This window comes from Streptomyces sp. NPDC046985 (assembly GCF_040644415.1).
Lineage (GTDB): Bacteria > Actinomycetota > Actinomycetes > Streptomycetales > Streptomycetaceae > Streptomyces.
Genome location: NZ_JBEYWK010000028.1, coordinates 1 through 55,668, shown reverse-complemented (window position 1 = coordinate 55,668; position 55,668 = coordinate 1). Strand labels below are relative to the sequence as shown.

Sequence of the window (55,668 nt, the reverse complement as noted above, 5' to 3'; positions counted from 1 at the left end):
GCCTGCTCATCCTGGCCCAGTTGCTCGCCCAGAACCCCTCGCGCAACCTCACCCCGAAGCAGGTCGAGTACGCGGGCATCATCCACTCCGCCGGCAGCGACCTGCTCCAGTTGATCAACGACATCCTGGACCTGTCGAAGGTCGAGGCGGGCAAGATGGACGTCAGCCCCGAGCGGGTGTCGCTGAGCCGCCTCATCGAGTACGTCGAGGCCACCTTCCAGCCCATGACGACCCAGAAGGGGCTTCAGTTCGCGGTCCGCACCGCTCCGGGAGCGCCCGCGGACCTGCTCACCGACGACTCCCGGCTGCGCCAGATCCTGCGCAACCTGCTGTCCAACGCGGTGAAGTTCACCGAGCACGGCGGGGTCGAGCTGTCCATCGAGCCCTCGGCCGACGGCGAGGCGCCCCACGGCGCCGTCCGGGGCGGCCCCGTGGTCGCGTTCCAGGTGAAGGACACCGGCATCGGCATTCCGGAACAGCATCTGGAGTCGATCTTCGGGGCGTTCCAGCAGGCCGACGGCACCACGAGCCGCAAGTACGGCGGCACCGGACTGGGGCTGTCCATCACGCGGGAGATCGCCCATCTGCTCGGCGGTCACGTCGCCGTGGACAGCGTCCCCGGGCGGGGCAGCACGTTCACCCTCTATCTGCCGGTGGCGCGGCCGGAGTTCGAGGCGCTGCTCGGCGGCCGCCCGCGCAAGGAGCCGGCCGAGCTGGTCCCGGCCGCCCCGGCGGCGCTGCCCCCGGGCGTGCCGCTCGGGAACGGCGACCGGCAGCGCGCGCGCCGGCTGCTGATCGTGGAGGAACGGCCGCGCGGCCTGCTGACCCTGGTCGGCGAGAGCGTCGTCGCGGACGCCGCCCGGCTCGGCCCGGACGACGGCGCGGCGCCGCCGGTGGACGTCATCACGGCCGTCGGGGCGCGGGAGGCGGCCGGGGCGCTGGCGGCCGAGCCGTGCCACTGCGTGGTGCTGGACCTGGACATGCCCGAGGGCGAGGCGGCCCGTTTCCTCCAGGCGCTGGAGAGCGGCTCGGCGCCGGCGGGCGTGCCCGTGCTGGTGCACAGCGGCAGCCGTCCGGACGCGGCCCGGACCGAGGCGCTGCGCTCGCGCCGGGACGACGGGACGCTGGAGTTCCTCTCCAGCCTGGACGAGCTGCGCGAGCGGATCGCCCTGCACCTGTCGGCCGAGGAGCCCGGGGAGGTGCTGTCCCTGGTGCGGGCCGACGAGCCGCAGGAGCTGGCGCCGCCGGTCGACGCCGGTTTCCAGGGCCGCACGGTCCTGGTCGTCGACGACGACGCGCGCAACCTGTTCGCCCTGAGCGGCATCCTGGAGCTGCACGGGCTGCGGGTGCTGCACGCGGAGAACGGGCTCAAGGGCATCGAGACGCTGATCGCCAACCCCGAGATCGCGCTGGTGCTGATGGACGTGATGATGCCGGAGATGGACGGCTACACGGCCACCGCGGAGATCCGCAAGCTGCCGCAGTACGCGGCGCTGCCCATCGTCGCCGTCACCGCGAAGGCGATGCCGGGCGACCGGGAGAAGTCCCTGGCCTCGGGCGCGAGCGACTACGTCACCAAGCCCGTCGACACCCACGACCTGATCGCCTGCGTGCGGCGCTGGCTGTCGGCGTGAGCGCCCTCACCGCGTCCGGGGCGGTCGAGGGCCGTGGGGCGCTCGGAGCGCCGGTCATTCGAAGTGGTGTCCGCCATTCGAGTGCATGAGGGGGCCGTTCGGGGGTACGCGCGGGGCGCAGTGCGGGTGACCAGCACTGCTCGTCGCAGTACTTGGAGGTAGTCGTGTCGCTTGCCCAGAACCCGCTGTCCGTCGAGGTGACCGTGCCTCGGGAGGACATCGCCCTGCTCGTGGTCGAGGGCTACCTGGACGTCGACACCGCGACCGAGTTGCAGGCCCACCTGGCCAACCAGCTCCACCACGGCAGACTGCACTTCCTGCTCGATCTCACCGGGGTGCCCTTCATGGACTCTTCCGGCATGAACATCATCCTGCGGGTGTACCAGGAGGTGCGCGAGCGTCCGGGCAGCGTGCACATCGTCTCCCCCACGCCCGCGGTGCGGCGGATTCTCGACCTCACCGGCGTCAGCCTCACGGTGCCCGTGTCGGACTCCGTCGACGACGCGCTCGCCCTGGTCGGCGCGCAGAGCGGGACGCCGAGCGAGTCCGTGGCGGCCGCCGAGGGGCCGACCGGACGCTGAGCACCGGCCGGGCGGGGGCGCGGAGCGTCGAGGAACGCGACGACGCGGAGGCCGTCTGGCGGGCCGCGGGCGCCCCGCGGCGCGGCGCTCTCGCCCCCGGGCGCTCACGCCCCCGGCGCCGAAGCGCGGCGGAGGCGCCGCTTCCGTCGCGCTCCCGCATGAGCGGCGCCCCCGTGCGTCCGCAGGGGCGCCGCCCGTGGTCCCACGCGGGAGGGCAGAACCGCTCACCCGGTGGGGCCGAACCGCCCAGTGGGGCAAGCGGACCGGTGGGGCAAGCGGACCGCGTAGCAGGGCTGAGCGGACTACGCGGCGGGGCTGAGCGGACCACGCGGCGGGGCCGAGCGGACCGCACGCCCCGGCCGAAACGCCGCCGCCGGTCTCCGCTCGCGCCGCCGCGGAGGCCCGGACGCCCCGCTGTCAGGACGTCGTCCTCCGCCGCCCCCGCGGGCGCCGGACGCCGTGTCGCCGCAGGTGGCGCCGCCGCTACAGTGGGCGTCCGGCAAGAGTCATCGCCGTTGTCGTGGCCTCCAGCGGTTCCGAAGCGGTGCACCGCGGTAGAGGAGTTGAACGCACGTGCCGGAGCAGGAAACGGCGGAGCAGTACGGAACGCCCGCACGGGAGGCCGGGGAGTTCCTGCGCCGCCGCCGGGAGCAGATCGCCCAGCGGTGGGCCGAGGAGACCCTCTTCCGCACCGTGTTCACCGTCTCGCGCGACGAGGCGGTGGAGGCGGCCCGTACCGTGCTCGGCGCCCTGGCCGAGGTGGTCGCGTCCGGCCGGGCGGCGGACGCCGAGGCCGGCGGTTTCCTCGCGATGCGCGAGCAGTTGGCCAGGATGGCGGCCGCGCACAGCCGCACGGGCCTGACGCCCGCCCAGGTGTCCAACGAGGTGGAGGCCCTGCGCCCGCCCATGGTGGACATGCTGGTCGCCGAGCTGCCGGACGCCCCGGCGGCGCTGCTGCGGGAGTGCGCGGCGCTGCTGACCGTGGCGATGGGCACGCTGCGGCTGGTGGTGATGGAGACGGCACTCAGCGAGGGGCAGGCGGTCATCGACCGCCAGCGGCTCCAGTTGCTGGAGGTCGCCACGCCGGTCATCAAGCTCTGGGACGGCATCGTGGCCGTGCCGCTGATCGGGACGCTGGACAGCGCCCGCAGCCAGGTCGTGATGGAGACGCTGCTGGAAGCGGTCGTGGAACAGCAGGCGCACTTCGCGATCCTCGACATCACCGGGGTGCCGACGGTCGACTCGCTGGTGGCCCAGCACCTGATGAAGACCGTCGCGGCGGCCCGGCTGATGGGCGCGGAGTGCGTGGTCTCCGGCATCCGTCCCGCCATCGCGCAGACCATCGTCCACCTGGGCCTGGATCTGGGGACCGTCGTCACCCGCGCCACCCTCGCGGACGCCCTCGCCTACGCGCTGCGCACCCTGGACGCCGACTTGGCCCGCCCGGCGCCGAACGGTGCGGGTGACCGGTGACGCACGACTTCTCCCGGCCCGTCACCGGACACGTGCCGGTGCTGCGGCTCGGCGACGTGCTCCTGGTCACCCTCCAGGGAGATCTGTACGACAGCACGGCCGAACAGCTCCAGCAGGACATCGGCGAGGCCATCGCGCGCCACCAGGCCACGGGTGTGGTCATCGACGTGTCCGGCACGGAGATCGTCGACTCCTACTTCGGCCGGATCCTGGCGGAGATCGCGGCCAAGGCGGAGCTGCTGGCCGCGCAGACGGTGGTGGCCGGGATGCGTCCCGCGGTCGCGATCACCATGGTGGAGCTGGGCCTGACCCTGCCCGGACTGCGCACCGCGCTGACCGCCGAGCACGCCCTCAGCATGATCGGCGGCCGGGCGCCGTCGCCGCGACCAGGCGGCACACGCCCGGGGAGGCGGTGATGGAGACGGCGGCGGGAGTCGAGGCGTGCCTGCCGATCCGTTCGGACCGGGACCTGGTGTGGGTCCGCCAGCACGTGCGGCAGGCCGCCGCCCGGCTCGGCTTCGGCCTGGTGGACCAGACCAAGCTGGTCACCGCGGCCAGCGAACTGGCTCGCAACACCCTGGTGCACGGCGGCGGCGGCCGCATGACCGCGCAGGCGGTGACCGGCCGGCGGGCGCCCGGACTCAGGCTGGAGTTCCGCGACGAGGGGCCGGGCATCGCGGACCTGGACCGGGCGCTGACCGACGGCTACACCTCCAAAGGAGGGCTCGGCATGGGGCTGGGCGGCGCCCGGCGCCTGGTGCACGAGTTCGCCGTCGAGAGCGAGCCGGGGGTCGGCACGACGGTCACCGTGACCTCGTGGACGGTACGGCCGCCGCGTCCGCGTGAGGAGTTCTGATGCCGCGGGTGTGGGACGTGCCGGTGCACGACTCGACGCGAGTGCGCGACGCCCGGGTCGCCGCGGAGGCCGCCGCCGAGCTGGTCGGTCTGGACGAGGCGCGCACCGCGGCCGCCGCGCTGGTGGCGACCGAGCTGGCCACCAATCTGCTCAAGCACGCCGAAGGCGGCCAGGTCCTCGTGGACGTGGTCCCCGCGTCCGTGCTCCGCGCCGACGCGCGGGAGGAGGCGTTGGTGCAGATCACCGCGCTCGACCACGGTCCCGGCATGCCGGACGTGGCCGCCGCCCTGAGCGACGGCTACTCCACGGCCCGGTCGCTCGGCGCGGGCCTGGGCGCCTGCCGGCGCCTCGCCGACGACTTCGCCCTGTCCAGCGTGCCCGGCCGGGGCACGGTGGCGCTGGCCCGGATCGGCGCGGCCGCCGAGACCGACGGGACAGCCGCGGTGACGCGTCCGGAGCCCGCCGTGCGGGCCGGCGGGGTCAACGTCCCCTTCGCGGGCGCGGAGGACTCCGGCGACGCCTGGGCGTGGGTCCGCAACGGCGACCTGCTGACGCTGATGCTGGCGGACGGGCTCGGGCACGGCGGCCGCGCCGCCGAGGCGTCGTCCGCGGCGGTCGCCGCCCTGCGGCGCTTCGCCCACCTGCGGCCCGCGGAACTGCTCGGACGGCTGGACGCCGCGCTGCGCGACACCCGGGGCGCCGCCGTCGCGGTGGCGCAGCTCGACCTGGGCGCCGGGCGGCTGGCGTTCTGCGGGATCGGCAACATCGGGGCGCGGCTGCGCGAGGGCGACTCCTGGCGCCCGCTGCTGTCCCGGCCCGGGATCGTCGGCGCGCACCGCCCGGCGACGCTGCCGGAGACCGAGGCGGACTGGGGCCGGGACCGGATGCTGGTCCTGCACAGCGACGGGCTGCCCAGCCGCTGGGCGCCGCCGGAGCAGCCCGCCGCGCTGACGGCCGATCCGGCGGTGACCGCCGCCGTGGCCGTCCGCGACGCCAGGAGTCCCGCCCAGCCGGTACGGGACGACACCGCCGTCGCCGTCCTGGCCCAGTGCCCGCCGGAGCGCGCGTGATCCGCACCTGGCAGATCAGCGGCGCCGTCGACGCGGCTCGGGCCCGGATCGCCGCGACGCGGCTGGCCGCCGCCTGCGCGGCGCCCGCCTCGGAGCGCACCCGGCTTGCCGCGCTGCTCGGCGCCCGGCTGCGGCAGTGCCTGGCCGAGGGCGGCGGCTGGCGGCTCACCCTGGAGCTGCCCGAGAGCGGGAACGGCCAGGACGGGGAGCTGCTGCTGCATGTCACGCTGACCGGGGACGAGGAGTCGAGCGCCGCGTCGGCGCCGCCGTGGCGCACGTCCGTCGCCTGCCTGAAGCCTGCGGACGCCGCGGCCCGCGAGGCGCGGACGCCCGACGATCCGGCCGCGCTGGCCGGAGCGCTGCTGGGCGCCGACGAGGACACGGCGCTGGCGCTGGAGCGGCTGGCGGAGCAGGAGGAGCTGGTCGCCTTCCACCGGGAGGAGCTGCACCAGACCAACCAGGGCGTGCTGGCGCTGCACGCGGAGCTGGACGCGGCGGGCCGGGCCCAGCGTCTGGCGTTCGCCGCCGAGCGCAAGGCGCGCACCGAGGCGGAGCGGGCCCGGCGCCGACTGACGTTCCTGGCGGACGCCAGCGCCGTGCTGACCGCCTCGCTCAACCACGAGGAGATCGTGCGGCGGCTGCCGGACCTGCTGGTGCCGAGGTACGCCAGCGGCGGCAGCGTCGACGTATGGCTGTTCGACCAGGACGGGGGCGGGCTGCCGTCGTCGGCGCCTGCCCGCCCCCGTCCCGCCGCGGCCGTGCTCGCCGCCCGCAGCGGACGGCCGCAGTACGCCGCAGACCACCCCGGCGGGCTGCCGGGCGTGGACGACCAGCCGCCCTCGGCCCTTGATCCGGCACGGCCGCTGCTGTGCCTGCCGCTGCCCGCCCGCGGGGCGCCGCTGGGCGTGCTGACCCTGTCGCCGCCCGACGGCCGCTGGGACCCCGACGACGCCGTGATGCTGATCGAGCTGACCCGCCGGGCCGGCATCGCCATCGACCACGCGCGGCGTTTCGAGCACAGCCGGGACATCGCCGAGACGCTGCAACGCGCGCTGCTCACCGAGCTGCCGGCCGCGCCGGGCCTGGGGCTGGCCGCCCGCTACCTGCCCGCCACGCACGGACTGAACGTCGGCGGCGACTGGTACGACGCGTTCCGGCAGCCCGACGGGAGCGTGGTCACCGTCGTCGGCGACGTCACCGGACACGGACTGCACGCGGCCGTGATGATGAGCCAGTTGCGCACAGCGCTGCGCGCGTACGCGGTTGACGGCGGCAGTCCCGGCCGGCTGCTGACCCGGCTGCACGAGTTCCTGCACCGTCTCCAGCCGGACCTGTTCGCCACCGCGGTCATCGCCCGCATCCACCCGGACGAGCCCACGCTCACCTGGGCCGCGGCGGGGCATCCGCCGCCGGTGCTGCGCCTGCCGGACGGGCGGGTGCGGATCCTGGACGCCAAGCCGGGGGCGATGCTCGGCCTGCCGCTGCGCCAGGAGATCGCCGAGCACACCGAGCCCCTCTCCCCCGGCTCGACGCTGGCGCTGTACACCGACGGCCTGGTGGAGCGGCGGGCGCAGGGCATAGACCCGGGCATCGAGCGCCTGGCGGCGGCGCTCGGCGGGTTCGGCTCAGCGGACCTGGACGCCGATCTGCCGGGCTGCGCCGACCGCATCCTGGACCCGCTGCTCAGCGACTCCGAGCGCGACGACGACGTGTGCCTGCTGCTCTGCCACCTCGACGGCCGCACCGCCGCCGTGTCCGGCTGACCCGGCGGCGACCGGGTCACGCGCCACACGGGCGGCACACGGGCGGGACGCGCGGGCCACGTCCCGGCCGCGGCACTTCGCCGCGATAGACCGCGCGGCCTGGGGAACTCACGTGGACGGGACGTGCCGTCCGGCCCTCCCGGTGCGGTCGCCCCCGTGCGGCCGCGGCCGGATGCGGGCATCGTGGTGATCGGCGCGCGGCCCCGGCCGTCGTGCCCGGCCCCGTGCCCCGTCAGCGGGCGCCGGCGGCACGCCGGGACCGAGGAAGAGGTGCGAGAGCAGCGATCCAGGGGCAGGCGCATGGTCGTCGAGGCAGACCGCCTGGAGCCGCAGAAGGGATGAAACACCGTGACACGACCCAGGATCCTGGTAGTGGGCGCAGGCTTCGCCGGGGTGGAGTGCGTGCGCCGCCTGGAGCGCAGGCTCGCCCCCCACGAAGCCGACGTCACCCTGGTGACGCCGTTCGCCTACCAGCTCTATCTGCCGCTGCTGCCCCAAGTCGCCTCCGGGGTGCTGACGCCCCAGTCGATCGCCGTCTCCCTGCGCCGCAGCAGGAAGTACCGCACCCGGATCCTCCCGGGCGGCGCCGTCGGCGTGGACCTCCAGGCCAAGGTCTGCGTGATCCGCACCATCACCGACCAGATCGTCAACGAGCCGTACGACTACATCGTGCTGGCCCCCGGCAGCATCACCCGCACCTTCGACATCCCGGGCCTGACCGATCACGCCTTCGGCATGAAGACGCTCGCGGAGGCCGCGTACGTCCGGGACCACGTCATCACCCAGCTCGACCTGGCCGACGCCAGCACCGACCCGGCGGAGCGCGCCTCGCGGCTCCAGTTCGTGGTGGTCGGCGGCGGCTACGCGGGCACGGAGACGGTCGCCTGCCTCCAGCGGCTGACGCACGCCGCGGTCAAGCGCTACCCGCGGCTGGACCCGGGGCTGATCAAGTGGCACCTGATCGACATCGCGCCGAGGCTGATGCCGGAGCTCGGCGAGAAACTGGGCCGGGCCGCCCAGGAGGACCTGCGCCGGCGAGGCGTCGACATCGCGCTGGGCGTGTCCATCGCCAAGGCCGGACCGGAGGAGGTCACCTTCACCGACGGCCGCGTGGTGCCCACCCGCACGCTGATCTGGACCGCGGGCGTGGCGGCCAGTCCGCTGATCGGCAACCTGGGCGCGGAGACGATCCGCGGACGGCTCGTGGTGACCCCGGAGATGGCCCTGCCCGGCCACGACGGGGTGTTCGCGCTCGGCGACTCCGCCGCCGTGCCCGACCTGGCGACGGGCGACGGCGCGATCTGTCCGCCGACCGCCCAGCACGCCCAGCGGCAGGGCAAGCGGGTCGCGGAGAACGTCATCGCGACCCTGCGCGACGAGCCGACGCGGCCGTACGTGCACAAGGATCTGGGCCTGGTGGTGGACCTGGGCGGCGCGGACGCGGTCGCCAAGCCGCTGGGCATCGACCTGCACGGGCTCCCCGCGCAGGTGGTGGCCCGCGGCTACCACCTGGCGGCGCTGCGCACGTACGTGGCGCGCACCAGGACCGCGACGAACTGGGTGCTCAACGCGGTGGCGGGCGACGACTTCGTGCGCACCGGCTTCCAGGCCCGCAGGGCGGCCCGGCTGAAGGACTTCGAGTACACCGACGCCTATATGACGACCGACCAGGTGCGCGAGCACGTCGAGAAGACGATGTCCCCCGCACGGTGACTCCGGGCGGGACTTCTCCCGCGCCCACGGCCGGGCCGCGGCCAGCGGCCCGGCCGTGACGTGCGATGCTGGAGAAGAGGATCATCCCGGGGTACGGAAGAGAGTGCGGCGGCGTGAGTGCGGCGGAGGGCTCGGTCCTGACACGGCTGCGGGATCGCGTCACAGCGTCCGATCCCGGTCTGCTGCGGCTGGCCGCGGGATCGCGGACGGCCGGCTCGATCGCGCTGACGCTGGCCGTGCTGGGCCTGCTGCGCGTACCCGTCCCGCACCTGGTGGCCGGGGCGCTCGGGTCGATGGTGGCCGCCTTCGCCATCCGGGAGAACCAGCGCTCGCGGCAGGCGGTCACCCTCGGCCTGGGACTGCTCGTCGCGCTGGCGTCGGTGTCGCTGGGCTCGCTGCTGAACAGCCGCGTGGTGGCGGGAGACCTCTTCTTCCTCGCCCTGATCTTCTGCGCGGTCTACAGCCGCCGCTTCGGCGACCGCGGCTACGCGCTGGGCCTGATCGCCTTCCAGATCTACTTCATGTCCGTGTTCGTCGGCGTGAGCGTCGCGACGCTGCCGAGCCTGTGCATCGTCGTCGCCGTCGCGTTCGCGTGCAGCGCCCTGGTCCGCTTCGTGATCGTCTACGAGACTCCGGCGGGCATCCTGCAACGGCTGCGCGAGGCTTTCCGGGTGCGTCTGGCCCAACTGGTGCGCGCGCAGCTCGAACTGCTGGACGCCGGGCCCGGCGAGGTGGACAAGGCGCTGGAGGACGTGCGCCAGGGCACCGCCCGGCTGCACGAGACGGCCCTGATGATCCAGGGGCGGCTGGAGGAGGGCACCGCCGACGCGGCCGCGGCGCGGACGGTGCAGCGGCGGATCGCGGGCGCCGAGGTCGCCGCCGAGCGTCTCGGTCTGCTCCTGCTGACCGCCCGCAGCAGCCGGCGGGCCGACACGCTCACCCTGCACCTGCCCGGCGCTCGGATCCCCTCGGGCGGCCACGCACCGGTGCGCGAGGAGGCGACCGACGTCCTGCGCCGCGACATGGAGGCGCTGGGCATGCTCGTACTGCGGCCCGTCGGCGAGGGCGGCGGGACCGCGATGGCCCATGTGCGCAACCGGCTGCTCGGCTACCGCGAGGAGGAGAGCCTGCCGCCGGCCTCCCCGGCCGTGCAGGACGTCTTCCGCGGGATCGGCGAGGCCGCGCGGGCGGCGATGGGGCTGCGGGTCGCCCTGGACGCGACGGCGGACGACGAGTCCGACGACAGCCCGGCCACCACGCGGTCCCGGGAGGAGCTGGACGCGGAGAACGCCTCCATCCAGGTCGCCGAGGAGGGCGAAGAAGAGCAGAAGGCGCCCCTGACCGGTTGGCAGCGCCCGACCACGCGGGCCGCGGCGCAGGTCGCGCTGGGCTCGGCCCTGGCCATCGCCGGCGGCGAGTTCCTGTCCAGTCAGCGCTGGTACTGGGCGGTGCTGACCTGCTGGATCGTCTTCCTCAACACCTCGTCGACGGGCGAGATCCTGGTGAAGGGGTACCGGCGGCTGCTGGGCACCGTGCTCGGCGTGGTGGCCGGCATCGTCCTGGCCGGTCTGGTCGGGCCGCACACCTGGACGGCGCTCGCGCTGGTGCTGGCGTTCGTGTTCGCGATGTTCTACACGGCCCCGCTGTCGTACACGCTGATGTCCTTCTTCGTCACGGCGGCGCTGGGCCTGCTGTACACGCTGCTGCACACCTACAGCCTGGCGGTGCTGGTGCTGCGCGTGGAGGAGACGGCGCTGGGCGCGGCCTGCGGCGTCATCGCGGCCGCCGTGGTGCTGCCGGTGCACACCGAACGCCGGACGAACGAGCTGCTGGCCACGGTGCTGGACCGGCTGGCCGAGGTGACCGGCGCCGCGGTCGACCAGCTCAGCGGCGGCCCGCACACGGACCTGCTGCTGCGGGCCCGCGGCCTGGACGGGGCGCTGAGCAACCTGCGGTCGGCGGTGCAGCCGCTGACGCATCCGATCACCCCGATGCGGGCCCGGCGCAGCGCCGCGCAGCACGTCGTCGCGCTCCTGGAGACCTGCGCCTACCAGGCGCGGGCGCTGGCCGCGACGGCCGAGCTGCTGCCAACCCACCCCTCGATCGCCGCGGATCCCCGGCTGCGCGCCGCGGGCCGCCGGATCACGCACAACATCGCGGCGCTCGCCGCCCATGTCGCCGACGGCGCCAGCCCGGCCGAGCTGGAGACGAGTCCGAGCATCGCCTCCCTACTGGAGTCGGGAGCGGCGGCCGCCCCCCACTACGGCAGCATCACCCACCGGGTGCTGCGCTATCTCCTGCGCCTGGACGAGTCCGTGGTCGGTCTGGCCCGCCCCCTGGGGGTCAGGACGCCGACTCCCCCGCAATGAGAAGCCCGCGAGGAGAAGAGGGCCCCGCGCCAGACGTCGGCGGGGGCCCTCCTCTCAGAAGTCGGTCGGCAGGTCGCTGGCCTCGGCGATGCCGCGCAGCTCCTCTGTCTCCCGATGGCGGTCGCGGATGTAGTCGGCGATCTCGGTCAGCCGCGAGGGGTCGGAGGCCGTCTCGGCGTCGGTGACGACCCGGACCGGGCCGGTCTCCTCGATGTCCAGCACGACCAGCTCGTTGTCCAGCCGGCCGGTGACCGCGGTGGCGATCACCAGGGCCGCCTCGTCCCGGATCTCCTGCGGCAGGCCCTGTGCCTGCGGGCCGTCCAGCGGGAAATCCGTCGTGGGCACACCCTGTTCGCTCTGTTCGTGGATGGCCCGGAGCACCGGGTCCACGACGGTGAGCAGAAGCTCGTAGTCTTCCTCGGGCATCCGGATCCGCAGGAGGTCGAGATAGACCTCCACGGCCCGGTCGTCTGGGGGAAGCTCGTCTTCGTTCATCTGCTCCGTGTTCCCCGGCCGCCGCCGCTCAGACGCGGCGCCAGCGTGCGAGTGCGAACGAGAACAGGCCGAACAGCATCAGACCGGCCGCGACCAGCACCAGCAGCCACGGTCCGGCAGGCGTTCCGGCGAAGGAACGCAAAGTGTCGTCCATCCCCTTGGCCTGCTTGGGCTGGTACTCGACGGCGGCCCGGACCGCGAAGACGCCCGCCGTCGCGAAGATCAGCCCGCGGGCGAGGCCGCCGCCCACGCCGGTGACGTCCACCAGCCGGCGCGTGTTCTGGGACATCTCGCCGAGCCGGAGCTTGTCGCGGTACTTGCGCCGCACCGCCTGCACGCCCACCCATACGCCCGCCAGCGCGACGCCGACTCCCACGGCGCCGACCAGCCACTGCCCGGCGGGCAGGCCCATGGCCTGGGCGGTCAGGTCCCGGGACTGCTTGTCGCTGGACCGGCTCCCGCCGTATCCGGCGGCGAAGGACAGCACGGACCAGGCGACCGAGACGTAGAAGACGCACCGGACGGCCGCCAGGGCCCGCTTGCCCGCCTTGTCGCCGTCGGGTCCCGCGGAGCCGAACACCACCTCCGACAGCCGCCACAGCGCCATCCCCGCCACGCCGATCCCCAGCGCCCACAGCAGGACGTCGCCGAACGGCTGCTGGGCGATCGTGGCGAGCGCGCCGCCCCGGTCGGCCTGGTGGCTGCCGTCGCCGAACGCGACCCGCAGCGCGAGCACGCCGACCAGCAGATAGATCACGCCGCGCGCGGTCAGTCCCGCCCGCGCGGCCACCTCTGTGACCGAGCCCTTGGCCGCCCGCCGGGCGCGCGTCTTCCAGGGCCGGGCGAGGGCACTCGTCTGGGTATCCACTCTCCACCTCCGGCCCTGCGGATGCCCCGCTTGGCCCGGGGCACGCGCCCCGTGCACGGCGAAGCCGCCCGGGGCCGCTTCGGGCGGGCCCACGGGCGGCTTCGCCGCACGTCCGGAACGTGCGTCCGGAACCGGGTGCTCCGGGCGTCCCGCCGTGCGTCGGGGGCGGGCCCGGACGCGCGGCGGGACGCGGCGTCCGCCGCCGGGCGAGGGCCGAGGCGGCCAGATCAGGCGGCGGACGGATCAGACGGCGGACGGTGCAGGCGGCGGACGGTTCAGGCGCCGGTCGGGCGCCGTCCGTCTCCGCGCCGCGTCGCGCGCTCGGTCATCACCTCGTCGCGCACTCGCGCGCAACTGCGGCTGATCAGCCGGGAGACGTGCATCTGGGAGATGCCGAGCTTGTCGGCGATCCTGCTCTGGGTCATGTCCTCGAAGAAGCGCATGTAGAGGATGGCCCGTTCCCGCTCGGGGAGCCGGCGCAGCCCCTCCTTGGCGGACTCGCGGTCGACGACGACGTCGTAGGAGGAGTCGGCCGCGCCGAGGGTGTCGGCCAGGCTGTAGCCGTCGGCGCCCGTCGACAGCTCGGCGTCCAGGGACAGCGTGCTGAAGCTGTCCAGCGCCTCCATCCCGGCGTGCACCTCGTCCTCGGTGAGCCCGGTGTGCGCGGCGACGGCCGCGGCCGAGGGCTCGGGGCTGCCGGGGTTTTGGGTGAGTTCGCGACGCGCCACGCGCACCTTGTTGCGCAGCTCCTGCACCCGGCGGGGCACGCGCAGCGCCCACATCCGGTCGCGGAAGTGACGCTTGACCTCGCCGGTGATGGTCGGCACGGCGTAGCTCTCGAAGGCGCCGCGGTCCGGGTCGAACCGGTCGACCGCCTTGACCAGGCCGAGGGCGGCCACCTGCCGCAGGTCCTCGATGGACTCTCCGCGGTCGCGGAACCGGCCCGCGATGCGGTGGGCCATGGGCAGCCACAGGCTCACGAGTTCGTCGCGCACCGCGTCGCGCTCGGGGTCGCCGTCGAGTTCGGCGAGGCGGCGGAAGAGCGCTTCGGTGTCGGGTGCGTCCTCGTGCGGGCGGCGGTTGGGGGGCGACTGGCCTTGGGGGGCTTCGGGACGGTCTGCCGGTGTGTCGATGAGCATGCGGATTCGCTCCTGAAGGCTGGTTTCAGGGAATGACCGCGGAAGGGGGCTGCCCGGAATCGACCAAGAGGGGCCGCCGGGGCGGCCATGCCGCTCCCGCTGGCGCGCCTCCGGTCCGAAGCACGATGGTTCGTCTGCCCAGCGTCAGGAGGAACAAACTCCGCTTTCTGTGATTCTTGGCGTCGGGTCCCCGCCGCTCGGGCGCCGTCTCCCGGCTCGGGGCCCCGGATCGATCAGTTCAGGGGGACGACGGCGCTGATGCACTTGCCGCCGGAGGGCAGGTCGCGGACCTGCACGTCACGGGCGAGACGGCACACCAGGGGCCAGCCGCGCCCGCCGGGCCGCAACCGGCCCTGCGGGTCCTCCGGCGGCCGGAGGACCGGCAGCCGGTCGCTGCGGTCGCTCACGCACACCCGTACGCCGCGGCCGACCACGTCGACGTGGAAGTCGGTCACCCCGCCGCCGTGCAGGATGGCGTTGGCGGTGAGTTCGGAGGCGACGAGCTGGGCGTCGCACAGGGCGTGCGCGTCGCACGGGGTCCGGTCGGCCCCGCAGCACTCGGTGATCGCCCGCTCCACCGCCCGGCGGGCGTCGGCCGGTCTGCACGGTGCGGCGACGGGGGCGGTGCCGGGGGAAGCGTCGGCAGCGGCGCCGACGAAGGTGGTCCTGCGCCTCTCGCACATTTCCTGGCTCCCTGGACGGTGACGTTGGTGACGTTGAGGAGGGCGCCGGACCGGGGCACGAGGTCCACGCCCGGTCTCAGCCCCGCACAGCCGCTTCTGTTCGGCTAGCCGCTCCGGGCGCCTCCAAACATCGACTCCGACGGCCGCCGGAGTCGTCATGTGCCCGCCAGGCGGGTAAAGGAGACGGCATGGCCGAAGTCGTGGACTCAGACGAACTGCTGCGGCGGATCCAGCGCGCCCGGTCCTTCGCCGAGCAGGAGAAGGAGCGGTGGCGCGTACACCGCGGCGGCATCACCCCGGACGCCCCGGACGCCCCGGACGCCCCGGACGACAGCCGCGAGGCCGCCGTGCGCGCGCTGGCGTACGAGGCGGTCCTGCGGGTGCTGGACGAGATCGTCGCCCCCGGCAGACATCCGGAACCGGACTGACGGCCCCGTAAAGAGACCCGCGGTGACGGCGCCTGAGCGGCGGCCCCCGACCGACGGCGCTCACGGGGCGTGAGTGAAACGGATCACGCGGGCGCTCCCGGCCGTGGAAAACGGCCCCCAGTGGTTTATGGTTCACCTATACGCGGCGACGGGGTCGAGCTTCGCACTCCCCCGGCGCCGTCGCATACGGCCCTGGCTGGTCTCCCCCGTCCAGCCAGGGCTTTCTCATGCCCGCGGGCCGTTCATCCCGTGTCATCCCGTGTCGTGCCGGGCTCCCGGGGCCTGATCCCCCCGTAAGACCCCAGTGCCGCGACTACCGCACCGGCCAGGCGCGCGACCGCCGGTGAGGGGCGCGGCCGCCAAGGTGCTCGGGGGGCTTGGAGCGGCTGAAATGGGGCGTAGGCACATGCGCGGAACCCATCGCCGGCGAGGAGCCCCTGGCCATGACCAAAGAGATCAAACTGCTCACCGCCCTCCCCTACAAGCAGCGCGAGCGCCTGATGGAACTGGCGAAGGAGGTCTCGTTCGCCGAGGACGCCCGGATCTTCGAGGCGGGCGGCACGGCCGACCGCTTCTGGGTCATCCGGTCCGGGGCCGTGCACCTCGACCAGCAGGTCACCTCGATGCGCCGGGTGACGGTGGCCAGTCTGGGCGCGGGCGACCTGCTCGGCTGGTCCTGGCTTTTCCCGCCTTACCGGTGGGACTTCGGGGCCGAGGCGTTCAGCCGGGTGCGCGCCTACGAGTTCGACGGCTCGGCGGCGCTGGCGCTGAGCGTGGAGGACCCGCTCCTCGGTCTGTCCCTGGTGCGCACGGTCGCGGAGATCCTGGCCCGCCGCCTCGAACTGACCCGGGGACGGCTCCTGGAGCAGTACACGATCCCCCGGCGCGGACTGTAGGGCCGCGCGGCGGCGGGCTCCTGGCGGCCGCCGTGCGGCGCGCGCCGGTCCGGAGGCCGTTTCGGCGCGGCCGTGGGGCGGCTTCAGACGCGGTAGCGGCGCAGCGCCGGCATGGCCGCGGCCATGCCCAGCATCAGCACGACCACCAGCAGACCGCCCCCCGTCGTGGCGGCCCGCGGGCCGAAGAGCGAGCCGGCCGTGCCGTGCAGCACGTCCGCCAGGCGCGGGCCACCCGCCACCACGACCGTGAACGCCCCCTGCATGCGGCCGCGCATCTCGTCGGTGGCGGCGGACAGCAGGATCGCGCTGCGGAAGACCATGGACACCATGTCGGCGACGCCCGCGGCGGCCAGGAAGGCAACGGCGACCCAGAGGTTGCGGCTCACTCCGAGCCCGGCGACGGCCGCGCCCCAGGCGGTGACCGCGCCGATGACCATCCAGCCGTGCCGGCGCGCCCGGGAGAAGACGCCGGAGAACAGGCCGCCGAGCACCGCGCCGATGGGGATCGCCGCGAACAGCAGGCCGAGCGCCAGGCCCTCGCCGTAGGGGGCGTAGGTCTCGGCGGCGAGCTGCGGGAACAGGGCGCGGGGCATGCCGAAGACCATGGCGATGATGTCGGCGAGGAAGGACAGCAGCAGCACCTTGCGGCCGGCCATGTAGCGGAACCCGTCAGCGATCTCGCGCACGCCCGCCCGGCGGCTGGCGGCGCCCGTCAGCGGCGGCAGCGCGGGCAGGCGCAGCACGGCCCACACCGTGACGCACAGGGCGACCGCGTCGACGAGGTACAGCGCGGACAGCCCGATCACGGGTATCAGCGCGCCGGCCAGCAGCGGCCCGGCCACCAGGCCGGTCTGCATCACCGTGGAGCTGAGGGCGTTGGCCGCGGGCAGCTCCTCCTCGGGGACCAGCCGGGCGATGGAGGCGTTGCGCGCCGGGGCGTTCAGGCCGAAGAACGCCTGCTGGAAGGCGAGCAGCACCATCAGCACCAGGACCGAGTCGAGCCCGGTCAGCGCCTGCACCCAGAACAGCAGCGAGGTGACGGCGATGCCGGCGTTGGTGACCAGCAGCAGCTTGCGCCGGTCGACGGTGTCGGCGATCGCGCCGCCCCAGAGGGCGAACACCACCATGGGCGCCAGTCCGGCGAGGCTCGCGTAGCCGACCCAGGCCGAGGAGCCGGTGATGTCGTAGATCTGCTTGGGCACGGCGACGGCGGTGAGCTGGCTGCCGACCGCGGTGACGATGCTGGACGACCACAGGCGGCGGTAGGCGGGGTGGCGCAGCGGACGCGTGTCCATGGCCCAGCGGCGCCAGCCGCGCCGGACGGGGTCGGCGGCGCGGCCGGCGCCGCCGGTCTCCGCGCCGGTCTCCGCCGGGGTCCGGTCCTGGGCCCCGGCGCGCGTGCGGGCCTCGGGCGGGATGCTGCTGTCGGTGGTGTCGCTGGTGTCCACGGTCTTCCTATGTGCTCGCTACATCTTGTGTATGGCGTTCACTATCCCAGGACAAGCGGCGGTCACGAAGCCCCTGGTCCGGACGGGGCCGCAGGTGTGCGGATTCTGCGAAGGTCTGTCAGGTGTGGCGGGAGGCCGGTTTCGCCCCGGCGTCGTCCGGTGAAACGAAGCCGGGTAAGCCAGACGGGCGCCTCGACGACGGTGTGAGAGGCCCACGGACGCACGGACGACTTCTGATCGCAGGTGACGATTCATGGACAACTGGCGAGAATACGCCGCGTGCCGCGAGGAGGACCCCGACCTCTTCTTCCCCATCGGCTCCACGGGGCCGGCGCTGGTGCAGGCCGAGCAGGCGAAGACGGTCTGCGCGGGCTGCTCCGTCCGGGAGCAGTGCCTGGAGTGGGCGCTGAGCACGGACCAGACCGTCGGCGTCTGGGGCGGCACCAGCGAGACCGAACGGCGTGCGCTGAGGCGGCGGCGCGCGGCGGCTCGCCGCCGGATCGGCTGACGCACCGGCCCGGAGCCCCGTGCGCCGGGACGCACTGAGGCCAGCGCCGGGCCGCCGGAACACGTCCGGCGGCCCGGCGGCCGTGACGGGCCGGATGTCACGGCCTGGCAGGCTTCCCCTGGCCCAGCAGCCAGGTGTGGAACAGCGGTCGCAGGTCCTTTCCGGAGACGCGCTGCGCCAGGGCCGTGAACTGGGCGGTGTCGCCGTGCCCGTCGCGGCGGTCTGCCGCCCAGGCGCGCAGGATCCGGAAGAACGCCTGGTCGCCGACGGTCCTGCGCAGCTCGTGCAGGGTCATCGCGCCGCGGACGTAGACGGGGGTGGCGAAGATGTTCCCGCCGTTGCCGGGGTCGCCGGGCGGGAACGCCCACAGCGCGTCGCCGGCCGGGCGGGCGTAGAACTTGTCGAACTCCTTCTGGGCGCTCGCTCCGCCGTGCTGCTCGGTGTAGAGCCACTCCGCGTAGGTGGCGAAGCCCTCGTTGAGCCAGATGTCCTTCCAGGACGTGAGGGAGACGGAGTCTCCGAACCACTGGTGGGCGTTCTCGTGCACCAGGGTGGTCAGGCCGGGGGCCGAGTCGTACAGGGGCCTGCTCTGCGTCTCCAGCGCGAACCCCACGCTGGGCGCGTGGTCCACGATGGCGCCCGCGCCGCGGAAGGGGTACGGCCCGAAGATCCCGCTCTCCCACTTCAGCACGGAGGGCAGCTTCTTGAGCACCGGCGCCGCGGCGGCCGCCTCGCGCGGGTCGACCGCGTCGTAGACCTCCAGGCCGTCCGGCGTGGTGTACCGCTCGACCCGGAACGTGCCCACGGTGGCGGTGGCGAGGTAGGCGGCCATCGGCTCCGACTGGCGCCAGCGGAACGTGCTGCGGCCGTGCGCGGTGCGGCTGCCGAGGAACACGCCGTTGGCGACCGCGGTGCGCCCGGCCGGCACGGTGAGGGCGAAGTCGTAGGACGCCTTGTCCAGGGGATGGTTGTCGGCCGGGAACCAGGTCATGGCGCCCTGCGGCTCTCCGGCGACGAAGGCCCCGTCGTCGGTCGGGATCCAGCCGTCGGGCGAGCCGTCCGGGTCGGTGACCGGCGCGGGGACGCCGTGATAGGCGACGGTGACGCGGAACGCGTGGCCGGGGCGCAGGGGGGTGCGCGGGGTGACGACGAGTTCCTGGCCGTCGCGGCGGTAGCCGGCCTTGACGTGGTCGACCGTGACCCCGGTGACCGTCAGGCCCTTCAGGTCGAGGTCGAACTGGGTCAGCCGCTGGGCGGCGCGGGCGGTGAGGACCGCGGCGCCGTCGAGGCGCCGTGACCCGGGGTCGTAGGACAGGGTGAGGCCGTAGTGGCTGACGTGGTAGCCGCCGTTCCCGGCGAGCGGGAAGTAGGGGTCTCCGACCCCGGCGGCGCCGACCGTGCCGCCCCTGGCGGGAGCGGCGGCGGCCGGTCCGGCGAGTGCGGGGCCGCTCGCCGCCAGCAGCGCCGTGAGGGCGACGGGAACGGCGGCGGCCACGGCCTCGCGGCGCAGCACGGCGGTGCGTCCGGCGGAAGCGGTCCGCTCGCGGGATGGCGTCACGTGCTCTCCTTGACGGGTCGGGAAGGCGTGCGATCGCCGGCCAGCCTAGGGTCCCCCGCCGGACTGCCGGGGCTTCGACGCAAGTCCGCTGACTGGATCTGATCGCCGTCCGCCGTGCCGGACTCCGTTCAGCCCGTCCGCCGCGCCGGTCCCCTTCAGCCCGTCCGCCGTGCCGGACCCCCTTCAGCCCGTCCGCCGTGCCGGACTCCGTTCAGCCCGTCTGGTCGGCGGCCGCGCGTCCCGCGGCGCGGCCGGAGAACAGGCATCCGCCGAGGAAGGTGCCCTCCAGGGCGTTGTAGCCGTGGACGCCGCCGCCGCCGAAGCCGGCCACCTCGCCGGCGGCGTAGAGGCCGTCGACGGGCCGGCCGTGCGCGTCCAGGGCGCGGGAGTCGAGGTCGGTCTGGATGCCGCCGAGGGTCTTGCGGGTCAGGACGTGCAGCTTGACGCCGATCAGGGGCCCGGCCGCCGGGTCGAGCATCCGGTGCGGGGAGGCGACCCGGCCGAGGCGGTCGCCGAGGTAGCGGCGGGCGTTGTGGATGCCCTGGATCTGGGCGTCCTTGCTGTAGGGGTTGGCCATCTGCCGGTCGCGCGCCTCCACCTGGCGCCGTACCTCGGCGGCGTCCAGCAGCGGCTCGTCGGTGAGCTTGTTCATCTTCTCGACGAGTTCTTCGAGGGTCCCGGCGACCACGAAGTCCGCCCCGTGCCGCAGGAAGTCCCGTACGGGCCCCGGCGCGCCCCTGCCGAACAGCCGGTCGCGCAGCACCGCCTTGCCGTCCTTGGCGGTGATGTCGGGGTTCTGCTCGGAGCCCGAGAGGGCGAACTCCTTCTCGACGATCTTGCGGGTCAGCACGAACCAGGAGTGGTCGTGGCGGGCGATGTCCTCGGTGGTGCGCAGGTGCCGGAGGGTGCTCAGCGTGTCGTAGCCGGGCAGGCAGGGGTCGGGCAGCCGGCGGCCGAGGGCGTCGAGCCAGAGGGAGGACGGGCCGGGCAGGATGCGGATGCCGTGGCCGGGCCACAGGGGGCTCCAGTTCCGCACGCCCTCGGTGTAGTGCCACATGCGGTCGCGGTTGACCAGGCGCGCGCCGGCCGCCGCGCTGATGTCCAGCATCCGGCCGTCCACGTACGCCGGGACGCCCGTGATCATCCGGGCCGGGGGCGTGCCCAGCCGGTCGGGCCAGTGGCGGCGGACGATGTCGTGGTCGGCGCCGATGCCGCCGCTGGTGACGATCACGGCCTGCGCGGTGAGTGCGAACGCGCCGACCGGGTCCCGGTTGGAGGCGGCGCCGCGGGGCGCGTCGTCCGGAGCGAGCACGGCGCCGCGCACGCCGCGCACCGCGCCCGACTCGACGACCAGCTCGTCCACCCGGCGCCGATGGTGGAAGGTGAGCAGGCCGTCCTTCGCGGCCTGCCGGGCGCGGTCGGCGAAGGGCTCCACGACGCCGGTGCCGGTCCCCCAGGCGATGTGGAAGCGGGGGACGGAGTTGCCGTGGCCGTCCGCGCGCAGGTCGCCGCGCTCGGCCCAGCCCACGGTGGGCAGCAGGGTGATGCCGTGGCTCTCCAGCCAGGACCGCTTCTCCCCCGCCGCGAACGCGACGTAGGCGCGCGCCCAGCGCACCGCCCAGGAGTCCTCGTCGTCCAGCCGGTCGAACCCCGCACTGCCCCGCCAGTCGCTCCAGGCCAGGTCGAAGGAGTCCTTGACGCCCAGGCGGCGCTGCTGCGGGGAGTCGACGAGGAACAGCCCGCCGAACGACCAGTACGCCTGGCCGCCTAGGTTGGCGGCGTTCTCCTGGTCGACGAGGGCGACCGTACGGCCCCGGCTGGTCAGCTCGTGGGCCGCGACCAGCCCGGCGAGGCCGGCTCCTACGACGATGACGTCCGCGTCCATACGGGCGTGCTCCTTCCTCTGGCTTCCTCTGGCTTCCTCTGGGTTGTCGTCAGGCGGTGGGTGCGGGGCCGGCGTTGCCGTCGGTGAGCAGCGCGGTGAGCAACTGGCCGAGCCAGCGGCGGGCGCCCTCGACGTCCCTGTCCAGCAGCAGTTGGACGGTGACTCCGTCGTACGCGGCGACGACCGCGTGCGCCGCGCCGTCCGCGCCGCCGAGGGCGGCGGGCCAGGCGGCGCGGCCCGGGGTGCGGGCGAGCCGGTCGGCGACAGCGGCGCGCAGCCTCGCCCGGTGCTCCAGCAGGGTCCGGGCCACGGCGGCGTCGCGAGCGGCGTGCGCCAGGAAGTCCGTCTTGACCAGAAGCCAGTCCACGTCGAGCAGGAGCACCTCGGTGACCCGGTCGACGGCGGCGGCCACGTCGAGTTCCGGGCCGTCCAGCGCGAGGGCGCCCGCCACCTGGCCGGCGATCAGCTCGGCGCGCTCCCGGTAGAGGGCGAAGAACAGCTCGTCCAGCGCGGCGAAGTTGGAGTAGAAGGCGCCCCGGCTGTATCCGGCGGCCTCGCAGACTTCCTCGATGGAGACCTGGCCGAACCCCTTGGCCGCGAACACCCGGAAGGCCGCTTCCAGCAGGTCGGCTCGGGTCCGCGCACGCCGTCTGGTGACCCGCCCGGCAGCGCCGGGGCGGTCGGCGCGGGACCCGTCCGCTTCCGGCGCGCGTGCCGTGAGCAGTCCGTCGGCCTCCTCGGACGCCATGCGCCCACCTCCGTTCGATACGGCAATGTATCCGATACAGCGGTGTATCGAAAGGGGTCGTCCAGGTGCTGAGGCCGCGAGCGGCCGGGCGCCGGCGCGTGGACGTCCGCCCGCCGGACGGGCGCGGTGTGCCGGGCCCGCGCCGCCTTCCGGTTCCCGGTCCGGTGTACTGTGATCGTCGGGCGGTCCCTTCCCCGTGACCGCCGGGCAGTCGTCGCGGGAGCGGAGAGGGAGATCGATGCGGGCAGACGTGCGGCAGGTCGCGGACGGCGCCTATCTGGTGCACGGGAGCAGCACCAACTGGGTGATCCTCACCGAGGGCGACGCGGTCACGTTGATCGACACCGGCTATCCCGGCGATCGTGAGCTGGTGCTCGACTCACTGGCGGCGGTGGGCAGTTCGCCTCAGGCGGTGGCCGCGGTGCTGATCACCCACGCGCACAACGACCATCTGGGCTCCGCCGAGTACTTCCGCGCCGTGCACGGCGTCCCCGTCTATCTGCACGAGGCCGAAGTGCCGCACGCGCGGCGGGACTTCCTGCACCAGGTGAGCATCGGCCAGGTGCTGCGCAACGGATGGCGGCCGGGTGTGCTGCCCTGGGCGGCGCACGCGCTGCGCGTCGGCGGCGCCGCCCGTGTGCCGGTCACCGCTCCGGAGCCGTTCCCGGCGGCGGGCCCGCTCGACCTGCCGGGGCGGCCCGTGCCGGTGCACACGCCGGGCCACACGCACGGCCACGCCGCCTTCCACCTGCCGCGCGCGGGCGCGGTGGTCTCCGGGGACGCGCTGGTGAGCGGGCACCCCGTCTCGCGGGTCCGCGGCCCGCAGATGCTGCCTGCCATGTTCCACCACGAGCGCGCCCGCGCGCTGGCCTCCCTGGACGTCCTGGCACGTCTCGACGCCGACGTCCTGCTGCCCGGCCACGGGCCCGTGCACCGCGGCCCGATCGGTCAGGCGGTGCGGCGCGCCCGCGACCACGCGCTCTAGGGCTGCGACGGTACACCGAACGCTTTTGGACGTCGCCTCGTCGTGCGGCCGCGCCCGCTGCGACTCGAACGGCCGGTGTGCGCATCGCCGCCGTGCGGGTCAGGCGTGCGGGACGACCGCCACCGGGCAGCGGGCGTGGTGCAGCACTCCGTGCGCCACGGAGCCGATCCGCGCGCCGGCCGCGGTGCGGCGGGCGCGGCGGCCCACCACCACGAGCTGGGCGCATGCGGCGGCGGACAGCAGCACCTCGCCGGCGGCGCCCCTCTCCACCTGCTCCACCACGGGCGTCTCGGGGAAGCGCTCCCGCCACGGCCGCACCGCGTCGGCCAGCGCCTTCGCCTCGTACGGCTCCAGGCCGCCTGTCTCGTCGAGCAGCTTGAGCGAGCCGGGGCTGTAGGCGAAGACCGGGGGCAGCGTCCAGGCGCGCACCGCGCGGACGGCGGCGCCCCGGGCCGTGGCGGTCTCGAACGCGCACCGCAGGGCCGCGGCGCTGTCCTCCGGGCCGCCCTGCTGGCCGACCACGATCTCCCGGCCGGCGGCTTCGGCGGCCGGTTCGTCCTCGGCGCGCACCAGCACCACGGGCCGTGGCGCCTCGGCGATCACCTGCTGGCCCACGGAGCCGACCAGGAACCCGACGAGGGGGCCCTGTCCGCGTGAGCCGAGCACCAGCGCCTCGGCCTCGGCGGCCGCGGCGACCAGCGCGTCCGCGGCGGCGTCCTCCACCGCGTCGGCCGTCATCGGCAGACCGGGATGGCGCTCGGCCAGGACGCTGACGGCGTCGGCGAGGGTGTCGCGCACCCGCTCCCGCTGCGCGTCCCGGTCGCCCAGGTCGAAGTCGGCGTGCGCCTCGAAGCGCCAGGCGCGCACCACGCGCAGCGGCAGCCCGCGGCGCTCGGCCTCGCGCGCCGCCCACGCCAGCGCGGCGATGCTCTCCGCCGAACCGTCCACCCCTGCCGTGATCGGCCGCGTCATCCCTTCCGCCTCCTCACGTCGCTACCCGGTGTCGAAGTCCCAGTCTCCCCCAGGTCGGCCGTCCGATCGCGCCGGACGCCGCCCTGCCGGGCGGGGGCCCCGCGCCCGGCAGGGCCGAGGCGACCGCCCCGTCCACGGCGGACGACGGCAGGGCTGCTGAGCTGCTGAGCTGCTGAGCTGCTGAGCTGCTGGGGACGACGACCGGGGGCGCCCCGCGCCTGAGCGGCCCGGCGACGGCGACGCGTCGGCCGCTCACCCGCGCGGAGACGACGAGGGACGCCCCGCCGGCGGCGGAGCGTCCCCTGGTGCGTGCGGCAGACCGTCAGCCGCGGTCCGCCGGAGTGTTAGCGGAGGTGACGTTGACCGCGGCCCAGGCCCGGTCCACCGTCTTGTACTCGGTGCTGTTCGCGCCGTAGAGGTCCCGGGCGGCGTTCAGCGTCGCGACCCGCGCGTCGTGGAAGTCCGTCGTGGAGACCATGTAACGCGTCAGCGCCTGGTAGAAGATGGCGGTGGCCTTGGCGCGGCCGATGCCAGTCACCGACAGGTTGTGATAGGTCGGCGAGTCGTAGGAGAACCCGCCGATCTTCTTGCTGCCGCTGCCCTCGGCGAGCAGGTAGTACGCGTGCGAGGAGACACCCGAACCGGCGTGCACCTCGGTGTAGTACACCGACGGCGACCAGTAGTCGATCGTGCCCTCGAGCCGGTCGAGGGACGGGTGGTCCAGGCGGCGCAGGAACTTCTGCGCCAGGCCCAGCTTCTCGCCGATGAGGTAGTTCGGCGGGTTGCTGGGATTGTTCGCGGAGAACTCGACGTTGGAGCCGAAGATGTCGGCCAGCGACTCGTTCAGCGCCCCGGGCTCGCCGAACTGGCCCTCGTCGTTCTCGTAGGTGGGCTCCAGCTTGGCGGTGGCCTCCACCACGCCGTGGGTCAGCTCGTGGCCGGTGACGTCGAGGGCGACGAGCGGCTTCTTGAACATCTGGCCGTCGCCGTCGCCGTAGAGCATGCAGTCGCACGTCGGGTCCCAGAACGCGTTCGCGATTCTGTCGCCGAAGTGGACCATGGCCTCGGCGCCCTGGGAGTTGTTCTCGATGCCCTTGCGCCCGAAGGTCTTGGCGTAGAAGTCCAGCGTCTTGTCGACGCCGTACTGCGCGTCCACGGCGGCGCTGACGCGGCTGGAGACCGAGCCGTTGCCCCACCGGCCGTTCGTGGTGGTGACCTTCGCGCCGAGCGCGAAGTCCTCCAGCTCCTTGTTCTTCGCGTCCCGCGTCTCGGTGCCCCAGCGGGTGGGGTCCTTGAGCAGGAAGCTGGCGCCGGACGTCTGGGTGGTGGTCAGGGGGACCACGCCCAGGAACAGCGAGGAGCCGAGGCCGGTGACGGTCCGCGGGAAGGGTGCGGACGCGGCCGGGCCGAGCGTGCGGCCGCCGGACACGGCCGTCAACGGCGTGTCGCCCGTCGCCGGGTTCAGCGTCTCCCCGCGCTCGCGCAGGGTGCTGAGCAGCTTCGGCGAGAGGAACTCGTCGCTGTCGGCGGCGTTGCTGCGCACCGCGCCGGTGACCGCGTCGACGACCACCGTGCGGGCGCCGGTGTCCTCGGCGCTGGCGGCGCCGTTCACCTGCACCTGGTAGGCGAGGGCGGAGGCCCCGCCCCGGGCGTCCACCACCAGGCGGACGCTGCCCGCGTCGCCCTGGGCGGCCGAGGCCGCCTTGGCCGCCGCCTGGGCGGCCGTCAGCTTCGCCTTGGCGACGGGCTTGACCGTGTGGTCGGCCGCCCGGGTGACCCCGGTGTACGCCAGGTTCCGGTCCAGGTGGACGACGAGGTCGCCGCCGAGCACCGTCATGCCCTGGTGCGTGCGGACGAACCGGACGTGCACCGCGCCCCGGGAGTCGGTCATCACGTCCTGGGCGCGCAGTTCGTCGCCCTGGCTCACGCCGGTGGCCGACACGTGCGCGAGGGCGGCGGCGCGGGCGGCCTCGACGATCGAGGCGCCGGAGGCGCTTGAGGCGCCGGCGGACGACACGGTGCGGCCCGCCCCCGCGGCGGGGGCGGCCAGCGCCGTGCCGGCCAGACCCGTGGCGGCCGTCGTCACGACGACGGCGACCGCCACGTTGCGTATGTGGGCTTTGTGCACTCTGAGGAGTTCCTTCGTTCAAGCGGGCGCCGGATGGCCGAGCGCCGCGAAGCACGGCGCCGCGGCGCCATGGGGGCTGGTCGGGCCCCGGAACGGAACTTTTATGGATCAGTCATGGGCATGTAAAGCACGAATGATGCATTCCGTACGGCCCAGGACAATCTTTTGCCAATTCAGCGCACTGAAGTGATCAACGAGTGACCAACTGTGTGTCGATACAGAAGATGTGACCAGATGCGAGAAGGTTGCCCCGCCCGAGTGTGATCGATCTCGCACGGCGTCCGCGCCGGCGGAGGACGGCAGCGGAAGAGGAGAGCGCGCATGACCCCCCGAACGGTGTGCAGGAGCCTGGTACTCGGGTCGCTGACGCTGACCCTCGTCGCGGGCCCGGCGCAGGCGGCGCAGCGCCACCCGGACACCGGCCGCCCGGACACGGCTCGCCCGGCCCTCGCGCCCCGGAGCGGCGCGGCGCCCGCCCGGCTCCCGGCCCCCGACACCGCCGCCCTCAGCAGCCTGCTGCGCAAGGCGGTGCAGCAGGGCGCCCCGGGAGCGCTGGCGCGGATCGACGACCACGGCACGGTGCACCGGGCCACCGCGGGAGTCGACGACCGCGCGACCCGGACGGCGATGGACGCCGCCGACCGGTTCCGCATCGGCAGCGTCACCAAGACGTTCACCGCGGTGGTGCTGCTGCAACTGGCGGCCGAGGGCAAGGTGAAGCTCGACACGTCCGTCGACCGCTATCTGCCGGGACTGCTGCCGGACGCCCGGATCACGGTGCGGCACGTGCTCAGCCACCGCAGCGGGCTCTACGACTACACGCACGACCTGTTCGCCCGGACGGTGCCCGGCTTCGAGGCCGTGCGCAACAAGGTCTTCACTTACCGGCAGTTGGTGGCGCAGTCCGTCAAGCACCCGCTCACCCACAAGCCGGGCGCCGTCTACGCGTACTCCAACACCAACTTCGTGGTGGCCGGACTGCTCGTCGAGAAGCTGACCGGACACCCGGTGCGCACCGAGTACCAGAACCGCATCATCAAGCCGCTGCGGCTCACGGACACCTTCTACGTCCACCCCGCCACCGCGATCCCCGGCCGGCACACGCACGGCTATCTCACCCCCGACGACGCCCGGAGCCCCTTGGTGGACGCCACCGACCAGACGGCGTCCTGGGCGCAGAGCGCGGGCGCCCTCATCTCCTCCGCGCGTGACCTGAACGCCTTCCTGTCGGCGCTGCTCGGCGGACGGCTGCTGCCCGCCGGGCAACTGGCCCAGATGGAGCGCTGGCTGTCCTCGGGCGCCCAGCAGGCGTACGGGCTCGGACTGCGCCGCCGCGACCTGTCCTGCGGGGTGTCGGTGTACGGGCACACCGGCATCGTGCAGGGCTTCTCCACCTACGCGTTCACCAGCAAGGGCGGCCAGCGCAGCTTCACCGCGCTGGCCAACACGTCCAACAACGGGGCGACGGACCGGACGATGCTGGCGACGCTGGACTCGGCGTTCTGCGGCAAGCACGTCAAATCCCGGGTCGCGGCCGCGCGGTGAGCCGTCCCAGCCAGTGATCTTGTCAGAATGAATCACTCCGGGTCAGGATGCCCGCATGAAGGGTGACCTCTTTTCCAGCGAGCACGTGGTGCGGCCCGCGAGCGCACCGGGCCTGTCCGTCGAGAACGCCAAGTGCCTGCGGTACGCGGTGGAGGGCGAGATGCTCGCCCGGCAGGGCTCGATGGTGGCCTACCGCGGCGACCTGCGTTTCGAACGCAAGGGGCAGGGCGTGGGCGGCATGCTCAAACGCGCCGTCACCGGAGAGGGGCTGCCGCTGATGGCGGTGCTCGGGCGGGGCGACGCCTGGTTCGCGCACGAGGCGCAGAACTGCTTCGTCGTCGAGGTCGACCAAGGCGACGAGTTCACCGTCAACGGGCGCAACGTGCTGTGCTTCGACGCCTCGCTGTCGTATCGGATCAGCACGGTCAAGGGCTCGGGCGTCGCAGGCGGCGGCCTGTTCAACAGCGTCTTCACCGGACAGGGCCGGCTCGGCCTGATGTGCGAGGGGACCCCGCTGGTCATACCCGTCACCCCCGGGCAGCCGGTCTACGTCGACACGGACGCGGTGGTCGGCTGGACCGCCCGGCTGGAGACCTCGCTGCACCGCTCGCAGTCCATCGGCTCGATGCTGCGCGGCGGTTCCGGCGAGGCGGTGCAACTGGTGCTGCGCGGCGAGGGGCACGTCGTGGTCCGGCCGAGCGAAGTGACCCCCGATAAGCCCCGGCAGCACTGAGGACGTCGAGAAGCGGCGGACGGCGCGCGCGAGACAGGCGCGGCGCACCTTCGTGCCGCGGCCCGTGGAAGCGGGGCGGACGGCGCGCGCGAGGCAGGCGCGCACCGCCGCAGCCGGGCCGGTCCCGCGCGCCCGGCGCGGTCTGGTCCCGCGCGCCCGACCCGGTCTGGTCCCGCGCGCCTGGCCCGGCCCGGTCCCTTGTGCCCGGCCCTGGCCCGTCCCCGCCGCTCGTCGGCGCCCCTCGTGACCGGCGCCGATACCGTGTTGACCTGCGCCGCCTCGCCGGGTGAGGGTCGGGGCGGCGCGGTCCGTCGCCCCCGCGCCGGAAAGGTGGACCGCCGTGATCGGCATCTCGGAGATCGAAGCCGCCGCCGAGCGGATCGCCGGACACGTCGTGCGCACGCCGACCGTGCCCAGCCCCGGCCTGTCCGCGCTGCTCGGCGTCCCGGTGACCGCGAAGCTGGAACTGCTCCAGCGCACCGGCTCGTTCAAGGTGCGCGGCGCGACGGCGAAGCTCCTCTCGCTCGACGAGGCGGAACGGGCCGCCGGCGCGGTCGCCGTCAGCGGCGGCAACCACGGGATCGCCGTGGCGGTGACGGCCGCCGCCCTCGACGTGAAGGCCACGGTCGTCATGCCCCGCACGGCGCCGTCGCGGTCCGTGCGGATCGCGGAGGAGGCCGGGGCGTCGGTGCGGCTGACCGACGGCATGGACGAGGCGTTCGCGACGGCGGCCCGGCTGCACGACGAGGGGCTCACCCTGGTCCATCCCTTCGACGACCCGGTGGTCGTGGCCGGTCAGGGCACCGTCGGCCTGGAACTGGCCCAGGACGCCGGGGAAGTGACCGACGTGCTGGTGAGCGTGGGGGGCGGCGGGTTGATCTCCGGCGTCGCCGCCGCGCTGCGCGCGCTGCGGCCCGGCGTGCGGGTCTGGGGCGTGGAGACCGAGGGCGCCGAGGCGATGTCGCGTGCGCTGGCCGCCGGAGGTCCGCTTCCGGTCGCCGTCTCCTCGCTCGCGACGACACTGGCCGCCCCGGCGGTCGCACGACTGACGTATGACCATGTGTCCGCCCTGGTGGAGGACGTGCTCGTGGTGTCCGACCGGGACGCCGTGCGGGGGTGTCTGGAGCTGGCCGAGCACGCGAAGGTGTGGACCGAGCCCGCCGCCGGCTGTCTCCTCCCGGCGGCCCGGCTGGTCCGGGAGCGGGTCGGCGACGGGGCCCGGCTCGGCCTGGTGGTGTGCGGAGGCAACGCGGCGGTCGCCGACGTCCTGTCCTGGGCGGACCGGTTCGCCCTGCGCTGACCGGATCGCGCTGACCGGATCGCGCGGAGAGGGCCGCGCTGGACGGCGCCGACTGGCCGGAACCGGTCCGGTCCGCGCGTCCGCGCGCGGCGATCCGGGCCGCCCGTTGAACGCAACCCGCCCCCGCCGCCGTACCTCTGGGAAAGGCGGAAGCCGGGGGGTGCAGCGAGACATGGCCATGGTCAGGGCGCAGCCGTCCGCACACGAGCTGGTCGCCGGGCGGTACCGGCCGCTGCGGGTCGTCCACTGCGACACGAACCTGCTGCGCTGGTACGGCGAGGACGTCGTAGGCCGGCGTCCTCGCCTGCTGACGCGGATCGGGCTCCCGGCCGACGCCGCCGCGCCGGCCGCCGCCCGGCTGATCGCCGACCGCGTCCTGCGCACCCCCGAGACGGTGGGACGGCTGCGGCCGGGCCGGGTCGCCGCGCTAGTCGACGCCGTGACCGAGGACGGCGCGCTGTGGACGGTCAGCGAGTGGATCGACGCTCCGTCCCTGGCCGAACTGATCGCCGAAGACGGCCCGTTGACGTGCGCTCGGACGGCGCGGATCGGCCTGGAGCTGCTGGACGTGCTGGACGCCGCCCACGCGGAAGGCGTCACCCACGGCGAACTGGGTCCCGCGCAGGTGTTCGTGCCGGATCGGGGCGGCCTCGTGGTGAGCGGCTTCGGTCTCGCGGGCGCCACCCTCGCCCCGCGCCTCACCGCGCCGTCGTTCGCCTCCCCCGAGCAGGCCCGCGACGAGCGCGTCGGACCGGCCGCCGACCTGTGGGCGCTCGGCGCACTGCTGTACGCCATGGTCGAGGGGCGCCCGCCGTTCAGCGACCGGGGCCGCGCCGAGGCGACGCTGAGGGCCGTGGACCGGCTGCCGCTGCGCGCGCCGGTGCGGTGCGGGCCGCTCGCCCCGGCCGTGGAGGGGCTGCTGCGCAAGGACTCGCTGGAGCGGATGGCCCGTGCCGCGGTCCGGGACACGCTCCTCCAGGCCCTGGCCGACGAGGCCGACGACCCCGGCGCGTCAGGCCCGGACGTCCCGTGGTCCCGACTGCGCCCGGCGCGCGCGTCGGGCCGCGCGGCGCCCCGGCGGACGGGGCGCGCCGGCGGCGGACGGGTCCGGGCGGCAGTCGGGGCCGTGGCGGTGATCGCCGTCGTGGCCGGGGCCGTCGCCCTGGCCGCGACCCGTCAGCACCATGGCCCCGGCGCCGTCGCCACCGGGGCCGCCACTGCCGCGCGGCCCTCGGCGCCGCCCAGGATCCCGACGGCGGGCGACGCTCCCCCGGCCCCTTCCACCCCGTCCACCGGTTCTTCTCCTTCAGGCTCCCCCTCTTCCGGTACGCGGGCGCCCACCGCCTCGCCGACCGGTTTCCGCCTCTACCGCGCCTCCGAGGGCTTCTCGGTCGCGCTGCCCGTCGGCTGGCGACGGCTGCGCACCACGCGTGCGGCCGGTCCGTCGTACCGCGTCGTCTTCGGGGCGAGCGGCGACGCGCGGACGCTGGCGGTCACCCACAGCGAGCACCTCGGCCCGGACCCGGTCGCGATCTGGCGGGACGACGTGCAGCCCGCCCTGGAGCGGCAGGGGTCGTTCCAGCGGATCGGCGACATCCGCGCGACGACCTACCTGGGCCGCCCGGCCGCCGACATGGAGTGGCTGTCGACCGACGGGGACGTGCGTGTGCGCACCTTCGGGCGGGGCGTCCTGCTGGGCGGCGGGAGCGGCTTCTCGCTGCGCTGGGCGGCTCCGGCCGACGCCTTCGGCGCCGCGGCGAACCGGCGTGCGCTGGACGCCGTCCTCCGCGGTTTCCGCCCGCCCCCCGGCTGATCCGTTTTCGCGCACGCGAGCCGGGGACTCGGCGCGCATGGTGCAGATCGGATACACGATGATGACGGAGCAGGCCGGGCCGCGCGAACTGGTCGGCCACGTGGTGCGCGCCGAGGAGGTCGGCTACGACTTCTCCGTGACCTCCGACCACTACTCCCCGTGGCTGCGCTCGCAGGGACACTCGCCCTACGCCTGGAGCGTCCTCGGGGCGGCCGCGCAGGCGACCTCGCGCATCCCGCTGATGACCTACGTGACCTGCCCGAGCTTCCGCTACCACCCGGCCGTCGTGGCGCAGAAGGCGGCCACGATGCAGTTGCTGTCCGAGGGCCGGTTCCGGCTGGGCCTGGGATCGGGCGAGAACCTCAACGAGCACGTGGTGGGGGGCGGCTGGCCCGCCGTCGACGTCCGCCACGAACGGCTGGAGGAGGCCGTCGAGATCATCCGCGCGCTGTTCGACGGCGGCCTGGTCACCTATCACGGCACGCACTTCGACGTGGAGTCGGCACGGCTGTGGGATCTGCCGGACCAGCCGCCGCCCCTCGGGGTCGCCGTCTCCGGCGAACGGTCCTGCACCCTCGCCGGGCACCTGGCCGACCTGGTCATCGCCACCGAGCCCGAGGCCGGGCTGCTGGACGCCTTCGACCGGCACGGCGGCCAGGGCAAGCCCCGGGTGGGCCAACTCCCGGTCTGCTACGACGCCGACCGGGACGCGGCGGTGACGCGGGCGCACGCGCAGTTCCGCTGGTTCGGCGGCGGCTGGAACGTCAACGCCGAACTGCCGGGCCCGCATTCGTTCGCGTCGGCCACCCAGTACGTCACCCCGGACGACGTCGCCGCGTCCATCCCGTGCGGCGACGACCCCGCCGCCTTCGTCGAAGCCGTACGCCCCTACGCGGACGCCGGGTTCACCGAGGTGGCGCTGGTGCAGATCGGCGGCGACCAGCAGGACGCGTTCCTCAACTGGTCCGCGAAGACCCTGCTGCCCGCACTGCGCGACGCCTTCGGCTGACGGCGCTCCGTGGCACTCCACGGCATTCCACGGCGCCGGAGGGCCGGATCACGGAGCGCTGGATTCCGGGGCGCCGGAGGGCCGGATCGCAGGGCGACCGCAGGCCGGCGGCCAGTTTCACCCGGTCGCAGGAGCATTGCACGAGAGCGGGGGTATTAGGGGCCCGTCGCGGCATCTCTCATCAGCGACGTCCTCCTGTCCTCGAAAGGGCGCCTGTCTGTGAAGCCTCACGTGCGCAAAACCCTCGTCGTGCAGTTGCAGGCGGGCGGAGGCACAGATCGTTTTCCCGTGCTGGCGCACTTCGCTTACGACGCCGACGATCCGTTCGCCGTCACCGCCGTCTTCAGTCACGACGGCCGGGTGCTCGCCCGCTGGACGCTGGACCGGGAGATGCTGGGCGAGGGACTGATGCACGCGGTGGGCGTCGGAGACGTGCGGTTCCACCCGGCGTCCACCGGGCCCTGGGATGAGCTGTGCATGGAGTTCTACGGCGACGCCCACCCGGACGGCGGGCGTCACCACGCGGCGGTGTTCGTCTGGGCGTCCGCCGTCGCGGCCTTCCTCCAGGAGAGCTACCGCGTGGTGACGCCGGGCACGGAGGAGATCGGCGTCGACGACTTCCTCGCCGACGTGATCACGCGAGGCTGAGCGGGACGCCGGGTGACCGCAGCGGGGCTGCGGCTGCGGTGGAGGCGGCGGCCGTGAGCGCCGCCCGGAGGCCGGGGGGCCTACCAGCGAGCGGCCACCTGGTCCTTGATCCGGCGCTCGTACAGGTCGCGCACCGCGGCCAGCGTCTCGTCGGTCAGCGGGGGCAACTTGCCGGCCTCCGCGTTGGCACGGGCCTGCTCCGGGCTGCGGGCGCCGGGGATGACGCTGGTGACGCCGGGCTGCTGGACGATCCAGCGCAGCGCCAGTTGGGCCGGCGTCCAGCCCTCGGGAGCGAGGGCGGCGAACTCGGCGGCGGCCGAGACGCCCGTGCCGTAGTCGACCCCGGAGAAGGTCTCGCCCTGGTCGAAGGCCTCGCCGTGGCGGTTGAAGGTGCGGTGGTCGTTGGCCGGGAAGACGGTGTCCGCGGTGTACTTGCCCGACAGCAGCCCGGAGGCGAGCGGGACGCGCGCGATGACGCCGACGCCCGCCTCGCGCGCCGCGGGCAGCACCTCGTCCAGCGGCTTCATGCGGAACGGGTTGAGGATGATCTGCACGCTGGCCACGTGCGGGCGGGCGAGGGCGGTCAGCGCCTCGGCGCACGTCTCGACGCTGACGCCGTAGGCGGCGATCCGCTCCTCCTCGACGAGGGTGTCCAGCGCGTCGAACACCGCGTCGCTGGAGTACACCGCCGTGGGCGGGCAGTGGAGCTGCACCAGGTCGACGCGGTCGACGCCGAGGTTGCGGCGGGAGCGGTCGTTCCAGTCGCGGAACGCGCTCAGGACGTAGTTCTCCGGGACCTGCTCGACGCGGCGGCCCATCTTGGTCGCGACCAGCACATGCAGGTCCGGGCGGGAGCGCAGGAAGGTGGCGATGGTCTCCTCGCTGCGCCCGTCGCCGTAGACGTCGGCCGTGTCGAAGAAGGTCACCCCCGACTCGGCCGCCGCCTCCAGCACGGAGAGGGCCTGCTTGTCGTCCACGTCGCCCCAGTCGGCGCCGAGCTGCCAGGTGCCGAGTCCGACCACCGAGGCGTGCTGCTGCGACCTGCCGAATTCACGTTCGTCCATGCGGTCAGTCTGTCATTCGCCGCGGGCGGGCGCGGAGTCGGTCGCCGTGGGAGTCGCTGGTGCTGTGACCGGAGAGGTTCACCGGCTCGCGCTGGTGGACCTCTCCGGTGACAGCGCTAGCCGGCCGCGGCCGTCCGGCACTCCGGGTGGCCCCAGCCCTGGTCGTTCTTGGCGATGGACTCGCCCGCCGCGTAGGACCGGCCGCACATGCAGCGGCCCGGGAACTTCGCCTTGATGGTGCGGGCCGAGGCGCCCGCCGCGCCGGTGCGGGCGCCGGTCTTCCCGGTTCCGTTCGCGCTGCGGCGCGGACCGGCGGACGCGGCGACGGGCGCGGGCGGCGGCGCCGGGGAGCCGAGGGCGCTGCCCGCCGCCTGCTGGGCGCTCGCCGCCTGGCTGGCGGCCCGGTCCGCGAAGTCGTTCAGCGGGTCGCCGTCGACCTGGTGGGCCGGGACGTAGCGGAAGTCGACGCTGCGGCCGTCGAGCAGCTCGTCGATCCGCACCACCAGCTCCTGGTTGGCGACCGGCTTGCCCGCGGCGGTCTTCCAGCCGTTGCGTTTCCAGCCGGGCAGCCAGGTGGTGACGGCCTTCATCGCGTACTGCGAGTCCATCCGGACCTCAAGCGGCACACCGGGGTCGGTCGCCGCCAGCAGCCGCTCCAGCGCGGTGAGTTCGGCGACGTTGTTGGTGGCCTTGCCGAGCGGGCCGGCCTCCCAGCGGTTCGCGGACTCGGCGTCGTCGGAGACCACCCAGGCCCAGCCCGCGGGTCCCGGATTCCCCTTCGAGGCCCCGTCGCACGCGGCCACCACTCGTTCGCGCATGGCCTCGATCATGCCACGCCAGGACGAGACCCCGCGCCACGCCAGGACGAGACCCTGCGCCACGCACGGACGGGGCCCCGCGAGCCGGTGAGGCTTTCCGGTCACCGCACCAGTCAGGCCACCTCCGTGGTGGTCGGCCTCTCGCCCTTGGCCGCGGTGACGTCGATCACGGTGAAGACCGCGCCCTGCGGATCGGTGAGCGCCGCCAAACGGCCGAACGGGCTGTCCATCGGGCCGTGCCGCAGCACACCGCCGTGCGCCGTCGCGGCGGCCACCGCGGCGTCGCAGTCGGGGACCGTGAAGTACACGTTGATGTGCGAGGGCGCCTCGGACGGGAAGTCGTCCGTCATCCGCATGCGACCGAGGACCGGCTCCGAGCCGAGGTCGAACATGCGGTAGTCGATGCGGTCGTCCTCCATCCGCTGCACGTGGTAGCCGAAGACGGCGCTGAGGAAGTCGTCCGCCGCGCCGGGCTCGCGGGTGTAGACCTCGGCCCAGCAGTAGGCGCCGGGCGTCCCGGTCGACTGGAAGCCCTGGTGGGTCCCCGCCTCCCACACACCGAACACGGCGCCGCTGGGCTCGCGGGCCACGCACATGGCGCCGAGGTCCCCGATCCGCGTCGGCTCCACCAGCACCTCGCCGCCGTGCTCGCGGATCCGGGCGGCGGTGGCCGCCGCGTCGGGCGAGGCGAAGTACAGGCGCCACTGCGACGCCGCCTCCTGGCCGGGCATCGGCGGGACCACGGCCGCGACCGCCTTGCCGTCCACGGACGCCTCGCTGTAGTCGCCGAACTCGGGCGACGGATCGCCGAAGGTCCAGCCGAGGACCTCGCCGTAGAAACTCTTGGCCGCCTCCACGTCGCCGAACATCGCGTCGGCCCAGCAAGGGGTTCCCTCGGGTTGTGCCGCCATGACCGCAGTCCTTCCGGTGTGCTGTGCGAGTGCTCTGAGTTGTGTGCTGTGCGTTGTGTGCTTTGCGTTCTGTGATCTGAGTTCTGTGATCTGAGTTCTGTGATCTGAGTTCTGTGCTGTGCCTCTGTGCCGAAGCTCGGCGCGCCCTGTGCGCGCCTGTGCGCCTGCGCGCTCGGCGGTCCGCGCGGCGTGCGGCCGCGGGCTACTCCCCCGCGTACGCCTTCCGCAGCTCGGCGATGTCCAGCTTGCCCATCGCCATCATCGCCTGGGTGGCGCGACCCGCCTTCTCGCCGTCCGGGTCGCTGATCATCTCGATCAGCGCGTCCGGGACGACCTGCCAGGAGACGCCGTACTTGTCCTTGAGCCAGCCGCAGGGGCCGGGCTGCCCGCCGTCCTCGGTGAGCTTGGCCCAGTAGTGGTCGACCTCCGCCTGGTCCGCGCAGTGGATCTGGAAGGAGACCGCCTCGTTGAACTGGAACTGCGGTCCGCCGTTCAGCGCGACGAACCGCTGGCCGTTGGCCGTGAACTCCACGACGACCACCGAACCGGCCGGCCCCGGACCCGCCTCGTGGGAGCGGGTGACGCGGCCGACGCCGGAGTCCTTGAAGACCGACACGTAGTAGTGCGCCGCCTCCTCGGCCTGGCCGTCGAACCAGAGGCAGGTGGTGAATCCTTCGGTGGCCATGGGTTCCTCCTGGGCATAGGACGCGGTCACCGAATATGACCGCTCGCGGCCCGGGAAATCATCGCCCGGAGCGGAGAGAACCCGAATGGCCCTCCCCTGATGGGCCGCCCCTGTCTGCCCGTGGCGAATCTGCCACCGGCAGAGAAGGCGTTCGGGAGGGCCGCCGCCGGTCGACAGTGAAGGGGACGGCGACCGCGCGACGACAAGGAGATGCGATGACACCGCTCGCCACGGGTTCGCCCCGGGCCCAGGAGGCCGAGACCCCGCCCAGCCGCTTCGACGACCACCTGGCGGCCCGACTGCTCGCCCAGCGCATCGTGTTCCTGGGCACCCAGGTGGACGAGACGTCGGCCAACCGTGTGTGCGCGCAACTGCTCCTGCTGTCCGCCGAGGACCCGCGCACCGACATCGGCCTGTACATCAACAGCCCCGGCGGGTCCGTCACCGCCGGACTCGCCATCTACGACACGATGCGGCTCATCCCGAACGACGTCTCCACGCTGGCCATGGGATTCGCGGCGAGCATGGGCCAGTTCCTGCTCACCGTGGGCGCCCGCGGCAAGCGGCTCGCGCTGCCGCACGCGCGGGTCATGATGCACCAGCCGTCGGCCGGGATCGGCGGCAGCACCGCGGACATCGAGATCCAGGCGGAGAACCTGGAGCACACCAAGCGGACCATCGAGCGGCTGACCGCCGAGCACACCGGGCAGAGCGAGGAGACGATCGCGCGGGACGGGGACCGGGACCGCTGGTTCACCGCCGAACAGGCCAGGGAGTACGGGATGGTAGACCGGGTGGTGGAGTCGCTGGCCGACGTCCGCCCGGAGACCTCCCGTCGACGGATGGGGCTGTGACATGGGGTCCTACACGGTTCCGTACGTGATCGAGCGGACCGCCCAGGGCGAGCGGTCCTACGACGTGTTCAGCAGGCTGCTGAACGAGCGGATCGTCTTCCTCGGCACGGAGATCGACGACGGCGTCGCCAACGTCGTCATCGCGCAGCTCCTCCACCTGGAGTCCGCGAACCCCGAGCAGGAGATCGCGATCTACCTCAACTCACCCGGCGGCTCGTTCACTTCGCTGATGGCGATCTACGACACGATGACCTTCGTGCGGGCGCCCGTCTCCACGTTCTGCGTCGGGCAGGCGGCCTCCACGGCCGCGGTGCTGCTGGCGGGCGGGGACCCGGGCCACCGGTTCGTTCTGGACCACGCGCGGGTGCTGCTGGGGCAGCCGGCCAGCGGCAGCCGGCAGGGCACGGTCTCCGATCTCGCCCTCCAGGCCCGGGAGATGGTCCGGATCCGCTCCCAGGTGGAGGAGGTGCTGTCCCGGCACACCGGGCACGACCCCGCCTCGCTGCGCGCCGACATGGACCGGGAGAAGGTGTTCACCGCCCAGGAGGCGGTGGCCTACGGCCTCGCCGACGAGGTGCTGAGCCGGCGCCTGGCGACGGTGTAGCGCTGTGGCCGGAAAGACTGACCGGCTCGCCTTCCGGCCACAGCACCAGACGCACCGCCTGGGCCGGCCAGGGGGGCGGCCCAGGCGTCAGGCGGCCAAGCACAGCCCGTCGACGCGGGAGGAGGTCGCGCCGCGGCCGCGGACCGGAGTCCGGGCGGTCACCGCGCGGACCGGGGTCCGGGCGGTCACCCGGACCAGTTCGCCGTGCGCCAGCGACAGCAGGTCGGCCAGGCCGAGCCCGAGCGCCTGGGCGGCGGCCGCGAGCACCTCCGACGACGCTTCCTTGCGGCCCCGCTCGATCTCCGACAGATACGGCAGGGAGATCCGCGCGGCGTCGGCGACGTCCTGGAGCGTGCGCTCCTGCGCGCGCCGCTCACGGCGCAGGACGTCGCCCACGAGGTCGCGCCACAGGGGTTCGCGGGGAGCGGCCGGCCCGGCCGGGCGGGCGGACTCCGGACGCGGGCCGGGCGAACGCGGCGGACCGGGCGGACGCGGCGGAAGAACGCGGGCGGGGTGCGGCGCTTGGTTGCTCACCCCCTCAGACTAGGAGGCGAGGACGCGCGCGGAAGGGCCCGGCATTTCGCCCTGCGTGAATTCCCGCTGCGCAGAGGGGCGGTGAGCGGCGAGGGCAACGCCGGGCGGCCGGAAGGGCATTCGACGGACGAGCCGGGAGAAGACGGTGGTGCACGACGACGCCCCTGTGACGTCCGGACCTTGACCCGGCCGCCTCCACCCGTCGATTTTCCGCCGCTCTGCCTCGCGGCGGGCATGCCCGGGGTGACCGCGGGTAGGCGCACTGCACGGTGCCGCGTCGGCCGCCCGACGACATGGACGGCGTAGGTTCCGCTTCCCCGGGTATGCGGGGGGTCGCGCAGCCGGTCAGCGGTCGGCGGCGCGGAGGGGCACAGCCGACGAGGCAGAGGTCAACCGTGATTTTCGTGGGAGGGGCAATGGAAACCGCCGACACCGTCACCGCCGTCATCCGGTCCGAAGCGACGGCCGAGGCGTCCGTGAAGGGCCGCACGGACGGCACGGCGCTGCCGGCCGTCGCGGACCCGCGGACGATCGCCCCACGCGACGCGCGCGAGTTGTCCCGCCACTTCTTCCGGCGCCTGGTGGAGCTGGAGGAGGGCACGCACGAGTACCAGTACGCGCGCAACACCCTGATCGAGATGAACATGTCGCTGGTGCGGTTCGCGGCCGGGCGGTTCCGCAACCGCGGCGACGACATGGAGGACATCGTCCAGACCGGGATGATAGGGCTGATCAAGGCCATCGACCGGTTCGAGCTGTCCCGCGAGGTCGAGTTCACCTCCTTCGCGCTGCCGTACATCGTCGGCGAGATCAAGCGGTTCTTCCGGGACACCACCTGGGCGGTGCACGTGCCGCGGCGGCTCCAGGAGCTGCGCGTGGAGCTGGCGAGGGCGCGCGAGGAGCTGGCCAGCCGGCTGGACCGGGAGCCGACGGTCGCCGAGCTGGCCACCCTGATGAACCTGTCCGAGAGGGAGGTCGTCGAGGGCCAGATCGCCTCCAACGGCTACAACTCCGCCTCGCTGGACGCCGCCCTCACCGGCGACGGTCCGGACGACGGCGAGGCGGTGCTCGCCGACTTCATCGGCGTGGAGGAGGAGGGCCTGCGGCTCGTCGAGGACTTCCACGCGCTGGCGCCCCTGCTGGCCGGACTCGGCGACCGCGACCGCGAGATCATCCACCTGCGCTTCGTGGAAGAGGCCACCCAGGCGGAGATCGGCGAACGGCTCGGCTGCTCGCAGATGCACGTCTCCCGCCTGATCAAGCGGATCATCACCCAGCTCCGCCAGGGCATGCTGGGCGAGCTGGGCTGCGCCTGACGGCCTGATGCTGCGGTGCTGCGTCCGGGAAGGCTCACCGGCTCACGACGCCGAACCCTTCCGGACGCAGCACCGGAGAACGCGACGCTCTGGAGATCCCGGGACGACCCAGCGGCCCGGGAGATCCGGGACGATCAGAGAGCGACCAGAGACCCAGCGACCACAGACCCGGGGACCGGCGGACACCGCTGGTCCCCGGGTCAGTCGTGATCGAGGGTCATCAGTGCGCGCACCCGCTTGCCCACGGGCACGCGCTCCGCGGTGACCTCGGCCGCCAGCGCGTGCACGATCTCCAGGCCGTGCCGGCCGATGCGCTCCGGGTCCCGCGGGTAGCGGCGCGGCAGCGCGACGCTGCTGTCGTACACACAGACGCTCACCGTGGCGCCCGTGCCCTCCAGCTCCAGGATGTACGGCCCCTCGCTGTGCCGGTCGGCGTTGGTGACCAGCTCGCTCACCACCAGAAGCAGGGCCTCGCCCGAGCGGCTGCCGACGACGGCGCACCATTCTTTCTTGAGCTGGTCGAGGAAGTGCGCGGCGAAGGTGCGCGCGTCGGCTATGCAGCCGGGTTCCCCCGTGAAGTGCGTCGCCCGCCGCAGCGGTTCCACGGGAACGTCGAAACCAGTAGGTATCACTGCCCCGTCCGGGTGCTCGATCATGCGTTTCTCTCTCGAAAGCCGGTCCGACCGGACGCTACTGCACCTGTCCTGCTACCCAGCACGCGGCCCCGCAGTCTTCGCGGACGGACCGCCCGGCGGGCGCGGCCGCCGCCGACTGCTTAGCGTGACGAGGTGAGCCCGCCCGCCGCCTCCTCAGCCTCTTCCGGCGCCCGGCCCGTCCCGTCGGCCGGGCCGCGCGGCCGGACCGGCTGGGCGGCCGCCGTGTTCCTCGTCCTGGCGGTCCTGGTGGCGATGGGCGCGGTCGCCGCGCTGGGACTGTGGGCCGCCGGGGCCGCGGATCTCCCGGACCGGGCTTTTCCCCGGGTAGTCGTCGCGACCGTGGTGGCCTCGGTCGGCGGCAGTCTGGAGCTGTCCGGCGACGCGGGCGCCCTCGCCGAGACGCACGCCGGGATCACGGTGATGCCGCTGTCGGTCACGCTGACCGGCGCGCTGACGGTGGCCGCCGGTTTCCTGCACCCGCTGCGGCGGGCGGCCGTGCGCCCCGGGGAGGCCGCCTGGTGGGCCGCCCGGATCGCTCTCCTGTGGGCTGCGGCACTGGTCGGCCTGTCGTTCGCCGCCCGGCAGACCTTCGCCGTCGATCTCGGCAGCGGAGTGCTGGGCGCGCTCAGCGACCTGTTCGGCGCCGAACCCCGCGTCGGCTTCGCCGCCCAGGCGCCGCTGACCGTCCTCTTCGGGCTGCTGTGGCTGCTGGGCGTGCTGGCCGTCGCGCTGCTGGTCACCCGAGAGGCGCCGCTGCCGTCACGCTTGCTGCGCGGACGGCGGGCGGCGCGTCCGGTGGCGTACGCCATGGTCGCCCTGCTGCTGGCGTACGTCGTCGTCGGGCTGGTCGCCGCGCTCGTGACGGCGGGCGTGCGCGGGCGCCCGGAGCAGACGTTCGCCCTCGTCCTGCTCGGCCTGCCGAACCTCGCCTGGCTCGCTCTGACGCTCGGGATGGGCGCCGCCTGGAACGGCAGGGTGGACGGCCCCTTCGGGCTGCCCGTGCCGCATCTGCTCGACGAGGTGCTGCGCACCCCGGACGTGTCCACGCTCACGGTGGGCACGCTCGCCGAGCACGACGGCCGGGCGTGGTGGCTGGTCCCCGTCGCGGCGGTGCTGCTGACGGGCGCGGGGGCCCTCGCCGCGGCCCTCTCCCCGCCCCGCACGCCTCTGTGGCGGCACGCCCTGCGCATGGCGGCCGGACTGCTGCTGACGGTGCTGGCGGTCTGCCTCGTGGGCCGGATCTCCGCCCATTACGCTCTGTCCCTGCTCGGCATCGGGGACGCGGGGGGCGGCCTGTCCGGGGAGGTGCTGCTGCGCCCGCGTCTGTGGGGCGCGATCAGCCTGGCGGCGCTCTGGGGGCTGGTCACCGGATTCCTCGGCGGCTGGCTGGCGCGCCTGACGGGCCTCACGGGCCGTCGGGGCGCGGAGCGGTCCGGACCGTCCGCCGCGAGCGGTCCGTAGAGCGTCCGCGACCCGGCCGCCGGTCACGGGTTACGGGTCACCGGCCGCCGGTCACCGGTCACCGGTCACCGGTCACCGGTCACCGGTCACCGGTCAGACCATCGGCACGAGCAGCGCGGGGACGGTGCGCTGCATGCGCAGGGCGTCGACCGACTCCGCCAGCAGTTCCCACTCGGTGGTCTCGTCGCCGGTGGCGATGCGCACGAGGCGGCCGCCCGCCAGTTCGTCGGCCACGCGTTCCTGGCGCACCGGATCGGCGCACCAGGAGCGCAGTTGGGCGGGCACGTCGGGCGCGCTGTCCGGGACCGGGACGAGGGCGCCCTCGGGGACGTACGAGGTGTGCGGGCCGGGGTCGAGCCGTTCGGCGATCCAGGAGGCCCGGTCGCGCAGCCACCACAGGGCGAGGGCCAGGGTGGGCGCCCGGTAGGTGCCGAGGGGCACGCCGATGCGCACGCCGTCGCACACGCCGTACGCGGTGACATGGCACAGGAATTCGTCGTGCACAGCACCTCCCCCGTAGCGTCTACCGTCGCTGTCCGTGCCTCGCTCTCCGTGCGGCTCCTGTGCGGTGAAGCGTCCCTGACCTTTGAGTATGTTGACTTGTGAAACAGTGTCACCACGATATTCCGGCCACTCTGCTGGCATATTCGTCACGCCATGTGGCCGAAACAGCACGGAATGCGGGCCGGGCGGTCTTGATTTCGACGGTCGTCCGCGCCGCCGCCACGGGGAGGGGCGGCGAGCGCGTCGAGGCGTCCGCGACGGGTCCCCAGGTCCGGACCAGCACGGACGCCCGCGCGCGGCACGGAAGTCCCCCTTCCGCCCTCGCCCGAGCCTCACGCTGCGTCACGAGAGCGGCGTCGCTCCGGGCCGGGCGCCGGACGGCGGGCGCCTCGACCCCGCTCCTCTGGACGACATGATCCCCCGGGACGGCGGAGACCGGATCCGGACGGTGTGCGGTCTCCCGGCCTAGGTTCGGAGACCGCCTGAACGGTGCTCGGCCTCGCGGGCCCCCGGGAGGCCGCCTCCGTAGCGGACACCCGGGAGGCCCCCCACGCGCAGGGGCCGCCTGTCCGGGGAGGACAGGCGGCCCCTGCGGGTCCGCCGATTCGCGCCACGCCGCTGCCGCCGGACGACGACGGCTCCGTGCGGCGAGAAGAATTACCGCTTGGCGAGGTCGTCGATCCGGGCCAGCTCCTCGGCGTCGAAGTCCAGGCGGCGGATCGCCGTGACGCTGTCCTCCAACTGCTCCGGGCTGCTCGCGCCGACGAGAGCGGAGGTGACCCGCTCGCCGCGCAGCACCCAGGCCAGCGCCATCTGGGCCAGGGACTGGCCGCGGGAGGCGGCGATCTCGTTCAGCCCGCGCAGCCGGCCCACCAGGTCCTCGGTCAACGCGTCCGAGTCGAGGAAGGGGCTGTCGCTCGCCGCCCGCGAGTCCTCGGGGATGCCGTCGAGGTAGCGGCCGGTGAGCAGCCCCTGCTCCAGCGGGGAGTAGGCGATCGAGCCGACGTGCAGTTCGTCCAGCGCGTCCAGCAGACCCTGCTGCTCGGGGCGGCGGTCGAGCATCGAGTAGCGCGGCTGGTGGATCAGCAGCGGGGTGCCCAGCTCGCGCAGGATACGGGCGGCCTCGCGGGTCTGCTCCGGGGAGTAGTTGGAGACGCCGACGTAGAGCGCCTTGCCCTGCTGGACGGCCGAGTGCAGGGCGCCCATCGTCTCCTCGAGCGGAGTCTCCGGGTCGGGGCGGTGCGAGTAGAAGACGTCGACGTAGTCCAGGCCCATTCGCTTCAGGCTCTGGTCCAGCGAGGACAGCACGGACTTGCGCGAGCCCCATTCGCCGTACGGGCCGGGCCACATCAGATAGCCGGCCTTGGTGGAGATCACCATCTCGTCGCGGTAGCGCGCCAGGTCCGCGTGCAGCGCCTCGCCGAAGGCGGACTCGGCGGCGCCGGGCGGCGGACCGTAGTTGTTGGCCAGGTCGAAGTGGGTGACGCCCAGGTCGAAGGCCCGGCGCAGGATGGCGCGCTGGGTCGCGGCCGGGCGGCCGGGGCCGAAGTTGTGCCACAGGCCGAGCGACAGCGCGGGGAGCTTCAGTCCGCTGCGTCCGGCGCGCCGGTAGGGCATGTCGGCGTAGCGGTCGGGGTGGGCGGTGTACAACGCGACTCCATCCTGGGATCGGGCACGACGTGAGCGGCTCCGTCGCGGACGGAACCGGCCTCCCACTCTCGCGCGCGGCCCGGCCAGCGGTCCAACAGGAGAATCCGATCGGATTGTGCGGTTAAGCTGCTCAATCATGGAACTGCGCCATCTCCAGCACTTCGTCGCCGTCGCCGAAGACCAGCACTTCACCCGGGCGGCGGAGCGGCTGATGGTCTCGCAGTCGGGCCTGTCGGCCTCGATCAGGACGCTGGAGCGGGAGCTGCGGGCCCCGCTGTTCGTGCGGACGACCCGCCGGGTCACCCTCACCGAGGCCGGGCGTGCGCTGCTCGGCGAGGCGGAGCGCATTCTGACGCAGGTCCGCTCGGCGCACGAGGCGGTGGCCGCGGTGCAGGGCGTGCTGCGCGGCACCCTGGCGCTGGGCACCGAGCAGTGCATTGCCGGAGTGCACGTGGCGGGGCTGCTCGCCGCGTTCCGGCGGCGGCACCCGGACGTGGAGGTCCGGCTGCGGCAGACGGGGTCGGTGGCGCTGGCGGAGGGAGTCGCGGCGGGCCGGCTCGACCTGGCGTTCGCCTACCGGACCGAGCCCGACGGCGACCAACTGCGCTCGGTGGCGCTGGCGAGCGAGCCGATGACCGTGCTGTGCCATCCCGGGCACCGGTTCGCGACGGCGGCCGCGCCGCTCACCCCGCGCGAGGTGAGCGACGAGGTCTTCGTCGACTTCCACCCCGACTGGGGTCCCCGCCGGACCACCGACGCGGCCTTCGCCGCCGCCGGGGTGCGGCGCACCGTGGCGCTGGAGGTCAACGACGTGCACAGCCTGCTCGACCTGGTCGACGAGAACCTGGGCATCGCGGTGGTCCCCCGGCACTTCCGGCACAAGCGGCCCTCGCTCACCGCGCTCCCGTTCGACGGCGCGGGCGGCACGCGGTACGAGACGGTCGCGCTGCTCCCCCTGGAGCAGTCCACCGGTCCGGCCGCCCGCGCGCTGATCGCTCTGCTCGGCACGACCGGGGCGCCCGCGCCCGCTCCGCGCCGTCCCCCGTCCTCCTGACGGGCCGACGTCCCGCATCGCAGGCGCCCTCTTCGCGAGCGGGCGCCTGATGCGGGAAGGTGGACGCATGCATGCGAAGGACATCCTCATCGACGGCTACGGCCGCATCCAGGAAGAAGTCCACGCCGTCGTCGACGGCCTGTCGGCCGCGCGGCTGAACGCCCGGCCCGCCGACGACGCCAACTCCGTCGCCTGGCTGGTCTGGCATCTCACCCGGGTCCAGGACGACCACGTCGCCGACGCCTTCGGCCTCGACCAGGTGTGGCTGTCCGGGGACTGGCAGAAGCGTTTCGGCCTGGACCTGCCCCGGCACGGCACCGGCTACGGGCACACCCCGGCACAGACCGCGAAGGTCCGGGTGGACTCCGCCGACCTGCTGACCGGGTACTACGACGCCGTGCACGAGCAGACCCTGGGCGCCCTGCGCGCCCTGGCCGCCAAGGACCTCGAACGCGTCGTCGACGAGCGCTGGGACCCGCCCGTCACGCTGGGCGCGCGGCTGGTCAGCGTGCTGTCCGACGATCTCCAGCACGTCGGACAGGCCGCCTACCTGCGCGGACTGCCTCAGAGCACGGCGTCGTAACCGGGCAGGACCACATCCCTGAGCAGCGCCGCGCGCTCGTCGAACGGGATGAACGCGCTCTTGACGGCGTTCACGGTGACGGTGCGCAGATCCTCGGCGGTCCAGTCGGCGTACTCGACCAGCAGGGCCATCTCCCGGGTCATCGTCGTACCGGACACCAGGCGGTTGTCGGTGTTGACGGTGACCCGGAAACCGAGGTCCTTCAGTGCCGTGACGGGATGGTCGGCGAGGGAGGCGGCGGCGCCGGTCTGGAGGTTGGAGGTCGGGCACATCTCCAGGGCGATGCGCCGGTCGCGCACCCAGCCCGCAAGGCGGCCGAGCTTGCCGTCGACGATGTCCTCCATGATGCGCACGCCGTGGCCGATGCGCTGCGCGCCGCAGACCTGGACGGCCTGGTGGATGCTGGGCAGGCCGTGCGCCTCCCCGGCGTGCACCGTGAACGGCACGCTCTCGCGGCGCAGGTGCTCGAAGGCGGCCAGGTGGTCGGCGGGCGGGAAGCCGTCCTCGGCGCCGGCGATGTCGAAGCCGACGACGCCCGCGTCCCGGTAGGCGACGGCCAGGTCGGCGATCTCGCGGGTGCGGTCGAACATCCGCATGCCGCAGAGCAGCGTGCCGACCCGGACCGGCGTGCCGGCGGCGGCCGCCTTGGCCACACCGGCCGCCAGGCCCTCCTGCACGGCCTCGACGACCTCGGGCAGCGTCAGGCCGCCGTTCAGCATCAGCTCGGGGGCGTAGCGGACCTCGCCGTACACGACGCCGTCGTCGGCGAGGTCGAGCACGTACTCCTCGGCGGTGCGTAGCAGGCCCTCGCGTGTCTGCATCACCGCGAGGGTGTGCTCGAAGGTGGCTATGTAGCGCACCAGGTCGCCGGAGCCGGCCGCCTCGACGTACCAGGCGGCCAGCTCGCCGGGGTCGGCGGTGGGCAGGGTGTGGCCGACCGCGGCCGCGAGTTCGACGAGGGTGGCGGGGCGCAGTCCGCCGTCGAGGTGGTCGTGCAGCACGGCCTTGGGGAGGCGGCGGAGGGTGTCGGCGTCGATGCGGGGCGCGGTCATGAAGGTGTCCTCGGCAGCAGATACGGGGCGGTGAAGAAGGGAGTGAAGCGGGGAGGTCCCTAGGCGTCGGCGGCGGGCTGGAGCAGGTCCCACTCGGTGCCGTACAGGTCCTCGAAGACGGCGACGGTCCCGTACGGCTCGTGGCGGGGCGCCTCCAGGAAGCGCACGCCCGCCGCCCGCATCCGCGCGTGGTCCCGGGCGAAGTCGTCGGTGTGCAGGAAGAACCCGACGCGCCCGCCGGTCTGGTCGCCCACCCTGGCCCGCTGGGCGTCGTCCTTCCCCCGGGCGAGCAGCAGTCCGGCGCCCTCTCCCCCGCCCTCCGGCGCGACGACGACCCAGCGGGAGCCGTCCGGACGCGGGGCGTCCTCCACGAGGTGGAAACCTAGAGCCTCGGTGTAGAAGCGGATCGCCTCGTCGTAGTCGTCGACGACAAGGGTGACCAGGGCGATGTGACGCATCGGGGCCTTTCGGGGACTGCCGGGCAAGAGGTGGGTGACGGGTGAGGTTATACGTAAAACCCGTCCCACGCCAGTTCCATCCTCGGGGTGATCCGGTACGGGCCGTGGGGGTGGGCAGTCAGGCGGCCACGGGCAGCAGGGGGGGGGCGGATGGGCGATGCGGCCACGGGCCGGGGAGCGTGGGGCGGACGGCCCAGCTCCGGCTTCCGGCCCCGGCCGACCGCCTAGGGGTGCGCGGGCGTCAGGCGCGCGAGCCTCGGGGCGGCGGCGGGCGCGTACCAGTCGCCCTAGGTGCGCATGCGGCAGGCGCGCGGGCGGCAGACCGCGACCGGAACCGGAGCAGGCGTCACTGCTCGGTCGGGTGCAGGAAGGGGCGTACCTCGATGGGCAGGGTGGTGGCCCGGCTCGCCTTGCGGCCCCAGTCTAGGGCCTCGTCCGGGCCGGGGGCCTTGATCAGGCACAGCCCGCCCAGGTACTCGCCGCCGTGCGCGAAGGGGCCCTCGGCGATCAGCACGTCGTCGCCCTCGGGACGCAGCACCCGGGCCGTCTCCGGTCCGTCGAGGCCGCCGGCGAAGACCCACGCCCCGGCCGCGCGCAGCTCCTGGTGGAAGACCTCGACGGCGGCCATGATCCGGGACAGCTCCTCGGCCGAGGGCGGTGTGCCCCCGGCCGGCTGGATCACACTGAGCAGGTAGTACGCCATGGGTCCTCCGGGGAGTCGTGCCGACCTCCCCCTCCTACACGAACGGCGTCCGCCGGGGACGGCGCCCCGCCCGGCGGCGCCGCGATGCACCCGTCCGCCTCAGCTCGCGAGGGCGCGGAGGACGGGGCCGTCGCCGGACAGCCGGGTGACGCCGAGGCGCCGTCAGCGATCGTCGTCGACGGCGGGCACGACCACGAGGAAGTCGTCCGCCTTCAGATCCATCACCACCGTCGCCTGCCGGCCCTCAGCCCTGCACCGTGCCGCGAACTCCTCGGCCGGCCATGAGCCACGAGGGGAGCCTGCGGGGAACCGTTCCAACACCTTCGCACCCATGACGGCAGTACACCTCCGGCGATCGTCCGTCGACCCCTTGCGACGGTTGCGTACTGTGCGTCTGCCCCGGATCGGCGCGGACTTGTAGCACGTTTTCGTAGGCGCCGCCATCTGATCGTCCAGCACGGGTGACGGCGCATCCGGAACCGGCGTCCGTGGGGAAGGCTTGACCGGGAAGCCGCGCTTCCTGCCTGCGGCGCGCGACCGGCGGGTCCCGCACGGCGGACGCGGGACCGACGCGGCGGACCCGCCCGGCACGACTGATGAGACCGACGCGAACAGACGCGACCGACAAGTTCGATGAGTTCGATGAGTTCGACGACTTCAGGGACGAGGACGATGAACGGTGACGAGACGCAGCCTCCGCTGCACTGCCTGGTGACCGGCGCCACCGGCTACATCGGGGGCCGCCTGGTGCCGGAACTGCTGGCGGCCGGGCACCGGGTGCGCTGTCTGGCCCGTTCGCCGGAGAAGCTGCGCGACCACACGTGGGCGGGCGACGCGGAGGTGGTGCGCGGCGACGTCACGGACGCCAGCGCGGTGGAGGAGGCGATGCGGGGCATCGACGTCGCCTACTACCTGGTGCACGCCCTGGGCACCGGAGCGGAGTTCGAGGCGACCGACCGCAAGGCCGCCCGGATCTTCGGCGAGCGGGCCCGTGCGGCGGGAGTGCGGCGCATCGTCTACCTCGGCGGGCTCACCCCCAGCGGCGTGCCCGAGGGGGAGCTGTCGCCGCACCTGCGGTCCCGCGCGGAGGTGGGCCGCATCCTGCTGGACTCGGGCGTGCCGACCACGGTGCTGCGGGCCGCGATCATCATCGGCTCCGGCTCCGCCTCCTTCGAGATGCTGCGCTACCTGACCGAGCGGCTGCCCGTGATGGTCACGCCGAGCTGGGTGCGCACGCGGATCCAGCCCGTCGCGGTACGGGACGTGCTGCGCGTGCTGGTCGGCAGCGCCCGTATGCCGGCCGACGTCAACCGCGCCTTCGACGTCGGCGGGCCGGAGGTGCTGACGTACCGGGACATGATGCTCCGGTACGCGGAGGTCGCCGGGCTGCCGCACCGGGTCATCGTCCCCGTCCCGGTGCTCACCCCCCGGCTGTCCAGCCACTGGGTCGGTCTGGTGACGCCCGTGCCCGCGTCCATCGCGCGGCCGCTCACCGAGTCGCTGCGGCACGAGGTGGTGTGCCGCGAGCACGACATCGCCCGCTACGTCCCGGACCCGCCGGGTCATCCGCTCGGGTTCGACCAGTCGGTGCGGCTGGCGCTGCTGAAGGTCCGCGACGCACAGGTCACGACCCGCTGGTCGTCCGCCTCGGTGCCGGGCGCGCCGAGCGACCCGCTGCCCACCGACCCCGCCTGGTCCGGCGGCAGCCTCTACACCGACCGGCGGGAACTGACCGTCCAGGCCCCGCGCGAGGCGCTGTGGCGGGTCATCGAAGGAGTGGGCGGCGAGAACGGCTGGTACTCCTTCCCCCTCGCCTGGGCGATGCGCGGCTGGCTCGACCGGCTGGCCGGCGGGGTCGGGCTGCGCCGCGGGCGGCGCGACGCCCAGCGCCTCCGGGTGGGCGACTCGCTGGACTTCTGGCGGGTGGAGGAGATCGAACCAGGTCGGCTGCTGCGGCTGCGCGCCGAGATGCGGCTGCCCGGCCTGGCCTGGCTGGAGATGCGCGCGGACACCGACGGCGCCGGCCGCAGCCGGTACAGCCAACGCGCCCTGTTCCATCCGCACGGGCTGCTGGGCCAGGCTTACTGGTGGAGCGTCTCGCCGTTCCACGCCGTCGTCTTCGGCGGGATGGCCCGCAACATCGCACGAGCCGCCGAAGGGACGGCCCCGCTCCCCCGTACGGCCGCACGCGCCGCCTCGCGCCGCCGCGCCGCCTCCCGCTGACGCGACCTGACGCGACCTGACGCACGGGCGCGTCCCCATACGGGCGCGCCCTCCCGCGCCTGCGCGCCGACGCGGCCTCCCGCTCCCCGCATCCGCCCGGACGCACGCCCGGGAAGCATCCACACCCGCCCATCCGGTCACCGTCCTCGGAGCACGCCCCATGAACGTCTCGGTCGTCCTGTTCACCGCCGACCTGCGCCTGTACGACCATCCTCCGCTGCGCGCCGCGCTCGAAGGCTCCCGTCAGGCAGTCCCGCTGTTCGTGCGCGACCCGGCCGTAGACGCGGCGGGCTTCGCCGCGCCCAACCGGCTGGCGTTCCTCGCGGACTGCCTGGCGAACCTGGACGAGCAGTTGCGCCGCCGCGGCGGCCGACTCGTGCTGCGGTCCGGCGACGTCGTCGAGGAGGTGTGCGCGGCGGCCGCCGAGGCGGACGCCGACGAGGTGCACATGGCCTCCGACGTCAGCGCTTACGCGCACCGGCGTGAGGAGCGGCTGCGGCGGGCGCTGGAGGCGGACGGGCGCCGCCTGCACGTGCACGACACGGTGACGACGGCCGTGGCCCCGGGGGCGCTGACGCCGTCCTCGTCCGACCACTTCGCCGTCTTCACGCCCTATTTCCGGAAGTGGTCGCAGGAGTCGCTGCGCCCCGCCCTCGCCGCGCCGCGCGCGGTCAGGGTGCCGGAGGACGTCCGCTCCGAGCCGCTGCCCGGCCGCGCTGACGTGTCCGGGACGTCGCCGGGGCTGGCGCGCGGCGGCGAGACGGAGGGACGGCGGCGCGTGGCTGCGTGGCTGCGCTCGGACGTCGACGCCTACGAGGACCGGCACGACGACCTGGCCGGCGACGCCACCTCGCGGCTCTCGCCCTATCTGCACTTCGGCGCCCTCTCCCCCGTCGAACTGGTGCACAGGGCCCGGCAGTCCGGCGGTCCGGGCGCCGAGGCGTTCGTCCGCCAGCTCGCCTGGCGCGACTTCCACCGGCAGGTGCTGGCGGCCCGTCCGCACGCGGCCCAGGACGACTACCGGACCAAGCACGACCAGTGGCGCTCGGAGGAGGAGGCGCGGGAGGACGTCGAGGCGTGGCGCGAGGGCCGCACCGGCTATCCGATCGTGGACGCGGCCATGCGCCAGTTGCGGCACGAGGGCTGGATGCACAACCGGGGCCGGCTGCTGACGGCGAGCTTCCTCGCCAAGACGCTGTACGTCGACTGGCGCGTCGGCGCCCGCCACTTCCTGGATCTGCTGGTGGACGGGGACCTGGCCAACAACCAGCTCAACTGGCAGTGGGTGGCGGGCACGGGCACCGACACCCGGCCGAACCGGGTCCTCAACCCCGTCGTCCAGGCCAAGCGGTACGACCGGGACGGCGCGTACGTGCGGCGGTGGGTGCCCGAGCTGGAGAAGGTCGAGAACTCGGCGGTGCACGAGCCGTGGAAGCTGAAGGACCGCGGCGCCGTCGACTATCCGGACCCGATCGTGGACCTCTCCGCGGGCCTGGAGCGCTTCCGGCACGGCCGCGGCCGTGAGTGACCGTCCCGGGGGCTGTCTGTCAGTGACTCCTCCTCGCCTCGCACGCGGCTGAAGGCGCCGGCCTCCGCAGTTCGCATGGGGCTGAGGTTCCGGCCTCCGCCGTCCCGCCGCCGTACGCGACCGGCCAGGAGGCCGCCGTCCCAGGTCAGCGCGATGCGCACGCATCTGGCACGCCTGTCTCGGCCCCGCCCGCGGCGCCGCTTCGCCGCCCCGCCGGAGACCTGTGTAACCGGGTGGGGTGTAAACGGCCGCAGCGGGCATCCGTAGGGCGCAGGGACAACAAGAAGAGGGGCGAAGATGGAGATCAGCGGCATCATCAGTGCCATCATCATCGGCATCATCATCGGCGTGCTGGGACGACTCGTCGTCCCGGGCCGCCAGCACATCGGCGTCATATGGACGATCCTGATCGGCATCGTGGCGGCGCTGATCGGTGCGGCGATCGCGAACGCGCTCGGGGTGGCCCACACCAAGGGCGTCGACTGGATCGAGTGGCTCATCCAGATCGCGCTGGCCGCCATCGGAATCGCGGCCCTCGACCGGACGCGGACCAGCCGCTGAAGCCGCCGCCCCCGGTACCGTGCGTGACGCGCCGGTTGCGGGGGCGGGCGGAGCCCCGTGGGCGCGCGGCGCCGTCCCAGTGACGAGGACGGCGGCGCGGCGGCGCAGGGCGGTGCGTCGCAAGCGGGGCGGCTCAGGCAGTGGGCGCGGCCTCCGGGCAGCGGCGACCGCGTGAGGCGGCGCCCTGACATGAGGGACCGGTGCGGACCGGCGGATGCCGGGCCCGCACCGGTCCCTTTGTGCTGCCCCGTGGGCTTCGCTCAGGTCCAGCGGTCCGCCGTGGCGCCGGTGGGCTGGGGTAGGCAGTCGCCGTTCTCCAGGTCGTCCAGGAGCCCGGCGTGGGTGGGCGTCCAGCCGAGCATCTGCGGGGTGTGGGCGCTGGAGGCGGGAGCGTCGGTGGGGTGCGCGGCGGCCGTGAACGGGCTGCCGAAGTGCTCGCTCGCCTCGTCGAGAGGCAAGGACCGTGCGGGCAGGCCGAGTCGGGCCCCGATCTGCGGTCCGTCCTTACCGCGGACGACCTGGTCCGCGACTAACTGATCGTTTCAGATTGGGTCGACCTGTCAGGTCCTGTGCTCGACGATCTTGGTCGGCAGGGTGTCGCAGGATGCGTGCTGATCTTGTTCCCGATGACCTGTGGGAGCGGGTGGCTCCGCTGCTGCCGCCCACTCCCGAACGGCGTCATCGCCACCCCGGGCGGTTACGCGTTCCACCTGAGGTGGAGCTCGTGATGTCGCTGGGCTGCTCAGGTGGGTGGGGTGAGCGCCGGGGGGGCCAGCGACGCGCGGTGTGCGGTGGGCCCCCGCCTTGCGCAAGGCGTAAGCGGCGCGGCTCGTCTTCCTCGGCCTGGCGCTGCTGGTAGCCACGCTCACCTCCGCCCTGTTCCTGATTCTCCGGGCGGCCACACACGACGGCTTCGTTCCCTGGCTGGTGGGTACGGTGGTGGCCTGGTACCTCGCGTGCTGGGTCGCGCTGCCGCTGTGGGCACGGCACCGGTACACCACGGTGCCGGAGGAGTCCGCCGGCTGACGGGCCCCGGCCGCCGCGGGCGGCCTGCGGTGTGAGTCCCGTCTTGGAGTCGCCGTACACCACCCCGCCGGTGAGCAGCTCAGCTTGTTCGGGCCCGAGGCCGAGAAGGCCGGGCCCGCGCCGTCCTCGGGCCCGGCCTTCCGGGACGGACCCGAGGCCCGGCGCACGCTCGCCGTGCGCCGCGTCTACGCCGAACCTGAGGCCGCCGTGTCGGCCATCTGGCTGGCGCATTCGCGTGAACCGAGCACCCGTGCCGCCGCTTGAGGGGCCTGCTGCCCCGTTCACCGCCTGGTGGCAGGGGTGACGGTGTGCTCGGGAGGTCGGGGAAGCAGTTCATCGCGCGCCAGCGCCACTGCGGTGCGTGCGCCGACCGCCAGGTAGGAGAGTGTGATGACGATCAGGAGTGCGTACACGTAGGCCTGGTGGCCGGGGGGCCGCTGCTGGTCGATCCAGTGCAGCGTCGCGTTGACGACGGCCGCCCAGGAGAAGGTGAAGGCCCACAAGCCCGACATGAAGGGGAGTCTCGCGTAGAGGGGGACGAGTCTGACCTGCGCGCCTACCATCAGTACGCCGTATCCGGCGAGTCCGGCCGCCAGGCCGTCGATGCGGGGACCGTGAATGGCGAAGTAGGCGACACTCGCGACCGCGGCGGGCGCCACCTCGATGGCCAGGGTGGGCACCAGGGGAGCGGGCAGGGGCGGTCCGAAGAACAACCGGCCCAGGATCATGGAGCCCAGGATCACCCAGCAGACGAAGCCGAGGCCGAACATGACCCACGCGAGCCGATGCTGCCCGACGGCTCCCGCGCTCCCTGCGGCTACGAATCCGCCCGCCACGGTCGGCAGGAAGTAACCGGGGTGGAGGTTGTGGACTTCGAGGGGGCCGTAGATCCACTGGCCGGTGAACCACGCGCCTAAGACGAACGTGAGCGCGAGGAAGACGTCGACGAGGACGGTGGCGGGCGTGCGCGCGTAGCGCGTGAGGGCCTCCGCGGCGAGCAGCATGGGGGTGACGGTGAAGAGCGCGGCGAAGGGAGAGAGGACCGGGTCGGTCAGGTCCGCGCGCAGGGCCCGGGGCGCACCGCATATGTAGCGGAGGTAGCAGACGCTGACCACCACCCAGGCGACGGCGCCCATGGCCGCGAGCACCTCGCCGACGACGACGGTCGCGTACTGCTCGTCCGCTGCCGTCAGCCACACGCCCGCGAGGCCGGCGATGCCGAAGGGTATGCCGTAGAGGTTCAGTGGGATGCGTCGGGCGGACATCGGTTCTCCACGCGCGGCTGTTCGGTCCCTGGGGAGCGTCGGGGGGCCAGCGACGCGCGGTGTGCGGTGGGCCCCCGCCTTGCGTCAAGTCTGTGGGTGCCAAGGCGTCCCCGCCACCCGCCACCCGCCACTCGCCGCCCGCGACCCGCGGGCGGCATGCACCCTCATGGGTGCGCGCGTAACGTGGCAGACACGGGGGCGGCAAGTGTCCGGGGGGACGTGTGCTCAGAGCCGGCCGTCTTGTCGGCGCCGGGGCGGGCCCGACGGCAGACCAGGCAGCCAATCACCCGGAGGAGTCAGCCATGAGCACGGTGACCACGTCCGACGGCACCGAGATCTTCTACGTCGACTGGGGCCCCCGCGACGCCCAGCCGCTCGTCTTCCACCACGGCTGGCCGCTGAGTCACGAGGACTGGGACAACCAGTTGCTGTACTTCCTGTCCAAGGGCTACCGCGTCATCGCCCACGACCGCCGCGGTCACGGGCGCTCCAGCCAGCCGCCCTCGGGCCACGAGATGGACGCCTACGCCGCCGACGTGGCCGCCCTCACCGACGCCCTGGACCTCAAGGGGGCGGTGCACATCGGGCACTCCACCGGCGGCGGCGAGGTGATCCGCTACGTGGCCGGCGCCAAGCCGGGCCGCGTCTCCAAGGCGGTGATCTCCAACGCCGTGCCCCCGGTCATGGTCAAGAAGGAGAGCAACCCCGAGGGCACCCCGATCGAGGCGTTCGACGAGCTGCGCGACGCGCTGGCCGCCAACCGCGCCCAGTTCTACATCGACGTGCCGAGCGGCCCGTTCTACGGCTTCAACCGACCCGGCGCGCAGGTGTCGCAGGGGCTGGTCGACCGGTGGTGGTGGCAGGGCATGAGGGGCGCCGCGAACGCGCACTACGAGTGCATCAAGGCGTT

Annotated in this window: 53 protein-coding genes and 2 pseudogenes (1 of these 55 only partly in view); 31 read left to right on the top strand and 24 right to left on the bottom strand. The window is 73.8% G+C overall.

Going from position 1 to position 55,668, the window contains the following annotated elements; translation table 11 throughout:
* The 9 genes from ABZ861_RS28945 to ABZ861_RS28905 form a co-directional block, all read left to right on the top strand.
* Positions 1–1,634, top strand: partial view of a HAMP domain-containing protein gene (locus ABZ861_RS28945; protein ID WP_361636125.1) — the final stretch only. It extends 2,641 nt beyond the left edge of the window; only the last 1,634 of its 4,275 coding nucleotides appear in the window; its start codon lies beyond the left edge, outside the window; the stop codon is at positions 1,632–1,634.
* Between the two features lie 164 nt (positions 1,635–1,798).
* Positions 1,799–2,215: an STAS domain-containing protein gene (locus ABZ861_RS28940; protein ID WP_361636122.1), complete on the top strand. Its 417-nt coding sequence runs from the start codon at positions 1,799–1,801 to the stop codon at positions 2,213–2,215.
* A 573-nt stretch (positions 2,216–2,788) separates the two neighbouring features.
* Positions 2,789–3,688: an STAS domain-containing protein gene (locus ABZ861_RS28935; RefSeq protein WP_361636120.1), complete on the top strand. Its 900-nt coding sequence runs from the start codon at positions 2,789–2,791 to the stop codon at positions 3,686–3,688.
* Positions 3,685–4,104, top strand: a complete 420-nt coding sequence (locus ABZ861_RS28930) for an STAS domain-containing protein (RefSeq protein WP_361636117.1) — start codon at positions 3,685–3,687, stop codon at positions 4,102–4,104. Before ABZ861_RS28935 ends, ABZ861_RS28930 begins: the two co-directional genes overlap by 4 nt.
* Positions 4,104–4,544 (top strand): anti-sigma regulatory factor, encoded by a 441-nt coding sequence (locus ABZ861_RS28925; RefSeq protein WP_361636114.1) that lies wholly within the window; start codon positions 4,104–4,106, stop codon positions 4,542–4,544. Before ABZ861_RS28930 ends, ABZ861_RS28925 begins: the two co-directional genes overlap by 1 nt.
* Positions 4,544–5,614: a SpoIIE family protein phosphatase gene (locus ABZ861_RS28920; RefSeq protein WP_361636112.1), complete on the top strand. Its 1,071-nt coding sequence runs from the start codon at positions 4,544–4,546 to the stop codon at positions 5,612–5,614. Before ABZ861_RS28925 ends, ABZ861_RS28920 begins: the two co-directional genes overlap by 1 nt.
* On the top strand, positions 5,611–7,377 hold the full coding sequence (locus ABZ861_RS28915; protein ID WP_361636110.1) for a GAF domain-containing SpoIIE family protein phosphatase: 1,767 nt from the start codon (positions 5,611–5,613) through the stop codon (positions 7,375–7,377). The genes ABZ861_RS28920 and ABZ861_RS28915 overlap by 4 nt, the downstream gene beginning before the upstream one ends.
* A gap of 348 nt (positions 7,378–7,725) precedes the next feature.
* Positions 7,726–9,090, top strand: coding sequence for an NAD(P)/FAD-dependent oxidoreductase (locus tag ABZ861_RS28910; RefSeq protein ID WP_361636107.1), 1,365 nt, complete (start codon positions 7,726–7,728; stop codon positions 9,088–9,090).
* A 146-nt stretch (positions 9,091–9,236) separates the two neighbouring features.
* A complete protein-coding gene (locus ABZ861_RS28905) occupies positions 9,237–11,459 on the top strand; it encodes an FUSC family protein (RefSeq protein WP_361636155.1) in 2,223 nt (740 codons plus the stop codon).
* Positions 11,460–11,513: 54 nt separating this feature from the next.
* Here the strand turns inward: ABZ861_RS28905 and ABZ861_RS28900 are convergent, their stop codons facing one another.
* The 4 genes from ABZ861_RS28900 to ABZ861_RS28885 all read right to left on the bottom strand — a co-directional run bounded on the left by ABZ861_RS28900 (position 11,514) and on the right by ABZ861_RS28885 (position 14,644).
* Complete coding sequence (locus tag ABZ861_RS28900; protein WP_361636104.1) at positions 11,514–11,954, bottom strand: hypothetical protein; 441 nt, start codon at positions 11,952–11,954, stop codon at positions 11,514–11,516.
* 28 nt (positions 11,955–11,982) lie between these two features.
* The gene (locus tag ABZ861_RS28895) at positions 11,983–12,822 is read right to left on the bottom strand and encodes a DUF1206 domain-containing protein (protein WP_361636102.1); all 840 of its coding nucleotides are present in this window, start codon (positions 12,820–12,822) and stop codon (positions 11,983–11,985) included.
* A 275-nt stretch (positions 12,823–13,097) separates the two neighbouring features.
* Positions 13,098–13,961 carry a SigB/SigF/SigG family RNA polymerase sigma factor gene (locus ABZ861_RS28890; RefSeq protein ID WP_361636100.1) on the bottom strand — a complete coding sequence of 288 codons (864 nt, stop codon included), beginning with the start codon at positions 13,959–13,961 and terminating at the stop codon, positions 13,098–13,100.
* A gap of 233 nt (positions 13,962–14,194) precedes the next feature.
* Positions 14,195–14,644: an ATP-binding protein gene (locus ABZ861_RS28885; RefSeq protein WP_361636097.1), complete on the bottom strand. Its 450-nt coding sequence runs from the start codon at positions 14,642–14,644 to the stop codon at positions 14,195–14,197.
* 188 nt (positions 14,645–14,832) lie between these two features.
* On the opposite strand from ABZ861_RS28885, the gene ABZ861_RS28880 reads away from it, so the two are divergent.
* Positions 14,833–15,072: a hypothetical protein gene (locus tag ABZ861_RS28880; protein ID WP_361636094.1), complete on the top strand. Its 240-nt coding sequence runs from the start codon at positions 14,833–14,835 to the stop codon at positions 15,070–15,072.
* Between the two features lie 443 nt (positions 15,073–15,515).
* On the top strand, positions 15,516–15,968 hold the full coding sequence (locus ABZ861_RS28875) for a cyclic nucleotide-binding domain-containing protein (protein WP_361636091.1): 453 nt from the start codon (positions 15,516–15,518) through the stop codon (positions 15,966–15,968).
* Between the two features lie 83 nt (positions 15,969–16,051).
* Here ABZ861_RS28875 and ABZ861_RS28870 read toward each other — a convergent pair whose 3' ends face one another.
* On the bottom strand, positions 16,052–17,416 hold the full coding sequence (locus tag ABZ861_RS28870) for an MFS transporter (protein ID WP_361636088.1): 1,365 nt from the start codon (positions 17,414–17,416) through the stop codon (positions 16,052–16,054).
* 253 nt (positions 17,417–17,669) lie between these two features.
* Here ABZ861_RS28870 and ABZ861_RS28865 point away from each other — a divergent pair, with 253 nt between their 5' ends.
* Entirely contained in the window at positions 17,670–17,924 is a 255-nt protein-coding gene (locus tag ABZ861_RS28865) for a WhiB family transcriptional regulator (protein ID WP_361636085.1), read from the top strand.
* Between the two features lie 97 nt (positions 17,925–18,021).
* On the opposite strand, the gene ABZ861_RS28860 is transcribed toward ABZ861_RS28865, so the two are convergent.
* The 3 genes from ABZ861_RS28860 to ABZ861_RS28850 form a co-directional block, all read right to left on the bottom strand.
* Positions 18,022–19,419, bottom strand: a complete 1,398-nt coding sequence (locus ABZ861_RS28860; RefSeq protein WP_361636153.1) for a M1 family metallopeptidase — start codon at positions 19,417–19,419, stop codon at positions 18,022–18,024.
* A gap of 274 nt (positions 19,420–19,693) precedes the next feature.
* Positions 19,694–21,367 carry an FAD-binding dehydrogenase gene (locus ABZ861_RS28855; protein ID WP_361636082.1) on the bottom strand — a complete coding sequence of 558 codons (1,674 nt, stop codon included), beginning with the start codon at positions 21,365–21,367 and terminating at the stop codon, positions 19,694–19,696.
* Between the two features lie 49 nt (positions 21,368–21,416).
* Positions 21,417–22,115, bottom strand: a complete 699-nt coding sequence (locus tag ABZ861_RS28850; protein ID WP_361636079.1) for a helix-turn-helix domain-containing protein — start codon at positions 22,113–22,115, stop codon at positions 21,417–21,419.
* Positions 22,116–22,353: 238 nt separating this feature from the next.
* Between ABZ861_RS28850 and ABZ861_RS28845 the strand changes: the two genes are divergently transcribed.
* Positions 22,354–23,100, top strand: a complete 747-nt coding sequence (locus ABZ861_RS28845; protein WP_361636076.1) for an MBL fold metallo-hydrolase — start codon at positions 22,354–22,356, stop codon at positions 23,098–23,100.
* Positions 23,101–23,199: 99 nt separating this feature from the next.
* Here the strand turns inward: ABZ861_RS28845 and ABZ861_RS28840 are convergent, their stop codons facing one another.
* The gene (locus tag ABZ861_RS28840) at positions 23,200–24,072 is read right to left on the bottom strand and encodes a universal stress protein (RefSeq protein ID WP_361636073.1); all 873 of its coding nucleotides are present in this window, start codon (positions 24,070–24,072) and stop codon (positions 23,200–23,202) included.
* A 322-nt stretch (positions 24,073–24,394) separates the two neighbouring features.
* On the bottom strand, positions 24,395–26,200 hold the full coding sequence (locus ABZ861_RS28835) for a M4 family metallopeptidase (protein WP_361636070.1): 1,806 nt from the start codon (positions 26,198–26,200) through the stop codon (positions 24,395–24,397).
* 321 nt (positions 26,201–26,521) lie between these two features.
* On the opposite strand from ABZ861_RS28835, the gene ABZ861_RS28830 reads away from it, so the two are divergent.
* The 6 genes from ABZ861_RS28830 to ABZ861_RS28805 all read left to right on the top strand — a co-directional run bounded on the left by ABZ861_RS28830 (position 26,522) and on the right by ABZ861_RS28805 (position 33,248).
* A complete protein-coding gene (locus ABZ861_RS28830; RefSeq protein WP_361636067.1) occupies positions 26,522–27,745 on the top strand; it encodes a serine hydrolase domain-containing protein in 1,224 nt (407 codons plus the stop codon).
* 55 nt (positions 27,746–27,800) lie between these two features.
* A complete protein-coding gene (locus tag ABZ861_RS28825) occupies positions 27,801–28,478 on the top strand; it encodes an AIM24 family protein (RefSeq protein ID WP_361636065.1) in 678 nt (225 codons plus the stop codon).
* A gap of 340 nt (positions 28,479–28,818) precedes the next feature.
* A complete protein-coding gene (locus tag ABZ861_RS28820; protein ID WP_361636063.1) occupies positions 28,819–29,778 on the top strand; it encodes a threonine/serine dehydratase in 960 nt (319 codons plus the stop codon).
* Between the two features lie 172 nt (positions 29,779–29,950).
* Entirely contained in the window at positions 29,951–31,591 is a 1,641-nt protein-coding gene (locus ABZ861_RS28815; protein ID WP_361636060.1) for a serine/threonine-protein kinase, read from the top strand.
* A 37-nt stretch (positions 31,592–31,628) separates the two neighbouring features.
* Entirely contained in the window at positions 31,629–32,600 is a 972-nt protein-coding gene (locus tag ABZ861_RS28810; RefSeq protein ID WP_361636057.1) for an LLM class F420-dependent oxidoreductase, read from the top strand.
* Between the two features lie 219 nt (positions 32,601–32,819).
* Positions 32,820–33,248, top strand: coding sequence for an SsgA family sporulation/cell division regulator (locus ABZ861_RS28805; RefSeq protein WP_361636054.1), 429 nt, complete (start codon positions 32,820–32,822; stop codon positions 33,246–33,248).
* Between the two features lie 80 nt (positions 33,249–33,328).
* On the opposite strand, the gene ABZ861_RS28800 is transcribed toward ABZ861_RS28805, so the two are convergent.
* The 4 genes from ABZ861_RS28800 to ABZ861_RS28785 form a co-directional block, all read right to left on the bottom strand.
* Complete coding sequence (locus tag ABZ861_RS28800; RefSeq protein ID WP_361636051.1) at positions 33,329–34,312, bottom strand: aldo/keto reductase; 984 nt, start codon at positions 34,310–34,312, stop codon at positions 33,329–33,331.
* Positions 34,313–34,428: 116 nt separating this feature from the next.
* Positions 34,429–35,142, bottom strand: a complete 714-nt coding sequence (locus ABZ861_RS28795; RefSeq protein ID WP_361636150.1) for a ribonuclease H — start codon at positions 35,140–35,142, stop codon at positions 34,429–34,431.
* Between the two features lie 101 nt (positions 35,143–35,243).
* Complete coding sequence (locus ABZ861_RS28790) at positions 35,244–36,041, bottom strand: VOC family protein (RefSeq protein ID WP_361636048.1); 798 nt, start codon at positions 36,039–36,041, stop codon at positions 35,244–35,246.
* A gap of 202 nt (positions 36,042–36,243) precedes the next feature.
* Positions 36,244–36,726, bottom strand: a complete 483-nt coding sequence (locus ABZ861_RS28785) for a VOC family protein (RefSeq protein ID WP_361636045.1) — start codon at positions 36,724–36,726, stop codon at positions 36,244–36,246.
* 215 nt (positions 36,727–36,941) lie between these two features.
* On the opposite strand from ABZ861_RS28785, the gene ABZ861_RS28780 reads away from it, so the two are divergent.
* The gene (locus tag ABZ861_RS28780; RefSeq protein ID WP_361636042.1) at positions 36,942–37,580 is read left to right on the top strand and encodes an ATP-dependent Clp protease proteolytic subunit; all 639 of its coding nucleotides are present in this window, start codon (positions 36,942–36,944) and stop codon (positions 37,578–37,580) included.
* Between the two features lies 1 nt (position 37,581).
* Entirely contained in the window at positions 37,582–38,184 is a 603-nt protein-coding gene (locus ABZ861_RS28775; RefSeq protein WP_361636039.1) for an ATP-dependent Clp protease proteolytic subunit, read from the top strand.
* An 87-nt stretch (positions 38,185–38,271) separates the two neighbouring features.
* Here ABZ861_RS28775 and ABZ861_RS28770 read toward each other — a convergent pair whose 3' ends face one another.
* A complete protein-coding gene (locus tag ABZ861_RS28770) occupies positions 38,272–38,718 on the bottom strand; it encodes a helix-turn-helix transcriptional regulator (RefSeq protein ID WP_361636036.1) in 447 nt (148 codons plus the stop codon).
* Positions 38,719–39,134: 416 nt separating this feature from the next.
* On the opposite strand from ABZ861_RS28770, the gene ABZ861_RS28765 reads away from it, so the two are divergent.
* Entirely contained in the window at positions 39,135–40,034 is a 900-nt protein-coding gene (locus ABZ861_RS28765) for an RNA polymerase sigma factor SigF (protein WP_361636033.1), read from the top strand.
* A gap of 200 nt (positions 40,035–40,234) precedes the next feature.
* Here ABZ861_RS28765 and ABZ861_RS28760 read toward each other — a convergent pair whose 3' ends face one another.
* The gene (locus ABZ861_RS28760; RefSeq protein ID WP_361636031.1) at positions 40,235–40,690 is read right to left on the bottom strand and encodes an ATP-binding protein; all 456 of its coding nucleotides are present in this window, start codon (positions 40,688–40,690) and stop codon (positions 40,235–40,237) included.
* A 252-nt stretch (positions 40,691–40,942) separates the two neighbouring features.
* Here ABZ861_RS28760 and ABZ861_RS28755 point away from each other — a divergent pair, with 252 nt between their 5' ends.
* The gene (locus tag ABZ861_RS28755) at positions 40,943–42,151 is read left to right on the top strand and encodes a streptophobe family protein (protein ID WP_361636147.1); all 1,209 of its coding nucleotides are present in this window, start codon (positions 40,943–40,945) and stop codon (positions 42,149–42,151) included.
* 93 nt (positions 42,152–42,244) lie between these two features.
* On the opposite strand, the gene ABZ861_RS28750 is transcribed toward ABZ861_RS28755, so the two are convergent.
* Both ABZ861_RS28750 and mgrA read right to left on the bottom strand, forming a co-directional pair.
* On the bottom strand, positions 42,245–42,655 hold the full coding sequence (locus ABZ861_RS28750; protein WP_361636029.1) for a hypothetical protein: 411 nt from the start codon (positions 42,653–42,655) through the stop codon (positions 42,245–42,247).
* A 657-nt stretch (positions 42,656–43,312) separates the two neighbouring features.
* Entirely contained in the window at positions 43,313–44,305 is a 993-nt protein-coding gene (mgrA, locus tag ABZ861_RS28745; RefSeq protein ID WP_361636026.1) for an L-glyceraldehyde 3-phosphate reductase, read from the bottom strand.
* Between the two features lie 136 nt (positions 44,306–44,441).
* Here mgrA and ABZ861_RS28740 point away from each other — a divergent pair, with 136 nt between their 5' ends.
* Both ABZ861_RS28740 and ABZ861_RS28735 read left to right on the top strand, forming a co-directional pair.
* Complete coding sequence (locus tag ABZ861_RS28740; protein WP_361636023.1) at positions 44,442–45,359, top strand: LysR substrate-binding domain-containing protein; 918 nt, start codon at positions 44,442–44,444, stop codon at positions 45,357–45,359.
* A 67-nt stretch (positions 45,360–45,426) separates the two neighbouring features.
* Complete coding sequence (locus ABZ861_RS28735; protein ID WP_361636020.1) at positions 45,427–45,942, top strand: DinB family protein; 516 nt, start codon at positions 45,427–45,429, stop codon at positions 45,940–45,942.
* Here the strand turns inward: ABZ861_RS28735 and ABZ861_RS28730 are convergent.
* From ABZ861_RS28730 to ABZ861_RS28715, 4 genes are all read right to left on the bottom strand, one after another.
* The gene (locus ABZ861_RS28730; RefSeq protein WP_361636018.1) at positions 45,924–46,994 is read right to left on the bottom strand and encodes an adenosine deaminase; all 1,071 of its coding nucleotides are present in this window, start codon (positions 46,992–46,994) and stop codon (positions 45,924–45,926) included. The two genes, ABZ861_RS28735 and ABZ861_RS28730, sit on opposite strands and share 19 nt — an antisense overlap.
* A 59-nt stretch (positions 46,995–47,053) precedes the next feature.
* Complete coding sequence (locus ABZ861_RS28725; protein ID WP_361636015.1) at positions 47,054–47,452, bottom strand: VOC family protein; 399 nt, start codon at positions 47,450–47,452, stop codon at positions 47,054–47,056.
* A gap of 346 nt (positions 47,453–47,798) precedes the next feature.
* Positions 47,799–48,155 (bottom strand): YciI family protein, encoded by a 357-nt coding sequence (locus ABZ861_RS28720; protein WP_361636012.1) that lies wholly within the window; start codon positions 48,153–48,155, stop codon positions 47,799–47,801.
* A 162-nt stretch (positions 48,156–48,317) separates the two neighbouring features.
* Entirely contained in the window at positions 48,318–48,488 is a 171-nt protein-coding gene (locus ABZ861_RS28715) for a hypothetical protein (protein ID WP_361636010.1), read from the bottom strand.
* Positions 48,489–48,827: 339 nt separating this feature from the next.
* On the opposite strand from ABZ861_RS28715, the gene ABZ861_RS28710 reads away from it, so the two are divergent.
* The 3 genes from ABZ861_RS28710 to ABZ861_RS28700 all read left to right on the top strand — a co-directional run bounded on the left by ABZ861_RS28710 (position 48,828) and on the right by ABZ861_RS28700 (position 52,467).
* Positions 48,828–50,378, top strand: coding sequence for an SDR family oxidoreductase (locus ABZ861_RS28710; protein WP_361636007.1), 1,551 nt, complete (start codon positions 48,828–48,830; stop codon positions 50,376–50,378).
* Positions 50,379–50,538: 160 nt separating this feature from the next.
* Positions 50,539–51,906 carry a deoxyribodipyrimidine photo-lyase gene (locus tag ABZ861_RS28705; protein ID WP_361636004.1) on the top strand — a complete coding sequence of 456 codons (1,368 nt, stop codon included), beginning with the start codon at positions 50,539–50,541 and terminating at the stop codon, positions 51,904–51,906.
* A gap of 297 nt (positions 51,907–52,203) precedes the next feature.
* A complete protein-coding gene (locus tag ABZ861_RS28700; protein ID WP_361636001.1) occupies positions 52,204–52,467 on the top strand; it encodes a GlsB/YeaQ/YmgE family stress response membrane protein in 264 nt (87 codons plus the stop codon).
* A 260-nt stretch (positions 52,468–52,727) separates the two neighbouring features.
* Here ABZ861_RS28700 and ABZ861_RS28695 read toward each other — a convergent pair whose 3' ends face one another.
* A complete protein-coding gene (locus ABZ861_RS28695; RefSeq protein ID WP_361635998.1) occupies positions 52,728–52,925 on the bottom strand; it encodes a hypothetical protein in 198 nt (65 codons plus the stop codon).
* 146 nt (positions 52,926–53,071) lie between these two features.
* Here ABZ861_RS28695 and ABZ861_RS28690 point away from each other — a divergent pair.
* Both ABZ861_RS28690 and ABZ861_RS28685 read left to right on the top strand, forming a co-directional pair.
* A pseudogene (locus tag ABZ861_RS28690) lies at positions 53,072–53,164 on the top strand (IS5/IS1182 family transposase); the annotation flags it as partial.
* Between the two features lie 122 nt (positions 53,165–53,286).
* Positions 53,287–53,493: pseudogene (locus ABZ861_RS28685) on the top strand (hypothetical protein); the annotation flags it as partial.
* Positions 53,494–53,774: 281 nt separating this feature from the next.
* Here the strand turns inward: ABZ861_RS28685 and ABZ861_RS28680 are convergent.
* Positions 53,775–54,758, bottom strand: coding sequence for a TDT family transporter (locus ABZ861_RS28680; RefSeq protein WP_361635995.1), 984 nt, complete (start codon positions 54,756–54,758; stop codon positions 53,775–53,777).
* Between the two features lie 302 nt (positions 54,759–55,060).
* On the opposite strand from ABZ861_RS28680, the gene ABZ861_RS28675 reads away from it, so the two are divergent.
* On the top strand, positions 55,061–55,668 hold a 608-nt coding region (locus tag ABZ861_RS28675; RefSeq protein WP_361635992.1), incomplete at its 3' end, for an alpha/beta hydrolase.

Bases quoted from the DNA above. Each gene is read 5' to 3' on its own strand.
- ABZ861_RS28925 (WP_361636114.1), top strand. From the start codon at position 4,104: ATGGAGACGGCGGCGGGAGTCGAGGCGTGCCTGCCGATCCGTTCGGAC.
- ABZ861_RS28920 (WP_361636112.1), top strand. From the start codon at position 4,544: ATGCCGCGGGTGTGGGACGTGCCGGTGCACGACTCGACGCGAGTGCGC.
- ABZ861_RS28900 (WP_361636104.1), bottom strand. From the start codon at position 11,954: ATGAACGAAGACGAGCTTCCCCCAGACGACCGGGCCGTGGAGGTCTAT.
- ABZ861_RS28890 (WP_361636100.1), bottom strand. From the start codon at position 13,961: ATGCTCATCGACACACCGGCAGACCGTCCCGAAGCCCCCCAAGGCCAG.
- ABZ861_RS28885 (WP_361636097.1), bottom strand. From the start codon at position 14,644: ATGTGCGAGAGGCGCAGGACCACCTTCGTCGGCGCCGCTGCCGACGCT.
- ABZ861_RS28880 (WP_361636094.1), top strand. From the start codon at position 14,833: ATGGCCGAAGTCGTGGACTCAGACGAACTGCTGCGGCGGATCCAGCGC.
- ABZ861_RS28875 (WP_361636091.1), top strand. From the start codon at position 15,516: ATGACCAAAGAGATCAAACTGCTCACCGCCCTCCCCTACAAGCAGCGC.
- ABZ861_RS28865 (WP_361636085.1), top strand. From the start codon at position 17,670: ATGGACAACTGGCGAGAATACGCCGCGTGCCGCGAGGAGGACCCCGAC.
- ABZ861_RS28855 (WP_361636082.1), bottom strand. From the start codon at position 21,367: ATGGACGCGGACGTCATCGTCGTAGGAGCCGGCCTCGCCGGGCTGGTC.
- ABZ861_RS28850 (WP_361636079.1), bottom strand. From the start codon at position 22,115: ATGGCGTCCGAGGAGGCCGACGGACTGCTCACGGCACGCGCGCCGGAA.
- ABZ861_RS28845 (WP_361636076.1), top strand. From the start codon at position 22,354: ATGCGGGCAGACGTGCGGCAGGTCGCGGACGGCGCCTATCTGGTGCAC.
- ABZ861_RS28840 (WP_361636073.1), bottom strand. From the start codon at position 24,072: ATGACGCGGCCGATCACGGCAGGGGTGGACGGTTCGGCGGAGAGCATC.
- ABZ861_RS28830 (WP_361636067.1), top strand. From the start codon at position 26,522: ATGACCCCCCGAACGGTGTGCAGGAGCCTGGTACTCGGGTCGCTGACG.
- ABZ861_RS28825 (WP_361636065.1), top strand. From the start codon at position 27,801: ATGAAGGGTGACCTCTTTTCCAGCGAGCACGTGGTGCGGCCCGCGAGC.
- ABZ861_RS28815 (WP_361636060.1), top strand. From the start codon at position 29,951: ATGGCCATGGTCAGGGCGCAGCCGTCCGCACACGAGCTGGTCGCCGGG.
- ABZ861_RS28810 (WP_361636057.1), top strand. From the start codon at position 31,629: ATGGTGCAGATCGGATACACGATGATGACGGAGCAGGCCGGGCCGCGC.
- ABZ861_RS28800 (WP_361636051.1), bottom strand. From the start codon at position 34,312: ATGGACGAACGTGAATTCGGCAGGTCGCAGCAGCACGCCTCGGTGGTC.
- ABZ861_RS28795 (WP_361636150.1), bottom strand. From the start codon at position 35,142: ATGATCGAGGCCATGCGCGAACGAGTGGTGGCCGCGTGCGACGGGGCC.
- ABZ861_RS28790 (WP_361636048.1), bottom strand. From the start codon at position 36,041: ATGGCGGCACAACCCGAGGGAACCCCTTGCTGGGCCGACGCGATGTTC.
- ABZ861_RS28785 (WP_361636045.1), bottom strand. From the start codon at position 36,726: ATGGCCACCGAAGGATTCACCACCTGCCTCTGGTTCGACGGCCAGGCC.
- ABZ861_RS28780 (WP_361636042.1), top strand. From the start codon at position 36,942: ATGACACCGCTCGCCACGGGTTCGCCCCGGGCCCAGGAGGCCGAGACC.
- ABZ861_RS28775 (WP_361636039.1), top strand. From the start codon at position 37,582: ATGGGGTCCTACACGGTTCCGTACGTGATCGAGCGGACCGCCCAGGGC.
- ABZ861_RS28765 (WP_361636033.1), top strand. From the start codon at position 39,135: ATGGAAACCGCCGACACCGTCACCGCCGTCATCCGGTCCGAAGCGACG.
- ABZ861_RS28760 (WP_361636031.1), bottom strand. From the start codon at position 40,690: ATGATCGAGCACCCGGACGGGGCAGTGATACCTACTGGTTTCGACGTT.
- ABZ861_RS28755 (WP_361636147.1), top strand. From the start codon at position 40,943: ATGGGCGCGGTCGCCGCGCTGGGACTGTGGGCCGCCGGGGCCGCGGAT.
- ABZ861_RS28740 (WP_361636023.1), top strand. From the start codon at position 44,442: ATGGAACTGCGCCATCTCCAGCACTTCGTCGCCGTCGCCGAAGACCAG.
- ABZ861_RS28735 (WP_361636020.1), top strand. From the start codon at position 45,427: ATGCATGCGAAGGACATCCTCATCGACGGCTACGGCCGCATCCAGGAA.
- ABZ861_RS28730 (WP_361636018.1), bottom strand. From the start codon at position 46,994: ATGACCGCGCCCCGCATCGACGCCGACACCCTCCGCCGCCTCCCCAAG.
- ABZ861_RS28725 (WP_361636015.1), bottom strand. From the start codon at position 47,452: ATGCGTCACATCGCCCTGGTCACCCTTGTCGTCGACGACTACGACGAG.
- ABZ861_RS28720 (WP_361636012.1), bottom strand. From the start codon at position 48,155: ATGGCGTACTACCTGCTCAGTGTGATCCAGCCGGCCGGGGGCACACCG.
- ABZ861_RS28715 (WP_361636010.1), bottom strand. From the start codon at position 48,488: ATGGGTGCGAAGGTGTTGGAACGGTTCCCCGCAGGCTCCCCTCGTGGC.
- ABZ861_RS28710 (WP_361636007.1), top strand. From the start codon at position 48,828: ATGAACGGTGACGAGACGCAGCCTCCGCTGCACTGCCTGGTGACCGGC.
- ABZ861_RS28705 (WP_361636004.1), top strand. From the start codon at position 50,539: ATGAACGTCTCGGTCGTCCTGTTCACCGCCGACCTGCGCCTGTACGAC.
- ABZ861_RS28700 (WP_361636001.1), top strand. From the start codon at position 52,204: ATGGAGATCAGCGGCATCATCAGTGCCATCATCATCGGCATCATCATC.
- ABZ861_RS28680 (WP_361635995.1), bottom strand. From the start codon at position 54,758: ATGTCCGCCCGACGCATCCCACTGAACCTCTACGGCATACCCTTCGGC.